The sequence below is a fragment of the Pseudomonas sp. GM78 genome, from assembly GCF_000282475.1.
Taxonomy (GTDB): domain Bacteria; phylum Pseudomonadota; class Gammaproteobacteria; order Pseudomonadales; family Pseudomonadaceae; genus Aquipseudomonas.
Map to the genome: position 1 here is coordinate 1 of NZ_AKJF01000209.1, position 44,566 is coordinate 44,566.

Annotated in this window: 38 protein-coding genes; 20 read left to right on the plus strand and 18 right to left on the minus strand. The window is 61.1% G+C overall.

From position 1 onward, the window contains the following. Positions 1-945: aldehyde dehydrogenase family protein (locus tag PMI35_RS02380; protein WP_008065765.1), on the minus strand; the 945-nt coding region annotated here is incomplete at its 3' end. Between the two features lie 426 nt (positions 946-1,371). On the opposite strand from PMI35_RS02380, the gene PMI35_RS34325 reads away from it, so the two are divergent. Continuing rightward, positions 1,372-1,569 (plus strand): hypothetical protein, encoded by a 198-nt coding sequence (locus tag PMI35_RS34325; RefSeq protein ID WP_081504872.1) that lies wholly within the window; start codon positions 1,372-1,374, stop codon positions 1,567-1,569. A 121-nt stretch (positions 1,570-1,690) separates the two neighbouring features. Here the strand turns inward: PMI35_RS34325 and bamA are convergent, their stop codons facing one another. Further along, positions 1,691-4,057 (minus strand): outer membrane protein assembly factor BamA, encoded by a 2,367-nt coding sequence (gene bamA / locus PMI35_RS02375; RefSeq protein ID WP_032832144.1) that lies wholly within the window; start codon positions 4,055-4,057, stop codon positions 1,691-1,693. Positions 4,058-4,282: 225 nt separating this feature from the next. Between bamA and PMI35_RS02370 the strand changes: the two genes are divergently transcribed. The 3 genes from PMI35_RS02370 (at position 4,283) to PMI35_RS02360 (ending at position 6,793) form a co-directional block, all read left to right on the plus strand. After that, positions 4,283-4,966 carry a response regulator transcription factor gene (locus PMI35_RS02370; RefSeq protein WP_008065767.1) on the plus strand — a complete coding sequence of 228 codons (684 nt, stop codon included), beginning with the start codon at positions 4,283-4,285 and terminating at the stop codon, positions 4,964-4,966. After that, on the plus strand, positions 4,963-6,252 hold the full coding sequence (locus tag PMI35_RS02365; protein ID WP_008065768.1) for a HAMP domain-containing sensor histidine kinase: 1,290 nt from the start codon (positions 4,963-4,965) through the stop codon (positions 6,250-6,252). Before PMI35_RS02370 ends, PMI35_RS02365 begins: the two co-directional genes overlap by 4 nt. 91 nt (positions 6,253-6,343) lie before the next feature. Then, a complete protein-coding gene (locus PMI35_RS02360) occupies positions 6,344-6,793 on the plus strand; it encodes a hypothetical protein (RefSeq protein WP_008065769.1) in 450 nt (149 codons plus the stop codon). On the opposite strand, the gene PMI35_RS02355 is transcribed toward PMI35_RS02360, so the two are convergent. Next, a complete protein-coding gene (locus tag PMI35_RS02355; RefSeq protein WP_008065771.1) occupies positions 6,771-7,466 on the minus strand; it encodes a response regulator in 696 nt (231 codons plus the stop codon). The genes PMI35_RS02360 and PMI35_RS02355 overlap by 23 nt on opposite strands. A 3-nt stretch (positions 7,467-7,469) precedes the next feature. Then, positions 7,470-8,888: an ATP-binding protein gene (locus PMI35_RS02350; RefSeq protein WP_008065773.1), complete on the minus strand. Its 1,419-nt coding sequence runs from the start codon at positions 8,886-8,888 to the stop codon at positions 7,470-7,472. A gap of 113 nt (positions 8,889-9,001) precedes the next feature. On the opposite strand from PMI35_RS02350, the gene PMI35_RS02345 reads away from it, so the two are divergent. From PMI35_RS02345 to PMI35_RS02335, 3 genes are read left to right on the plus strand one after another with little or no spacing between them, the layout of a single operon-like run. After that, entirely contained in the window at positions 9,002-10,198 is a 1,197-nt protein-coding gene (locus PMI35_RS02345) for an efflux RND transporter periplasmic adaptor subunit (protein ID WP_008065774.1), read from the plus strand. Between the two features lie 2 nt (positions 10,199-10,200). After that, on the plus strand, positions 10,201-13,347 hold the full coding sequence (locus PMI35_RS02340; protein ID WP_008065776.1) for an efflux RND transporter permease subunit: 3,147 nt from the start codon (positions 10,201-10,203) through the stop codon (positions 13,345-13,347). Next, complete coding sequence (locus tag PMI35_RS02335) at positions 13,344-14,738, plus strand: efflux transporter outer membrane subunit (protein ID WP_008065779.1); 1,395 nt, start codon at positions 13,344-13,346, stop codon at positions 14,736-14,738. Before PMI35_RS02340 ends, PMI35_RS02335 begins: the two co-directional genes overlap by 4 nt. A gap of 97 nt (positions 14,739-14,835) precedes the next feature. Here the strand turns inward: PMI35_RS02335 and hisN are convergent, their stop codons facing one another. Then, complete coding sequence (gene hisN / locus PMI35_RS02330; RefSeq protein WP_008065780.1) at positions 14,836-15,627, minus strand: histidinol-phosphatase; 792 nt, start codon at positions 15,625-15,627, stop codon at positions 14,836-14,838. Positions 15,628-15,882: 255 nt separating this feature from the next. On the opposite strand from hisN, the gene PMI35_RS02325 reads away from it, so the two are divergent. From PMI35_RS02325 to PMI35_RS0133160, 5 genes are all read left to right on the plus strand, one after another. Beyond that, complete coding sequence (locus tag PMI35_RS02325) at positions 15,883-17,583, plus strand: FAD-dependent monooxygenase (protein ID WP_008065785.1); 1,701 nt, start codon at positions 15,883-15,885, stop codon at positions 17,581-17,583. 10 nt (positions 17,584-17,593) lie between these two features. After that, a complete protein-coding gene (locus PMI35_RS02320; protein ID WP_008065787.1) occupies positions 17,594-17,782 on the plus strand; it encodes a hypothetical protein in 189 nt (62 codons plus the stop codon). Positions 17,783-17,869: 87 nt separating this feature from the next. After that, complete coding sequence (locus PMI35_RS02315) at positions 17,870-19,219, plus strand: MFS transporter (RefSeq protein WP_008065789.1); 1,350 nt, start codon at positions 17,870-17,872, stop codon at positions 19,217-19,219. A gap of 76 nt (positions 19,220-19,295) precedes the next feature. Beyond that, complete coding sequence (locus tag PMI35_RS02310; RefSeq protein WP_008065791.1) at positions 19,296-20,105, plus strand: helix-turn-helix domain-containing protein; 810 nt, start codon at positions 19,296-19,298, stop codon at positions 20,103-20,105. A gap of 120 nt (positions 20,106-20,225) precedes the next feature. Then, positions 20,226-20,465 (plus strand): hypothetical protein, encoded by a 240-nt coding sequence (locus PMI35_RS0133160; protein WP_032832146.1) that lies wholly within the window; start codon positions 20,226-20,228, stop codon positions 20,463-20,465. Positions 20,466-20,836: 371 nt separating this feature from the next. On the opposite strand, the gene PMI35_RS02300 is transcribed toward PMI35_RS0133160, so the two are convergent. The 6 genes from PMI35_RS02300 to pchA form a co-directional block, all read right to left on the minus strand. Then, positions 20,837-21,169 carry a YceK/YidQ family lipoprotein gene (locus PMI35_RS02300; protein WP_008065794.1) on the minus strand — a complete coding sequence of 111 codons (333 nt, stop codon included), beginning with the start codon at positions 21,167-21,169 and terminating at the stop codon, positions 20,837-20,839. Between the two features lie 195 nt (positions 21,170-21,364). Beyond that, positions 21,365-21,736 carry a c-type cytochrome gene (locus tag PMI35_RS02295; protein WP_008065795.1) on the minus strand — a complete coding sequence of 124 codons (372 nt, stop codon included), beginning with the start codon at positions 21,734-21,736 and terminating at the stop codon, positions 21,365-21,367. Positions 21,737-21,795: 59 nt separating this feature from the next. After that, a complete protein-coding gene (locus tag PMI35_RS02290; protein ID WP_008065796.1) occupies positions 21,796-23,364 on the minus strand; it encodes an FAD-binding oxidoreductase in 1,569 nt (522 codons plus the stop codon). A gap of 13 nt (positions 23,365-23,377) precedes the next feature. Continuing rightward, positions 23,378-24,070, minus strand: coding sequence for a hypothetical protein (locus PMI35_RS02285; protein WP_008065797.1), 693 nt, complete (start codon positions 24,068-24,070; stop codon positions 23,378-23,380). 10 nt (positions 24,071-24,080) lie between these two features. Next, entirely contained in the window at positions 24,081-24,416 is a 336-nt protein-coding gene (locus PMI35_RS02280; RefSeq protein ID WP_032832147.1) for a c-type cytochrome, read from the minus strand. 53 nt (positions 24,417-24,469) lie between these two features. Continuing rightward, positions 24,470-25,954 (minus strand): 4-hydroxybenzaldehyde dehydrogenase, encoded by a 1,485-nt coding sequence (pchA, locus tag PMI35_RS02275; RefSeq protein ID WP_008065800.1) that lies wholly within the window; start codon positions 25,952-25,954, stop codon positions 24,470-24,472. Positions 25,955-26,297: 343 nt separating this feature from the next. Between pchA and PMI35_RS02270 the strand changes: the two genes are divergently transcribed. After that, positions 26,298-28,154, plus strand: a complete 1,857-nt coding sequence (locus tag PMI35_RS02270) for a sigma-54-dependent Fis family transcriptional regulator (protein WP_008065808.1) — start codon at positions 26,298-26,300, stop codon at positions 28,152-28,154. Between the two features lie 63 nt (positions 28,155-28,217). On the opposite strand, the gene PMI35_RS02265 is transcribed toward PMI35_RS02270, so the two are convergent. Together PMI35_RS02265 and PMI35_RS02260 are read right to left on the minus strand one after the other, a co-directional pair. Beyond that, entirely contained in the window at positions 28,218-29,153 is a 936-nt protein-coding gene (locus PMI35_RS02265) for a SphA family protein (protein WP_008065809.1), read from the minus strand. 201 nt (positions 29,154-29,354) lie between these two features. Continuing rightward, on the minus strand, positions 29,355-30,239 hold the full coding sequence (locus PMI35_RS02260) for a helix-turn-helix domain-containing protein (protein ID WP_008065810.1): 885 nt from the start codon (positions 30,237-30,239) through the stop codon (positions 29,355-29,357). Between the two features lie 201 nt (positions 30,240-30,440). On the opposite strand from PMI35_RS02260, the gene pobA reads away from it, so the two are divergent. Next, positions 30,441-31,628 (plus strand): 4-hydroxybenzoate 3-monooxygenase, encoded by a 1,188-nt coding sequence (pobA, locus tag PMI35_RS02255; protein WP_008065811.1) that lies wholly within the window; start codon positions 30,441-30,443, stop codon positions 31,626-31,628. Positions 31,629-31,707: 79 nt separating this feature from the next. Here pobA and PMI35_RS02250 read toward each other — a convergent pair whose 3' ends face one another. Genes PMI35_RS02250 through PMI35_RS02240 form a run of 3 tightly spaced genes read right to left on the minus strand, consistent with a single transcriptional unit; the run spans position 31,708 to position 34,679 of the window. After that, on the minus strand, positions 31,708-32,631 hold the full coding sequence (locus PMI35_RS02250; RefSeq protein WP_008065812.1) for a sugar ABC transporter substrate-binding protein: 924 nt from the start codon (positions 32,629-32,631) through the stop codon (positions 31,708-31,710). A 48-nt stretch (positions 32,632-32,679) separates the two neighbouring features. Beyond that, positions 32,680-33,834 carry a phytanoyl-CoA dioxygenase family protein gene (locus PMI35_RS02245; RefSeq protein WP_008065813.1) on the minus strand — a complete coding sequence of 385 codons (1,155 nt, stop codon included), beginning with the start codon at positions 33,832-33,834 and terminating at the stop codon, positions 32,680-32,682. After that, complete coding sequence (locus PMI35_RS02240) at positions 33,831-34,679, minus strand: SDR family oxidoreductase (RefSeq protein WP_008065814.1); 849 nt, start codon at positions 34,677-34,679, stop codon at positions 33,831-33,833. The genes PMI35_RS02245 and PMI35_RS02240 overlap by 4 nt, the downstream gene beginning before the upstream one ends. 118 nt (positions 34,680-34,797) lie before the next feature. Here PMI35_RS02240 and PMI35_RS02235 point away from each other — a divergent pair, with 118 nt between their 5' ends. Beyond that, complete coding sequence (locus PMI35_RS02235) at positions 34,798-35,823, plus strand: LacI family DNA-binding transcriptional regulator (protein WP_008065815.1); 1,026 nt, start codon at positions 34,798-34,800, stop codon at positions 35,821-35,823. Here PMI35_RS02235 and PMI35_RS02230 read toward each other — a convergent pair. Further along, a complete protein-coding gene (locus PMI35_RS02230; protein ID WP_008065816.1) occupies positions 35,807-36,934 on the minus strand; it encodes a Gfo/Idh/MocA family protein in 1,128 nt (375 codons plus the stop codon). The two genes, PMI35_RS02235 and PMI35_RS02230, sit on opposite strands and share 17 nt — an antisense overlap. 90 nt (positions 36,935-37,024) lie before the next feature. Beyond that, positions 37,025-37,945, minus strand: a complete 921-nt coding sequence (locus tag PMI35_RS02225; protein WP_008065817.1) for a MurR/RpiR family transcriptional regulator — start codon at positions 37,943-37,945, stop codon at positions 37,025-37,027. Between the two features lie 311 nt (positions 37,946-38,256). Between PMI35_RS02225 and PMI35_RS02220 the strand changes: the two genes are divergently transcribed. The 5 genes from PMI35_RS02220 to PMI35_RS02200 all read left to right on the plus strand — a co-directional run bounded on the left by PMI35_RS02220 (position 38,257) and on the right by PMI35_RS02200 (position 44,461). After that, on the plus strand, positions 38,257-40,194 hold the full coding sequence (locus PMI35_RS02220; RefSeq protein WP_008065818.1) for a bifunctional 5-dehydro-2-deoxygluconokinase/5-dehydro-2-deoxyphosphogluconate aldolase: 1,938 nt from the start codon (positions 38,257-38,259) through the stop codon (positions 40,192-40,194). A gap of 172 nt (positions 40,195-40,366) precedes the next feature. After that, a complete protein-coding gene (iolE, locus tag PMI35_RS02215) occupies positions 40,367-41,260 on the plus strand; it encodes a myo-inosose-2 dehydratase (RefSeq protein WP_008065819.1) in 894 nt (297 codons plus the stop codon). Next, positions 41,257-42,066, plus strand: coding sequence for a 5-deoxy-glucuronate isomerase (iolB, locus tag PMI35_RS02210; RefSeq protein WP_008065821.1), 810 nt, complete (start codon positions 41,257-41,259; stop codon positions 42,064-42,066). Before iolE ends, iolB begins: the two co-directional genes overlap by 4 nt. Positions 42,067-42,110: 44 nt before the next feature. Beyond that, a complete protein-coding gene (locus PMI35_RS02205; RefSeq protein WP_008065823.1) occupies positions 42,111-43,613 on the plus strand; it encodes a CoA-acylating methylmalonate-semialdehyde dehydrogenase in 1,503 nt (500 codons plus the stop codon). A 26-nt stretch (positions 43,614-43,639) separates the two neighbouring features. Then, on the plus strand, positions 43,640-44,461 hold the full coding sequence (locus tag PMI35_RS02200; protein ID WP_008065824.1) for a TIM barrel protein: 822 nt from the start codon (positions 43,640-43,642) through the stop codon (positions 44,459-44,461). Positions 44,462-44,566: the final 105 nt, after the last annotated feature.

A 44,566-nucleotide genomic window follows, 5' to 3' on the forward strand; every position in this document is an offset into this window, starting at 1 on the left:
GGCGGTGGCAGCCGCTAACGCTTCGACTTCCGCCAGCCTGTCCCTGGGAACAATCATTCTTGTCGGGGCGCTGCACGACTGTCCTACGTTGCGAAACGCAGACATCACGCCCAGTGGCACGGCTTTGGCGAAGTCGGCGTCGGGAAGCAGCAGGTTCGGCGACTTGCCTCCCAGTTCTTGAGTGACGCGTTTTACCGTAGGGGCGGCCGCTTGTGCGACCAGCGCGCCAGCCCGGTTTGAGCCAGTGATCGAAATCATATCGATATCGGCATGCGCAGCCATGGCTCCACCGACCTCGGGACCACTACCATTGACCAGGTTGAAAACCCCTTGTGGGAGACCTGCGTCATGCACTATCTGTGCAAAAAGCAGGGCGCTCAGAGGTGACAATTCACTTGGCTTGAGGACCACTGTGCATCCGGCAGCAATAGCCGGTGCGACTTTTGCGGTGATTTGATAAAGCGGCCAGTTCCACGGTGTGATGAGACCGCACACGCCTATGGGTTCGCGTTCAATCGCGGTGCCGCCTTCAACCGTTTGGAAACGATAGGTGGACAGAAGATCCCTTGCGACCCGAACGTGTTCGGCCGCCAGAGGCACTTGCATAGCCCGTGCGAAGCCGATGGCAGCGCCCATTTCCAGAGAGAGGGCCTGCGCAAGAGCTTCTTTTCGCTCAAGGATGAGCTCGTGGATCTTTCCAAGCACAAGCGCACGTTGCGCAGTGGAGGAAGAAGACCAGCCAGGAAGCGCTGCACGCGCCGCAGCTACTGCCCGATCAACGTCCGCGGCAGTCCCGCTTGCTACCTCTGCAACAACGGTTTCACTCGCCGGATTGATCACCGGCAAACTGGCAGGACTTGCTGGAGCAGACCAACGACCGTTGATATAAAACTGCTGTGACCTTTGCGGATCAACGCGGTAGCTATTCGAAGATTGTGTTGTCATCCAGCTAGCTCCTTGGAGCGGTGATAGGCGCTGCAAGCAGCAGAGCCGGGAGGTTGCGACTCAGAGCAGCGCTGTGACGATCCATATATTCCCAGGGCCCTGTTACCTGAATAAGCTAACAAAACACCCCAGGCAAAATATGCCGTTGTTGAAGTCGGCAAGGGAGAATCTGCTGTATCTCACGACAGGACAGGGGCTGTGTTGGTGCGCGGCAAGGTCGAAGAGGATGCGTTCAGTGACCTTGAACTGCATAGCGAGGGACATCTGCAAGCCGTTGCAACGGTGAATCAGGGACATGAAAGCCCGAAACCGCCAGTCGATTGCGAAACCGAATCGAATTGGTCCTCGATGCAGCAAAGGCTTTAGCAGATCGGCATTTGAAACGGGGTGATATGATTTGCCGCATACCAGACAGGGAGTGCGGTAATGACGTTGCTCGAAAAACTACAACTATTGCGTTCACGTTTCACGCCTCGGCAGCGACGCGTTGTCGGTGCTGTACTACTCGGTGCCTGGGCGGTCGGCTTAGTGGTGTGTCCCGGCCAATATCTGCTTGGGCTATCCATACCCGCAGTTATCATTTTCTTCAGCGGCTGGCCTGCTCAGCCTGACAAAAAAGGCTAAGTCGACAACGATCTCATCGCTCGAGTGCTGAAGCCGAGTCAGTATCGAGTATTGAAATCGCAGGGCGTTTCTCCTGTCGTGCGGACATCTGTATTGCCAGAGGCGCAGGGCAAGAATGGAGTCAAAAGGTTTGCCCCATGGAGAACTGGAACACTTGCGTGTCGGCATTCTCGGGCGTTCGAATCGGAAACGCCAGGTTGGCGCTCAAGGGACCCAGCGGGCTGTACCAGGTAACGCCAATACCAACGGAACTGGCCATCTGGTCGAGATCGACACCGTCGCAACCCTGGGTGGTGCTCAGGTAGCACTTGTTGGAATAGACGCTGCCGACGTCCCAGAACACCGAGGTGCGCAGGGATTTGTTGTCTTTGATGAAGGGCATCGGGAACAGGTATTCCAATCCGCCGGTAATGAGAATGTTGCCGCCCAGGGCGTCGGTGTCCCGGTCTGAGTAATACGCCTGCCCGGCACTGGCATAGGTACCGGTGGCCGGGGTGTTGCGCGGGCCAAGGGTGCCGCTTTTAAAGCCGCGCACCGAACCCTCGCCACCGGCGGTGTAGTTTTCATAGAAAGGCAGGCCGTCGGTTAAGCCGTAGCTGTTGCCGTAGCCGAGCTTGGTATGGAAACGCAGCGAGGTGGCTTCGCTGACGGGCAGGAAAGCCTGCCCGGTGTAATCGATCTTGTAGAAGCTCAGGTCACTGCCGGGCACCGTCACCATGAAATTCAGGTTCTGTGAATGCCCGCGGGTGGCCAGTATTCCGCGGTTCAGGGTCGACTCCGACCAGCCGAGGCTGGCCTTGAAGTTGGTGAATTGCTTGCCTTCACGTTCGATAAAGTCGTAGATCTCATCGGCGCTGTAGGTCCCTGGCTCGAGACTGTCATGTTGCGCACTCAGGCCGAAACTCATCCGTGAAGTTTCATTGATGGGGTAGCCGAACGTGGTACCGGCACCATAGCTGTTGATGGCGTAGTACGAAACGCCGTTGTTGTAGTAGTCACTGTAATCGGTCGCGCTGTAGAACACGTTGTAGCCCAGACTCACCCCGTCGGGCGTGAAGTAGGGGTTGGTAAAACCGAAGTTGTACTTGCTTTGGTATTGCGAACGGGTAAGGCCGACGCTGGCATAGTTGCCGGTCCCCAGGAAGTTGCTCTGGGTGATCGAACCACCGAGGATCAGGCCCGCGCTCTGGGCGAAACCGACGCTGGCGGTGATCGAGCCGGACGCCTGTTCTTCAACACCGTAGTTCACGTCCACCTGGTCATCGACACCCGCCACCGCCGGCGTTTCGACGTTGACTGCCTTGAAGAAACCCAAGCGCTCCAGGCGGGTCTTGGACTGGTCGATCAGGTAAGTCGACGCCCAGCCACCTTCCATCTGGCGCATCTCGCGGCGCAATACCTTGTCGTCGGTCTTGGTGTTGCCACGGAAGTTGATGCGGTTGACGTAGGCACGCTTGCCCGGATCGACGGCGAAGGTGATATCAACCGTTTGGTCGTCATCGTGGGGCTGGGGCACGCCGTTGACGTTGGCGAAGGTGTAACCGTCGTTACCCAGGCGACGGGTGATCAGGTCGGACGTGGTGGTCATCAGCTTGCGCGAGAACACCTGGCCTTTCTGCACCAGTAGCAGGGACCTGACCTGCTCTTCGGGGACTTTCAGGTCGCCGCTGAGCTTGATCTCACCAACCCTGTACTTATGGCCTTCGTTGATGTTGACGGTGATGTAGATGTGTTTCTTGTCCGGTGTGATCGACACCTGGGTCGAGGTGATGTCCATGTTGATGTAGCCGCGGTCCAGGTAATAGGAGCGCAGGCGCTCCAGGTCGCCGGAGAGTTTTTCGCGGGCGTACTTGTCGTCGTTCTTGAAGAACGATAGCCAGTTGCTGGTCTTGAGGGTGAACTGATCGGTCAATTGCTCGTCGCTGAAGACGGTATTGCCCACCACGTTGATGTGCTGGATGGTCGCGACAGAGCCTTCATCTATGTTGATTTTCAGGCCCACACGGTTGCGCGGTTGTGCGATGACCTCAGCGTCGACCGATGCCGAGTAGCGGCCCTGGGCGACGTACTGGCGCTGCAGTTCGTTACGCACGCCTTCGAGGGTGGCGCGCTGGAAGATCTCGCCTTCGGCCAGGCCGGATTGCTTGAGGCCCTTCATCAGGTCTTCGGTGGAGATCGCCTTGTTGCCCTCGATCTCGATACTGGCGACCGATGGACGTTCGACCACGCTGATGATCAGGACATCACCGTCACGGCCCAGCTGGATATCCTGGAAGAAACCGGTTTTGAACAGTGCCCGGGTGGACTCCACCAAACGCTGATTGTCTGCGTCATCCCCGACGTTCAACGGCAATGCACCGAACACGCTGCCAGCAGAGACCCGTTGCAGGCCGTTGATGCGAATATCGGAGATTTTGAAGCCTTGGGCGTGCGCAAGTGTGACATTTAGCAAGAGGGCAACCGAGCAGAGCAGACGCGAAAAATTCATCAAGATCTTTTTCCAGGACACATCGACTAGCAGCGTAGGCGGGCGCGGATATCTCAAGACAAGACGAGGTACCGCTGGGCGGGCAGGCTGGTGGAGCGCAAGCATAAAAGCTCGGTGCGTTTGGTGCGGTTAACCAAGTGTCAAGTTAGGTAAAGGTTTGTGTAAGGCCATGACGCTGCTCGGTGCGCGGGCGATAATGGGCCGATACCCACTCAAGAGCTCTCCATGATTTGCGTATTGCTAGTTGACGACGACCAGGAACTGACTGGAATGCTCAGCCAGTACCTGGAGCGTGAAGGCTTCGAGGCGACGGCGGTGCACTCGGGCGAGGAGGGTGAAATTCATGCGCTTTCCGGGCGCTACAGCATCGTGGTGCTGGACGTGATGCTGCCACGCCTGTCGGGCATCGAGGTACTCAGGCGCATTCGGGCTGTCAGCCAGGTGCCGGTGGTGCTGCTGACGGCCCGTGGCGACAACATCGACAAGATCACCGGCCTGGAACTGGGCGCCGATGACTATGTGCCCAAGCCCAGCTCGCCAGGTGAACTGGTGGCGCGGTTGCGTGCGATCATGCGCAGGGTGCAGCCGGCGGATCAGCCCACCGCGGAAGTGATCAGGACCGGCCCGCTGGTGTTGTGGCCCGGCAAGCGACAGGCCCTTTGGCAGGGGAGCGAGCTGGGCGTGACCTCCACCGAATTCAGCTTGCTTGAAGAACTGGCGCGAAACGCCGGGCAGGTCGTGAGCAAACAGGATCTGTCGCTCAATGCGCTGGGCTGTCCCTTGACCCGCTACGACCGGCGCATAGACGTGCACATCAGCAGCATCCGCCAGAAGCTGGGCCCGCGCCCCGACACCAAGGCCTGGATCCAGAGCGTACGTGGCCTCGGCTACCTGTTGATTGCCGAATGATGAAGCCGGGTCGCCTGTTCTGGAAACTGTTCCTGGCGTTCTGGCTGGCTACCAGCCTGACTTTTTTGGTCGGGCTGGGCATTCTGGTGCTGGGAAATTTCGGCCCCGGGGATCCTCATCTGCAGGCGATCCTGGCCAGCGAAAAACAGCTGCTTGAGCAATATGGCGTCGAGTCCGGCCGACAGTTGCTGACGGTGTGGGAGCACCCGGATGACCAGGCGATTGGCGTGTATGACCCCGCAGGTCAACTGCTGGCGGGATCGCCGGTTCCCCATCCGGCCTATGAACGATCGGTCATCAGCAAGGAGGGTGTCGCGCTGTCGCTCAGATCCTCACAGTCTCCCGGCAATGCCGGTGACAGAGGGCCCGGGCGCTCGATCCCGTTGATCATCGGCACGCTGATGAGTGCCCTGTTCAGCGGGTACCTGGCCTACTACCTGGCGTGGCCGCTGGCCTATCTTCGGCGGGCGATGAGCGACGTGGCACAGGGGCGTTTCGAAACCCGGGTCAAGCCGATGATGGGCGGGCGCCGCGATGAAATCGTCGATCTGGCCGAGGACTGCGACCGAATGGCCAATCAGCTGAAACTGCTGGTGCAGGCCCAGCAACACCTGTTGCACGACATCTCTCACGAACTGCGTTCACCCTTGACGCGCATGCAGGCGGCCATCGGGCTGCTACAGCAAGACCCGGCACGCCAGGAAATGGTGGGGCGCATCGAGCGTGAGTCGGTGCGCATGGACACCTTGATCGAGGCATTGCTGACCCTGGCACGCGTGCAGGGCCGCCCCGACAGTATCGAGCGCGAGCCACTCGATATCATTGAACTGCTGGTGGGGATTGTCGAGGACGCTCAATTCGAGGCCGCCATGAAAGGCTGCCGGGTCAGCCTGCAAGCGTGTCCAGCCTTTGTCAGTCGCGTCAGCGGCGAGCTGCTGTACCGGTGTTTCGAAAACGTCATCCGAAACGCCGTGCGCTATACCCGGCCGGGCACGACGGTTGTCGTGTCGGCCGAGGTCAATCCCGACACCCAATGCCTGAGGGTCCGGATTACCGATCAGGGGCCGGGTGTTGTAAGCGAACGGCTGCAGAGCATTTTTCATCCGTTCGAGCGCGGTGTGAACGAAGCGTGTGCCGGTTTCGGACTGGGCCTGGCGATCGCCGCAAGAGCCGTGGAAATGCATGGTGGCACGATCAGCGCGCGTAACGAGCCAGCCGGGGGCCTGACCGTGGAAATCAACCTGCCGGGCCTGGTCTGGTCTTTACACGAAATTACATTGGCTTGACGGCCCTGAACGCATCACCTCAGTAGACTTCCCGCTCAAACTTACTCAGCGTTTGCTGATGTGCTAGTGAAGTCATTGAGCGGAGGTGGTGATGTTTCTGGTTCATAAAAAGGGATTCGTGTCCGGCAAGAAAATGGTCGACGGGCTAGTGCCCTATGACTTTTTTTGCGAAGACAACCCGGCCATCAACCTGTTCGTGTTTACCGGCTCTGCCACGCCGGGCAACGCGGTGGAGGAACAGACGCTCTGGGGCTTTACCCGCCTGGAGCGTTTCGAGGCGTTGAGCAGCACGCTGGTGTCGAACAAAAAAAATGCCGGCTGGTTTCAAAAGGTCAATGTGCTCACCGGGCCGGCCCAGAACGGCACCCAGGGCGTGAAGTTCCAGCGGGTGCTGAAAATCATCAAGCACCTCGGTGTGTCGGATCGCGTCGCCAACAAGGCGCATTACGAGATCCAGACGGACGAAGGCGACACCTACTTCACCCGCCCGCCTGCTGCGTCGGACAGCGCGCAAACCATCATCTATGCGGCGGATCAGTAACGAGCTGAAACCGGTAGCCCACGCCATACAACGACTCGATGGGATTCTCCCCCGGGCAGGCCTGTTCGAGCTTGCGCCGCAGATTGCGAATATGGCTGTCGACCGTGCGATCGGTCACCACTCGATGATCGGAGTAGATCTTGTCGAGCAACTGATCCCGGGAAAACACGCGCCCTGGCGAGCGGGCGAGGGTGCTGAGCAATCGCAGTTCCAGAGGCGTCAGGTCCAGTGCGATACCGTCGAGGACGGCCTTGTACTGCTCTTCATCAATCTGCAGGCGTGATGGCGCAGACGCCAGAAGGTGCGGGCTGCGTCGCAGGATGGCCTTGACCCGGGCGACCACTTCACGCGGGCTGAAAGGTTTGCAGATGTAGTCGTCGGCACCCAGGTCCAGTCCGAGCAGGCGATCCACTTCCTCGACCCGGGCGGTGATCATGATGATAGGCACCGCACTGAAGCTGCGCAGTTCTTTGCACACTTGCAGGCCATCACGTCCGGGCAGCATCAGGTCGAGCAAAATCAGTCGGGGCTCAGCGGCACGCACCACCGGCACCACGTCCAACCCGTTATCCAGACACTGGGTCGGGTAACCGGCAGCGCTCAGGTAGTCGCGCATCAGCGCGGCCAGTTTGGGTTCATCTTCAACGATGAGAATCGGCGTGTCGTTGACCATGGTTCAGGCATTCCGTGGCAGGCGCAGGGTCAGCCAGAGGCCACCCAGGGGCGAGTGATCGGCCGTCAAGCTGCCGCCGTGGGCCAGGGCGATGCTATGACAGATTGCCAAGCCAAGGCCGGCGCCGCCGCTGGCACGATTGCGCGAGGCTTCGCCGCGGTAGAAGCGCTCAAACAGCCGGGGCAATTGTTGCGCTTCAACCCCGGGGCCGGAATCGAGGAACTCGATGCGCACGTCGTCGCCCTCGATTGCGGCGCTGATGCGCAATACGCCGCCCGGGTCGGTATACCGCACAGCGTTCTCCAGCAGGTTGCCAAACAGTTGTTGCAGGCGCTTGGGATCGGCCTCCAACCGCAGCGGTTGCGCCGGCAGGTCCAGCTCCAGGCGCAGCTGCGCAGCGTTGCAGCGTTCCTGAAACATGGCCGCGCTGTTTGCCAGCAAGTCGTTGAGCACGCATTCGCTCTTGCGATAGTTCAGGGCACCGACGTCCGCCAACGACAGCTCGTACAGGTCGTCCACCAGTTTACTGAGCATACCGACTTCACCCTGCAGCGACTTCATGGAGGCTTGATCGAGGGTGCGTACGCCGTCCTCGATGGCCTCCAGTTCACCGCGCAACACGGACAGCGGGGTGCGCAGTTCGTGGGAGACATCGGCCATGAATTCCCGGCGCATCTGTTCGTTGCGCTCCAGCGTGTAGGCAAGCTGGTTGAAGTCGCGCGCCAGTTGGCCCACTTCGTCGCTGGACGACACGGTCACTCGATTGCTGTATTCCCCGGCGGCCAGTCGATGAGTCGCCGCGGCCACCCTTTTGACCGGATCAAGCAGGGTGCGGGCGATCCACCAGGCGATCAGCATCGCCAACATTAACGAGAGCACACCCATCCCCAGGCTGGCCCGCAGTTGATACTGCTGAAACCGTTCGCCGCCTGCTTCCGTTACGCTCTGGAAGGGGGTTACGGCCAGCCAGCCGACGGTTTTGCCGGCCACTTCGATCGGGCGCAGCAGGGCGTCATCACCGATCGCGGGGTAGCCGGTCACGCGTTTTTTTTGCTGATCCAGCAGGGCAATGCGGAACAATGCGCCCGTCAGATCGGAGGATGAAGGAATCCTCAGTTCGTGGAACACCTCTTCGTCCCTGGGCTCCGGCCGCATGATGTCGAACCAGCGATCGGGCTGGTGCCGCAGGAATTCCCAACTGCCCTCGCGCTCGTAGGCACTGGCCAAGCGAGGCAGGACCGGGGCCATGCGCTCCAGGGCCTGTTCATTGAGGTAGCCGAGAAAACCACGGCCAAAGCTCCAGCTTGTGGCCAGGCCCATGCTCAGGATGACGAACAGCACGCTGGCCAGTACGGCTACAAACAGCTTGGTGGAGATGCTCAGTTTCATGGGCTCGGGCAGGTCGGTGGATGGCCCGGTCATTTAGGCCCTGACGCGACGAAGATTCAAGCTCGGCGGGCAATCTTCAATTTTCCTGCACATTTGCCTCGCAGTATGGCGCATGGCTCAAGCCACCCCGTCTTGCAGAGGCAGATATGTCGACCAAACTTTTCGCCAAATCCCTGGTAACCGCCGCCGTTGTCCTTTCCCTGATCATTTTGTTCGTGCTGAGCGGTTGCTCGGCCGGCGACGCCACGCCGGTCGCAGTCGTGCCCAAGGTGTCGGTGATGGTCGTGCAACCTCAGAGCCAGGCGCTGACGACTGAGCTGGCCGGGCGCACCCAAGCGTTCACGGTCGCCGAGATCCGTCCTCAGGTCGGCGGTATCGTCCAGCAGCGCTTGTTTGTCGAAGGCGCCGACGTCAAGGCCGGGCAGGCGCTGTATCAATTGGATGCGGCGCCATACAAAGCCGCATTGGCTGAAGCCCAGGCGAGCGTGGCAAAAGCGCGCGCCACGCTGAAATCCGCCCAGGCCACCGCCAGGCGTAATGCCCAACTGGCGAAGATCGATGCCATCAGTCAGCAAGACAACGAGGATGCCCAGGCCAGCCTGCTGACCGCCCAGGCGGAACTGCAAGTGGCACAGGCCGGAGCGGATACCGCGCGCATCAACCTGGCGTACACCCGCATCAGTTCGCCCGTCGGCGGGCGCATCGAAACGTCGACCGTCACCCCTGGCGCACTGGTCGTGGCCAATCAGGACAGCGCGCTGACCACCGTGCAGCAGTTGGACCCGATCTACGTGGATGTCACGCAATCGACCAGCGAACTGTTGCGTCTCAAGCGCGATCTGGCCAGCGGTGCGTTGCAAGGCAACGCTGAGGGCGAAGCGCGGATCAGCCTGAAGCTTGACGATGGCAGCACCTACAACCACGAAGGCCGCTTGAAATTCAGCGGGGTCAGCGTCAACCAGGGCACCGGCACCGTGACCCTGCGTGCCGAGTTCGACAATCCGGAGCATCTGTTGCTGCCGGGCATGTATGTGCGGGCGGTACTGGAGCAGGCCTGGAATGACCAGGCGATCCTGATTCCGCAGCAGGCCGTGAGCCGCGACGCCAGCGGTGTGACCTCGGTGTTGCTGGTGGTCAACGGCAAGGTGGAGCAGCGCGTACTGACCATCGATCGTGCCGTCGGTAATCAATGGTGGGTCACCGCCGGCCTCAAGGCAGGTGAGCAGGTGATCGTCGAAGGAGGGCAGAAAGTCCGGGTAGGCGCCGAGGTGTTGGCGCAGAACACCGGCACCCGTGGGCGGGCACTGCAAGCCGCCCCGACGGCCATTGCGCAGGAGGGTTGATCATGGCGCGCTTCTTCATTGATCGACCGATTTTTGCCTGGGTTATCGCCATCGTCATCATGCTCGCCGGGGCGTTGTCCATCAGCCGCTTACCGCTGGAGCAATACCCGGATATCGCGCCACCGACGGTGCGGATTTCCGCGACTTACACCGGTGCGTCGGCCAAGACCGTGGAGGATTCGGTGACCCAGGTGATCGAGCAGCAGATGACGGGGCTGGACAACCTGACCTACATGTCGGCCTCCAGCAGCTCGGCAGGCAGTGCCGAAATCAACCTGACGTTTGACGCCGGCACCGATCCTGACGTCGCGCAGATGCAGGTGCAGAACAAGCTGCAGCAAGTCGAGTCGAGACTGCCGCAGTCTGTGCAAAGTGAAGGCCTGACGGTCACCAAGGGTGGCTCGGATTTCCTGATGATTGCCGCGCTGGCCTCCGATAACGAATCCGTGACTGGCACCCAGATCGGCGATTACATCTCCAGCACCTTGCTCGATTCCATCAGCCGCATCGACGGTGTAGGCGATGTGCAGACGCTGGGTTCGGGATATGCCATGCGCATATGGCTGGACCCGTCCCTGCTGGAAAAATACGCACTGATGCCCTCCGATATCAGCGCCGCCCTCGAGGCGCAAAACACTGAAGTGTCCGCCGGTCAACTCGGCGCCTTGCCAGCGGTGAAGGGGCAGCAGTTGAATGCCACGATCAGTGCTCGCAGCAAACTGCAAACCGCCGAAGAGTTTCGCAACGTCGTGGTCAAGTCCTCAAGTGACGGTGCCGTGGTGTTGCTGGGGGATGTCGCGCAGGTCGAGCTTGGCAGTGAAAGCTATGACGTGAATTCCGCGCTCAATGGCAAGCCCGCTGCCGCCATGGGCGTGCAGTTGGCCGCGGGCGCCAATGCCCTGAGCGTCGGTGAGGCGGTGAAGGCCAAGCTCAAGGAACTGGAGCCGTTCTACCCGACGCAAATGCAGCTGAAAAACGTCATTGCCTATGACACGACGCCCTTTGTCAGCCTGTCCATCGAGGAGGTGGTCAAATCCCTGGGCGAAGCCATTGTCCTGGTGGTGTTGATCATGTTCCTGTTCCTGCAGAACCTGCGCGCCACCCTGATCCCTGCGATCACGGTGCCGGTGGTGCTGTTGGGCACGTTCGGCGTGTTGGCGCTGTTGGGTTATTCGATCAACACGCTGACCATGTTCGCCATGGTCCTGGCCATCGGCCTGTTGGTGGACGACGCGATCGTGGTGGTGGAGAACGTCGAGCGGGTCATGGGCGAGCAGGGGCTTGGTGCCCTGGCCGCCACGCGCCAATCGATGGATGAAATCACCAGCGCCCTGATCGGCATCGCCCTGGTGCTGAGCGCCGTGTTCATTCCCATGGCGTTTTTTGGTGGCTCCACGGGGATTATCTACCGGCAGTTCTCGGTGACCATCGTTTCCGCCATGGTGCTCTCGGTGTTGGTGGCGATGACGCTGACGCCGGCCTTGTGCGCGACCTTGCTCAAGCCCGCCGACGCCCAGGGCCATGGTGCCCAAGGCGGTTTTTTCGCCTGGTTCAATCGCACCTTCGAACGCAGCGCTGAGGCCTATCGAGGTCTGGTGGGTGGTATTTTGCAGCGCGGGCGCCGCAGCCTGCTGGTGTATGGGCTGGTGGTGTTGGCCATGGCGGCGGGGTACGCCAGCCTGCCGACCTCGTTCGTGCCGGACGAAGACCAGGGCATTCTCATGGCTCAGGTGCAACTGCCGGTAGGCGCCACCGACAGTCGCACTCAAGCGGTGATGCAGCAGTTCGAGCGCTACATGCTCGAACAACCTGAAGTTGAGGCGCTGATCAGCATCACCGGCCTGGGCATGGGCGGCAACAGCCAGAACACCGCACGTGCCTTTGTCCGGCTCAAGGACTGGAGCGAGCGGTCGGGGGCCGGGCAGGATTCGGCGTCCATCGCCCGGCGCGCGACCCAGGCGCTGGCGGGCATTGGCGATGCCAACGTATTTGTCATGCAGCCGCCGGCCGTGCGCGGCCTGGGGCAGAGTTCCGGTTTCGACCTGCAACTCAAGGATCTTGGCGGCCTGGGGCACGACGCCCTGGTAGCGGCTCGCGAGCAGTTCATCGACCTGGCGAAAAAAGACCCGCGACTGCAGGGTGTGCGCAGTAACGGTCTGGACGACACACCTCAGCTCAAGGTCCATATCGATGATCGCAAGGCCGGCGCCCTGAGCCTGAGCACCAGTGATATCAACGCCACCTTGTCGACGGCCCTGGGCGGCAGCTACGTCAACGACTTCCTCAACCAGGGGCGGGTCAAGAAGGTTTATGTCCAGGGCCAGGCGTCAGCGCGCATGCAGGCCGCGGACCTGGATCATTGGTTCGTGCGCAACAGCAACGATGAGATGGTGCCGTTTTCCTCCTTCGCCAGCAGCTCGTGGAGTTATGGCTCGCCGTTGCTGGAGCGCTATAACGGCAGCGCTTCCCTGGAGGTTGTTGGCGATCCGGCGCCGGGCGTGAGTTCCGGCGCGGCGATGGACGCGGTGGAGGCGATCATCGGGCAATTGCCCGAAGGCATCGGTTATGAGTGGACCGGGCAGTCGTATCAACTGCGCCTGTCCGGTTCCCAGGCACCGCTGCTGTACGGGATTTCGGTGCTGTTCGTGTTTCTGTGCCTGGCCGCCCTTTACGAGAGTTGGTCGGTGCCGTTCTCGGTGATGCTGGTGGTGCCCTTGGGTGTGGTGGGCGCGGTGTTGGCGACACGGTTCACGGGCTTGAGCAATGACGTGTACTTCCAGGTGGGACTGTTGACCACCGTGGGGCTGGCGGCCAAGAACGCGATTCTGATCGTCGAATTCGCCAAGCATCTGCAAGAGCAGGGCAACAGCCTACGGGAGGCGACGTTGATTGCCGTGCGCCAACGATTACGGCCCATTCTCATGACATCCCTGGCCTTCATGTTCGGCGTGCTGCCACTGGCATTGAGTTCCGGCGCCGGTTCCGCCGGACGCCAAGCCATTGGTACCGGCGTGCTGGGCGGCATGTTCAGCGCCACGGTACTGGGGATCTTCTTCGTACCGCTGTTCTTCGTGTTGATCCGCCGCCGTTTCGGCCGCGTTTCCACGGTTTCGACCTCCGTCCAATCCGCCCAGGCAGGTGACGCATGATCAAGTTTCACTGGCCGCTGCTGGCCGTTCTCGCGCTCGGCGGCTGCGTCAATCTGGCGCCTCGGTATGAGCGCCCTGAAGCGCCTGTCGCCGAGCAATGGCTGCCGGTTGCCAGCACCCCCAAGGGCCAGGTGGCCGCCGACATCGAGTGGCAGCAGTTCTTCACCGACAGCCGTCTGGCGCGCTTGCAGTCCCTGGCGCTGGCCAACAATCGCGACTTGCGCCTGGCCAGTCTGAACATCGAAAAGGCCCAAGCGCAGTACCGCATCCAGCGAGCCGCAGCCTGGCCCTCTATCGATGCGGGCGTCAGCGGCACTCACAGCCGTACACCGGGTTCCTTGTCCAGCAGCGGCACGGCGGCCAGCAGTCATGACTACAGCGCGCAACTGGGGCTGAGCAGTTATGAGGTGGATGTGTTCGGGCGGGTACAGAACCTTCAGGACGAAGCGCTGGAAGCCTATCTGGCGCTGACCGAAACCCGGCGCAGCACACAGATCAGCCTGGTGGCCGAAGTGGCCACGGCGTGGCTGACCCTGGCGGCGGACAACGAACTGTTGCAGCTGGCCGAGGAGACGTTGCGCAGTCAGCAGGCGACCTACGAGTTGACCCAGCGCAGCCACGCGTTGGGCGGCTCTTCCGGCCTGGCCCTGGCGCAGGCGCAAACCACCGTGGAGTCGGCACGGGGCGACGTGGCGGTCTTTGCAAGCCAGATTCTCCAGGACCGCAATGCCTTGCGCCTGCTGGTCGGCAGCGACATTCCCGAGGATCTGCTACCCGGCACGCGCCTGCAATCAGCCGCGCTGTTGGTTGAGGTACCGGCTGAGCTGCCATCCAGCCTGTTGCAGCGCCGTCCGGATGTGCTGGCGGTCGAACACACGCTCAAGTCGGCCAATATCGACATTGGTGCGGCCCGCGCGGCATTCTTTCCCAGCATCAGCCTGACGGCGAATGCCGGTTCCGCGAGTTCGGCCTTGTCCGGTCTGTTCAAGTCCGGCAGCGGCGCGTGGACGTTTGCCCCGAGCGTCAGCCTGCCGATCTTCGATGCCGGCAGTAACCGCGCGACACTGGACGCGGCCAAGGTCGAACACGAGATTCAGGTACAAACCTACCAGCAAACCCTGCAGACGGCGTTCAAGGAGGTGGCGGATGCCTTGGCGGTGCGCAGCACCCTGGATCAACGCCTGGCGGCCCAGCAAGCGCTGACCGACGCCAGCCGCAAAAGCTTCGAACTGGCCGACGCGCTTTACCGCGGCGGCTCGCAAAGTTACCTCGAAGCCCTGGATGCCCAGCGTTCGCTCTACAGCGCGCAGCAGGACCTGATCACCCTGCGTCTGGCCGAGCAAAGCAACCGGGTGAACTTGTACAAGGTGTTGGGTGGCGGCTGGAATTAACGGCATCGACCGCGCCAACAAAACCCGCGGATCAGTTTTACATGCCTTTCAGCCCCTCGCCGTACCCTGAACAGGTGACGCAAGGGGCATCCCTCAGTTACCCGGCGTGGCGCAACAATTCGATCAATTGCGCATGCAGGGCGCGATCGCCGCAGGCCACCACGGCACCGCCATTGTGGGCGGGCCCGCCGTCCCAGGAGGTCATCACGCCACCCGCACCTTCGATGATCGGGATCAGCGCCTGTACGTCGTAAGGTTGCAAGCTGGCTTCGACGATCACATCCACGAACCCCGAGGCCAGCATGCAGTAGGCATAACAATCGCCGCCGTAACGCAGCAGTTGCGCCTGAGACGCCACGACCTCGAAAGCCTTGCGCTGCTCAGGAATATCGAACATGTCGGGCGTGGTGCACATCAACCTGGCCGAGGAGAGTCCGGTGCAAGGTCGGGTCTTGAGCGGTGTGCCATTGCGCCATGCGCCCTCCGGCGTGCCGATGTAGCGCTCCCCCGTGAAGGGCTGGTTCATCACCCCCAGCACCGGGCGTTGGCCATCGTTGAGGGCAATCAGTGTTCCCCACAGCGGCAAGCCGGTGATGAAGGCGCGAGTGCCGTCGATGGGGTCCAGCACCCAGGTCAGTTCGCTGCTGCCAAGGGTGGCCGCTTCTTCTTCGCCGAGAATGCCGTGGGTGGGGTAATGGCTGCGGATCAACTCGCGCATGGCCCGCTCGGCGGCCTTGTCGGCGACAGTCACCGGGTCGAACCGCCGACCGCCCTTGTCCTCGACTTCCAGCGATGCGCGGAAATAGGGGGCAATGGCCAACGCGGCGGCATCGGCCAGTTGTTCGGCAAAGGCTTGATACTCAGCGAGTTGATCTACGGTCAGGGGCATCGAATGTCACCTCCATTGGTGGGAATGGTTGGGATCATATCCGATGCGCGGCGCGCTCAATCACTCGAGTGACGCATGGGCGGCAGATTTCACTGCTCGATTCGACCGCGGGGGCGCGAAGTGTTGGCCACAATGGGCCCTGGCGAAAAGTTGTCTCCTCAAGGGGACATGTCTTTGGCGCCACACCCCTTAAAGTCCTCTGCAATTGCGAACCGGCTCACGCCAATAAACATAAAAACCCGGAGATGCATTGCGATGCACACACCACTCGCCGAGCCTCGCCGCTCAATATATTTCGATTACCAGGTTTTCCCTGCCCACACCGCCAGCGTAAATGCCGACGGGGTCGAACGCCGCCCCGTGGTCATTGTCGGTGCCGGGCCCATCGGCCTGACCACGGCCCTGGACCTGGCGCGATACGGCATCCCGTCGATCGTGCTGGAGTCTGAGCGTCAGGTCAGCGAAGGCAGCCGCGCCATTGTGTTCACTCGCCGTTCCCTGGAAATCCTGCAGCAGGTCGGTGTCGCCGATCGTGTCACGGCAGCGGGATTGGGCTGGCGCTTCGGAAACTCGTTCTACCGCAACCAGCGGGTGTTTCGCATGGAGGCGCCACAGGATCCGGACGACCGCTTCCCACCGATGACCAACCTGCAACAGCCTTGCCTGGAGCAGTTTCTGGTCGACGCCTGTCAAGCCAACCCTCTGATCGAATTGCGCTGGGGCAACAAGGTCAATGCGCTGCTTCAGGCCGAGGGCTACGCGACCCTGGACATCGATACGCCGGCCGGTGAATACGTACTGGAAGCCAACTGGGTGATTGCCGCCGATGGTGCGCGCTCGGCCATTCGCAGTCTGCTCGGCCTGCAACTCGAAGGGGCGTCCTATGAAGGGCGCTTCGTGATTGCCGATATCAAGATCGACCTCGATCTGCCCACCGAACGCCTGGCCTATTTCGACCCGCACTGGAACCCCGGCAATACCGTGCTCATGCACCGCGAGCCGGGCAATATCTGGCGCATCGACTATCAGTTGCCGCGCGACGAAACGCCGGAGCAGGCCTTGTCCGCCGACTCCCTGCGTGAGCGCATCAATGCACAGCTGGGCATCGTCGGGGTGCAAGACCCGCAATGGGAAATGGACTGGTGCTCGGTGTATTCGGCGCGGGCCCTGACCCTGCCCGAGTACATCCATGATCGCGTGATCTTCACCGGCGATGCAGCGCACCTGCTGCCCATCTTTGGTGTTCGCGGTGCCAACACCGGTTTCCAGGACTGCCACGACCTGGGCTGGAAACTGGCACTGACCATCAAGGGCGTGGCTGGCCCAGGCCTGCTCGCTTCCTATAGCGCGGAGCGGGTAGGGGCCGCGCGCGAGATCATCGCCGAAGCAGGGAAAAGCACGCGTTTCATGACCCCGCCAACCCCGGGCCATTGCCTCGTCCGGGACGCGGTGCTGTCACTGTCGCTGACGCAGGAATTCGTCCGCCCGCTGTATCACTGGCGTACCTCGCGGCCCCATGACTACGTTGATTCGGCGCTCAACTGCAAGGTCGACGACAACGACCGCTACACAGGCGGTCCCCACCAGGGCGCACCGCTGTTGAATATTCGGCTCGGTGATGACCAGTTCCTGTTCGACAGGCTGGGCGCGTCGTTCTACCTGTTGTACTTCACCGATGCCACTGAGATACCGAGCGATATCCAGGCCCAGGCGCAATCGCTGCGCGAGCAAGGTGTACCGCTGCAAATACTGGCCGTTGCCGGCAATCGGCAAACCGGGATCCGTGGGGCGGACGGGCTGATCGACGATCACAGCGCGCACCTGCGCAACAAATATGGCGCGATGGCGGGCAGTGCGTATCTGGTGCGTCCGGATCAACACGTTTGCGCCCGCTGGCATCAACTCAACGGCCAGGCCCTGCGCGAGGCAATTGAAACGGCCTTGGGCAATGAGTGAGGACAAGAGCATGGAACACAAGCAACTGAGCATGACCGACATTGAAAACATCTACGACCAGCTCGCCGATGCCCTTGATCAAGCCGCTGAGGGCAAGCGTGAAATGTTCCTGGTGAAACTGGCGCTGCTGAGTGCCCACGCACTCGGGGATGCCGAGCAATTCCTGGCGTTGACTCGCACGGCGTTGCAGGACCTGTAGTCAGCACCCCTGCATCCGTGCAATTGCCGCCGGCTTGTCTGTTCAAGCCGGCGAGCCTTCCTATAACAATAATCGGGAAGTCCCCCAATGACTCGCAGTCATAGTGTCAGCGCGACCCCCTCGGCGGTGGCGAGTGCTCAAGACCGCTACCAGCAGGTCTGTAAAAAGGTCTCGAAAAGACTGATCGGCTTTTTGTTCGTCTGCTTCGTGCTGTCGTTTCTGGATCGCATCAACATCGGTTTCGCCGGCCTGACCATGATGGGCGACCTGGGCCTGAGTGGCACGCAATTCGGCCTGGCCTCCACCTTCTTCTACATCGCTTACATTGCCTGTGGCATCCCCAGCAACATCGCCCTGGCGCGCATCGGTGCGCGCCGCTGGATCGGCAGCCTGATGATTGCCTGGGGGCTGGCGTCCACATGCACCTTGTTCGCCACGGACGCCACCTCGCTCTACCTGCTGCGCATTCTGGTCGGGGTGACCGAAGCGGGTTTCCTGCCTGGCGTGTTGCTGTACCTGACCTTCTGGTTTCCCGCCGCCTATCGGGCCCGCGCCAATGCGCTGTTCATGATCGCGATGCCGTTTACCGCGGGTTTCAGCGCGGCATTGTCGGGGCTGATCCTGGGCTTGGATGGCACGTGGGGGTTGAAGGGCTGGCAATGGCTGTTTCTGCTCGAAGGCCTGCCCTCGGTGCTGATGGGATGCGTGGTGTTCAGTTACCTGGATGACCGTCCGCAACAGGCGAAGTGGCTCGACAGCGAAGAACGGCAACTGCTGCACAACGCACTGGAGGCGGATCGTGCCGCTGCACCGGCCGCCGTCTCGGGAGATGCTCGTAGTGTGTGGGCCGAACTGGTCTCACCGCCAATCCTGCTGTTCTGCCTGGTCTATTTTTGCCTGGTCAACACCCTGGCAATGATTGCGGTATGGACGCCGTTGATCGTAAAAAGCTTCAACACCGCCAACAGCAACGAGCTGATTGGCTTTCTGGCGGCGATCCCGCAAGTCTGCACCATCATCCTGATGATCGTCTGGGGCCTGCATTCGGACCGTACCCGTGAGCGACGCTGGCATCTGGTGCTGCCCATGCTGCTGGCCGGGGCCGGCTGGATACTCACGGCGCTGTCGAGCGCAGCGCCCTTGCAGCTGCTGGGGGTGTGCATGGCCGCCAGTGGCTCCTACAGCGCCATGTCGATATTCTGGACCACGCCCGACCAGGCGCTGAGTTTCCGTGCCCGTGCCGTGGGCATCGCCGTCATCAATGCCGTGGGCAATATTGGCTCGGCGGTCAATCCGCTGGTGGTGGGCTGGTTGAAAGACTTGACCCAGAGCTTCGGCTCAGGCTTTGCCTATGCGGCCATCCTGATGATCCTCGGGGCGCTGCTGGCTTTGCGTCTGCCCATTGCTAAGCCAGAGGCACCAGGGTCTGAACGCTGAAGGGTGATAAAGTACCGGGCACGAGCTTTTGGCAATCACGACAAAACCTGTGCCCGACACTCAGAGAGTATTCGTCATGCAGTACTGGCCCTTACGCCCCGGCAGCAGTGAACACAGCCTCAATATTGGCCACACCGCCAATCTGCTCGCCAGGATTGGCCTCAACCGCAGCCGATTCCTGGCGGCGGATCTGCTGCAGGTCATCGGCCCCGCTGTACCGTTGGCCCAGTGCACCATCTTCGCTTATCCCAAGCGCCGTAACCCCCAGGTGTTCTCGTTCGCGGATCGGGCGCGGGAGGTGTCGCTGCCGGTGATTTCCAACAAGTATGTGCAGCGCTTCTTTGGCCAGGATGGCAACCAGCTGGCCATGAGCCAGAGCACCGGCGGGCACAGCACCATCGTGCAGCGCCAGTCCATCGATGACATCACCCATGGCGAGTACCGGCGCATCTGTTACGAGCAGCCGCAGATTTCCGAGCGGATGGCCTTGCTGACGCACTGCGAAAGCAACCGCTGGCTGTCGGTGAACTTCTACCGTGGCCGTGAGCATGGACGTTTTTCGGAACGGGAAATGGACTACCTGGAAACCATCGCACCGCTACTGATTCAGTCCGTGCGCCTGCATTACCACGCTTACTTGCAGGCCAACGAGATGCCCCTGTTGTTGGCCGAGCGGGTGATCAGGCAGCAGCACGTGGAGCTGACCGTTCGTGAGCAGGAGTTGCTGCGCCTGATGTTGAGCGGTCTGGCTGTGGAAGACATCGCCGAACAACTGGGTGTTCGTCCCGTCAGCGCCGCGACCTATGCCAAGCGCCTGTACCGCAAGCTGGGCATCAATGGCCTGCGTGAATTGTTCGGGCTGGCCACTCGGGCGGAGTGGGCCTGAACCCGCTTACACGGGCCACGTTTTTTGCGGTTCGTGGAGATGCTGGCCGCCTTCCTGTTCAGTGGAGGGACTGTTGGTATCAGCTACAGTTGAGCAATCAGCCAGAAAAGGGGGAAGTTCATGACTTGCCTGATTTGCAACGACCCCGCAGTGGCAATTGATGTAGATGCTGATTATCTGGAAAGGGTGTGCCAAAAGTGCGGACACTATCGGATCACCGCTGCAGCACTTGTTTTAATCAAAGCCCATGGCTGGCGCTTCGACGTAGCACTGACTCGCAAGTGGATCGCGGATCAACAAGCTTCTGGAATGATTCCAACCATCGATTCGCACCAGGTGGCTCGCTTGATCGACGTTTAGAGCTTCATGCTGCTGCGGCGGTTTGGCGAAAGACGGGGTCAAGCCTCGGCGGTGGAGGGGGGGAATCGTCTACAGTTAGGTGTTGAGCCAATGGAGGTAGATATGGAGTGCCTGATTTGCGATGAGCCTGCTTCGAACGTCGATGTGGGTGATGATTACCAGGAAAGAGCCTGCGCCAAGTGCGGACACTATCGAATTACTCATACAGCGCTTGAGTGGATGGAAACCCATGGCTGGCGATTCGACGTGAAGTTGACTCGGGCCTGGCTCTCACATCAACAGGGCTCGGGGCTGATACCGACTATTGATTCGCAGCAGGCGAGAGTTCTGATCCAGGTTTAAGCTGCCGCCAGCGGCTCACAACGAGGGCGTCACTCGAAGCGCGCCTTCGGAATGTCTCCGCGTTTGTTCTGCAGATAGATCGTGTATGGCAGCACGACCGTGTCGGCCACACCAGAAAGGGCTAGATCGAAAAGTATTAATGACGCCGCAGGGTGGCCATCAAAGCCGGAAGAATGACGGGGCTCTGCATCCAGCGTGCAGTAATTCAGTGCGGCGCCGCTATAAATTCGTGGAATTGAGTCGCAATGTGAGTGCCATCGGGCGAGCTTGTTGCTCGCGACCATGTCATCTCTGAAGACAGTGTTGACAGTCCCGCAACCTGTTAACAAAGTCGAAATGATTAAAATGCTCGCGAGCTTCATATTTAGGCGTCCGTGCTTGGGTTGATCGTGATGTTTAGGAAAGACTGACATTCTGTCCGATCCCCGACGGATTGACCACCTCCTCACCGGCTCGATCTCTAAAACACGACGCGCCGGCCATTTGCCGACTTTTTTCGCCACGAGAAAGTCATGACTGCAACCGAAAAAGATCGCGACTTCCTCACTCGCATGTGCTTATTTCAAACTCTTCAGATAAGCAATGAGATGCTGACGACTTTGCGCATCGGCCTGCCCCGCAAACATCATCATGTTGCCCGGCACCAGGCTGGCAGGGTTTGTCAGCCACTGCTCCAGATTGGCGTCGTCCCACTTCAACCTGGCGCCTTGCAGGGCGGCGGAATAGGTAAAGGCCGGAGCCTGGGCACTGGCGCGATCGAACACGCCGTGCAGACTCGGCCCCATCAGGTTCTTGCCCGCGTCTAGGCTGTGACAGAAGCCGCATTGGGTGCTGAAAAGGGCTTGGCCCTGTTTGACGTCGCCTTGGGCCAGCGCCAGGGGAGCGGCCAGCAGCAGAGCGCCGGCAGCCAGAAATTGTGTGTACGTCATTGTGTTCCCTACCAATAAAAAGCCCCGCCAGGACAGTCCTGGCGGAGCCTGAAGCGCAATCAGAATGAGTTGGCGAGGTCGATGCCCGACTTGCCCGGTGCCAGGATGTTGTTCGGGTCCAGCGCACGCTTGATCGCATGTTCAAGCTTGCGCTTGACCGGGCCGTAGCTCTGCGCAACCCGCTCCTGGAAGGCGGTGTTGACGCGGTATACGGCGTAGCCTTCCTTCTCGAACACATCCAGCAGTTCGGCAAAGCAGGCGTTGGCGCGCTGGGTCTCTTCGGGGTTGGTGCGGTCATACAACACATCGATCACGTGGTGCATGTCGCGCCAGCCGACGATGAACTCACCGACATAGTCCAGGCCGTGCTTGTTGAGGATTTTCCTGGCCAAGGCCTGCTGTTTGTCGCACTCGCTGCCCCGGGCCTGGCTCACCGGTGCGAACCACATCGAGCCACCGCCGCCACGCCAGTTGTACAGGCCGAACTCCTGCAAGTTAGGTACGCCGGACATCAACTGGGCGCGGTACTTGAACGGCTGGGTGTCACCGGCCTCTTCCTGGGTGACGATCCGGCCCTTGCCCAGTTGCTTCAGGGCTGCGGTGACGATGTTCCAGTTGACGTCGACCTGCTCCTGGGTGCCGTACAGCGCGGCGTAGACGTTCCAGGCGCCCAGGTTCTTGTCTTTCTGGATCTGCTTGAGGATCGCGTCGGACGTCGCGCCCGGCTCGCTGGTGTAGTCGGAGCGGCGGGTGTTGCAGGTGGAGGCTTCCCAGAGCACACCAGCGATAACCACCGAATTGGGAATGACCTGGGCGATGCGCAGTGGACGGATGAATTCGACGATCTCGGCAATGTCCGATTCGTTCTCGAACTTGATCTCGAAGGGTTTGAATACCGGAGGTTTTGGCATCAGCCAGAAGCCCATCTTCGTGCAGATACCGTAGTTGGCCTGGGTGAACATACCGTCCAGGGTCGGCCCATAGCCCCACTTGAATACCTGCCAGGCGTTGTCGCCTTTCACGCCGCCCATGCCGGTGCGGTACACATCGCCGTTGGCCAGCACCACTTCCATGCCGCACTGCATCAGGAAGTGTTCGCCGTAGGGTGTGTAACCCACGCCGCGATCCATGGTATTGCCCAAGGGGCCGGCGATGGCAGACGGCGCAGAGAACGACAGCATCAACGGCAGGTTGTGTTCCTGGATGTAGTCGTAAAGCTGCTGGTAGGTCACGCCCGGCTCGACCAGGGCGGTACAGAGTTCAGGGTCGACGTGGAGGATCTTGTTCATCTTCTTCAGGTCGAGAATGATCTGCCCGCGTTGGCCAGGGGCTGCGGAGCCGTACCCGAAGTTGCGACCGGTGGAGATGGTCCACACCGGGATCTTGTGTTCGTTGCAGATCTTCACCACGCCTTGCACCTGCTCGACGGTGGTGGCGGTGACGGAGGCAGACGGCATGTGCCCGGCATTGTCCACGGCCATCATGATCTTGGAGTAAGGGATCAGTTGATCGTCTTTGACCAGGACGTTGTCATCGCCCAGCAGTTTGCGAAACCTGGCGATGGCTTGCTCGAAGTTTGCGCTGTCGACGCCGCGCGGGAGCAGGGTCTTGTTGATTTGCTCAGTCATTGGGTTAGCTCCTTCAAGCCTCGATCGAAAACGAAACGAAATTACCGGTCAGCGGCGACGGTCGGTGGGCGATCAGTGGGGCTCGCCCGTCGCTGGTAGTGCCCAGGGCCGCGAGGGTGTAGCCCAGCGTGGCCGCCCATTGGTCTGAGCCGACGCTGTTACGGGCCGCCGCGGACACCTGCAACGGTGCTTGCAGGCCATGCATACGCTGTTCGGTCAGGCTGAAGCCGCTGCCGCAGGCGTTCAGGCTCAGGCCCAGTTGCGGGGCGCAACCGCTTGCGGCTTCGGCGCTGAGCAGGCGGTGCTGTGAAGCGAGGGGCGTGGCGCGGTGCTGGCCGAGCCACTGCACGCGCGCGCCAGCGCTGCGCGCCAGGTCGACAATCAGTGCGGCACTGGCATCGTCGACCAGGCCGATGATGCGTTGCGGTTGCCCGCTGCGCAGGCGTTGTTCAAAACCCAGGATGAAGCCCAGGCTGAGGTCGGTGCGCTGCACCTTGACCTGCTGGCCCGCCGGGCTGGCGTTGACACCCTGGAGGAAGACCGATTCGGCCACCTCATGGCTGACCAGGGCCAGGGTCGGCAAAGCCGGCTGGGGCCGGGCGCCCAGCACGCTATTGGCCATACTCAGGCCGGAGCTGCCCATGGCGATACCGGCCAGGCTGCTCAAGGCCAGACCTTTCAGTACCGTGCGACGTTCGACGTTCATGGCTGGCTCCTCAAGGCTTGGTCGCCGGGGCAGGCGATTTGGAAATGTACTCGGCGACCTGTTGCAGCGCGTTATCGTCGATGAATGAGGCAGGGAACGCCGGCATGGCGCGAAATCCGTTGCGCACAATTGCACTGATGTACTGCGCTGGCAGCTGGCGGCCGGTGATTTGGGGGCCGACCTGTTTTTCGTGGCAGTGACCGCACACCTTGGCATAGACGTTTTCCCCGCCTTTCCAGACGCCGTCGCCATCGGCGGCGGCGTTGCCCGCCAGCACGATGAAGGGCAGGGCAAGGCAGGCAGACAGGGTCCGTTTCACAGCTTGGCTGTTGAGGAGTGAAGACATTTCGTACTCCATTTTCTTATTGGCAGGTGGGTTCATGGGGGCCTTGGTCCAGCTCAGAACGGATACGCCCTTGGCGCATGTTGCAGAGTGATCCAGTGGTCAGTGGTGAACTCGTCGATCGCCCAGTCGCCGTTGAAGCGCCCGAGACCGGAGTTCTTCTCACCGCCGAACGGCGCGTTGGGTTCGTCATTGACCGGGATGTCGTTGACATGGGTCATGCCGGCGTGGATGCGTCGGGCGAACTGCACGCCGCGCTCCAGGCTGGAGGTGAATACAGCGCTGGAGAGCCCGTATTCACTGCTGTTGGCCAGTTCAAGGGCATGCTCGGCGTCACGGGCGGACTGAATGCCCACCAGGGGGCCAAAGATTTCTTCACGGGCGATGTCCATGTCGGCGGTGACGTTGCCGAACACGTGCGGCGGCAGAACGTTGCCCCGGGCTTCACCACCAGACAGCAACGTGGCGCCTTCGGCCCGGGCCGTGGCGATCTTCTCTAGCAGTCCAGCCAGTTGCTTGTTGTTGATCACCGGACCAATCACGGTTTCAGCTTTGTTCGGGTCGCCGTAGGGCAGTGCCTTGACGCGCTCGACGAATCGCCGGGTGAAGGTTTCCAGCAGCGGCTGCTCGACGATGATGCGGTTGATCGCCATGCAGATTTGCCCCTGGTGGAGGAATTTGCCTACCACGGCAGCATTCACGGCCTGCTCGACGTCGGCATCGGCCAGCACCACGAACGGGCTGTTCCCACCCAGCTCCAGGGCAACGTGCTTGAGGTGCTCGCCGCCGCTGGCGATGCGGCCGATGTTGCGGCCGACCTGGGTCGAGCCGGTGAAGGAGATGAACGCCGGGACCGGGTGCTCGACGAAGGCGTCGCCGATTTCCGCGCCGGAACCGACCACCACACTGAGCACGCCTGAAGGCAAGCCGGCTTCCTCGAAGATGCGCGCCAGCAACAGGCCGCCGGTGACGGGGGTGTCGCTGGCTGGCTTGACCACGACGGCATTGCCTAGCGCCAGGGCCGGTGCCAGGGAGCGGGCGGTCAAGTGCAGAGGGAAGTTCCACGGGCTGATCACACCGATCACGCCCAAGGGGGTGCGGTAAACGCGGCTTTCCTTGCCAGGAATATTGGAGGCAAGGATGCGCCCATGCACGCGGCTAGGCAGGCTGGCCGACTCCAGGGTGATGGCGCGGGCGGCGCCCCATTCGATCTGCGCCTTGATGCGCGTACTGCCGGATTCGCGGATGATCCAGTCGATAATTTCTTCACGACGCTCGTCGAAGATTTTCACCGCGTTGAGCAGCACCTGGCCACGCTCGGCCGGCCCCTTGCTGGCCCAATCGACCTGGGTTACGCGCGCCGTGCGGTAGGCTGAATCGAGGTCTTCGCGATTGGCCTGGGTGATCTGCAGCAAACGCGTCTGAGTGAAGGGGTCGAACACTTCCAAAGTGCGACCGGCGCTGCCGGCCCGCCATTGGCCGGCGAGTGGCTGCAATTCAAAGCTCTGGTAGGCAGGGCGAACGGAAGGGGGAGTGGTCATGTCGAGGTCACCTCTGTTTTTATTAAAGTGCTGAGGTGCCTGTTAACATTTATCATGCCATGTCTGTTTCTTTGATTAATTACCTTTAAAAACAATGAGTTGAGTTGTTTTGTAGTCGCGCTGAAGCTTGTCTCCGGCGCGGACTGGAGAGGCGTTGTGCGCAAATTTATGCAGAGAAATCGCCCTCTGTTGAAAGCTCGACGCCAAGTGGGAGGTGGGTAGAAGTTGTGCGGTTATCGGACAAATGGTCGGCACGGGGAGTGGAGTCGATCGCTGGCGGATTGACCCGACGGGAGGGCTGGGCATACTCACAGGTTACCTACCTGCCTCTTGTTGACTGCCCATGACTCGTACTACCTCTTCCAAGACTGGTCGTTCTGCCGCTGAGGATTTCCTCAAGCAGATGCTGGGCCGGCAGAAGCGCCTGATCGTCGACCGCGCCAGCCAGTTCGGCAACAGCGGCCTGCCATCGGCTGAGCAGCTGGCGGAAACGGTGGCTTTCGCTCCGCAGGACGGCAGCGTCTGGTTGTGTGGCCAGCGCATGATGCTGCTGCAAGGCTCTGCGTTCGGGGCCATCCGCCGCGAGCTGATCGAGGCGCTGGGGCTGGACAAGGCACGTGGCCTGCTCACGCGCATCGGCTGGCAAGCCGGTGCGCGTGACGCAGCCCAGGTCAGCGAGCAGTGGCCGGAAGGTGATGACACCAGTCTGTATAGCGCCGGACCACGGCTGCACATGCTCGAAGGCATGGTCAATGTCGAGGTGGTGCGCTTCGAAATCGACTCTGGCATCGGTCACTTCTATTCCGAGTTCCTCTGGCACAACTCACTCGAAGACGACGAGCACATCGCCGCCTATGGTCTGGGCGGCGAACCAGCCTGCTGGATGGAGATCGGTTATGCCAGCGGGTACGCCTCGTCGCTGCTCGGCCGCCTGGTCGTCTTTCGCGAGCAGGAGTGCCGCTCGATGGGCCATCCGGCCTGCCGTATCGTTGGCAAGCCGGCCGATCAGTGGGACGACATCGATGTCGACCTGGCCTATCTGGACCCGGGCGACTTCCTCAGTCGCAGCACCTACGCCTCGGGCACCGAGACCACCGTTGCCGAGCTGGAGGAACCGGCGGACGGCAAACCGCTGGTGGGCATTTCGGCGGCGTTCGTCGTTGCCACTCAATTGCTGCAACGCGTCGCACCGACCCAGGCGACGGTGCTGTTGATCGGGGAATCAGGGGTGGGCAAAGAGTTGTTCGCCCGCTCGCTTTACCAATCCAGTTCCCGCCAGCATAAGCCGCTTGTGGCACTCAACTGCGCGACGTTGCCGGAGAACCTGGTGGAGGCCGAACTGTTCGGGGTCGAGCGGGGTGCCTTTACCGGTGCCGAGCGTTCGCGTCCCGGGCGTTTCGAACGGGCCGATGGCGGGACCTTGTTCCTCGATGAAATAGCGACCTTGAGTTTCAGTGCGCAGAGCAAGATTCTGCGCGCCTTGCAGGAGGGTGAAATCGAGCGCGTCGGTGGCACGGCGCCGATCCGGGTGGATGTGCGGGTCATCGCTGCGACTAACCTGGACCTGCGTCGCGAGGTTGAGGCAGGACGTTTTCGTGAAGACTTGTTCTACCGACTGAATGTGTTCCCGATTCATCTGCCACCGTTGCGCGAGCGTCGTGAAGATATCCCGTTGCTGATGAGTTACTTCCTGCGTCATTTCAGCCAACGCCATGGACGTCGGCTGGCTGGATTCAGCACGAGGCTGGTCAATGCGCTGCTCACTTATCGGTTTCCCGGCAATATTCGTGAACTGCAGAACCTGATCGAGCGTGGCGTGATTTGCGCCGGTGATGGCGAGGTCATCGACATCGTGCATCTGGCCGAGATGGGCGCGCCGTTGATGGCAACGGCGATCGGTCTGACCCCTGAGGGACGCTTGTCGGCTGGCGAGCGACGTGACGAGGGGGCCGGCAAGGTGCGGGCACCCGCAGCGTCAACCGAGGAGGAGGGTGGGGCAGACAAACTCCGCGAGCCGGTACTGGAAGGTCTGCAGGCCTTCGTTTCCGGGAGCCAACGGGTGTTGAATACACCCCTGGCAGAAATCGAGCTGCACCTGGTGCGCCTGGCCATGGAGCGCTCCGGTGGCAACATCACGGCGGCGGCGCAGATGCTCGGCATGAGTCGCGCCCAGGTCAGTTATCGCCTCAAGGGAAGCTAGCGCCGGGCGCGACCCGGTGCCCCGTAGTGAGATGCTAACGGGGCATTTCGTGGGCGGCGCAGCCTAGAGCGGGACCGTGAATTTCAGCCAATAGGCCTGGCCATCGGTACGGTTGCGTACGCCGGATTCATCTTGCCATTTGGCACTGAGGAACCAGCCGTCCGGGCTGGCGTATTGCACGGCCGGGCCGATGGAGTAGGAGCTGCCACGGTTGCCATCGGCGGCATCGACCTGGGCTGCGGCGGCGCAATGGGCAGCGCTGCACTGGTCATCGCTCACCTGCTTGTAAGCGTGGCCACCGACGCCGAGTACCCAACCATTGCCCAGGCCCCAGCCAAGGGTGTAGTCGGCATGCAGCTCGCGGCCGGACTGATAGTGGGTGTCCCGGTTTTCGAAGTTGTAATCGTACATCAGGCGCACATCGGCGTTGAAACCCTCGGGGTCCATGTAGGTCATGGCATACACCGCTTGTGCGGTGTAATAGTTCGTGCCGAGGTTGACCAGGTCGTGCTTGTCGTACTCGCTGGCGGTGGGCAGTACGAAGTCGATACCTACGGCGGTGTGGAACTTGTCACTGTGGTGGAAGCCAACCACCGGGCCGAGGTGAGCGTCGCCGATGCCGCGCTTGTGGTCGTGCGGGCCGTTCTTTATGTTCAGTCGCATGTCATTGAGCGGCAGCAGTGCGTGGAAGCCCAGGCTGCCACCCAATACCTGCTGTTCGGTGACCCAGATGAACCGAGGCACGATAGTGGTGACGCGCAGGTCGATGTCGGCCGCCTTGTCACCCGCGTTATCGCGAAGGGTATCGGCCAGGTAGTCGCCGACGAAAACCTGACCGTAGGTGCCAGGCGGCGGCAGGATACCCATGCCGTAGATTTCAATGCCCAGCGGCCAGGACGACACACCGCCTTCGGTAGCCTGGGCCAGTGAGGCGCTGCCGGCCAGCAACAGGGCAGCGCTGAGCGAAAGGGGCGTGCAGCGGGGGAGTCTGTGGTGCATGAGAGGACAACCTTATTGTTATGAGTGGCGGACCGCAGTGTTTGACTGCGCAAGGTTGTCCTTCTCAACTATTGTGCCAGCCTGAACATTTTTATTAATCCTTGTAAATCAATAAGTTGAGTTAATGCCGTTAATGGCTGCAGGGACTTGTGACGGTTCTTGTTAAGAAAATTCGACTGTATGCGCAAACTTCGTGAAGGGTCACGCGCCGCTTTGCCCGACGCCATGGCGAAAGGCATTCGGTGTCTGGCCGGCGAGGCGGCGAAAGAAACGTGAAAAATAAGTCGGGTCACTGAAGCCCAGGCTGTCGGACAACTGGTTGATGCTCATGTTGGTGTAAGTCAGATTGCGCTTGGCTTCCAGCAGCAGGCGTTGGTGAATGACCTGCAGCGCGGTTTGCCCGGCCAGCTCGCGGCACAGGGCGTTCAGGTGCACGCTGGAAACGCCGATGCGCTGGGCGAACACTTCCACCGACAGGTGCTCGCGGTAATGCTGCTCTACCAACTTGATGAAGTGGCTGAGCAAGTGCTGGTCGCGTTCGCCACGATTGCTCGGCGGCGTGCTGAGTTGACGGTGGCGACTGATCCACACCATCAGCACGCTGACCAGCGAGTGCATCAGCACGTCGCGCGCCGGTGCGCTGCTTTCGTATTCCTGCAGCAGGGCGGCAAACAGGGTGTTGATATAACGACGATCACGCCCCACCGGGTAGCACCCGCAAGACGCCAGGACGGTCAGCGGTGCGCCCAATTGCGACTCCAGCCGGGCCACCAGCGGCGCGCCGAGGGTGAGCACATAACCCTCGATTTTTTCCGAGAACTGAAAACCATGCACGGTCAGCGGGGGAACGACCTGGATGGCCGCTTCCAGCACGTCACTGCGCTTGCCCTCGATCTCGACCACCGCCTGGCCACGTTGCACATAGAGCAGCTGGAGCAGGTCGGCGTGACGGTGAGGCTTGATCTCCCAATGGTGCAGGCTGCTGCGTTTGGGAATGGATTCACAGTGCAGCAAGTCCGGGGTGGACCACGCCTTGTTTTCACCATACAGCTTGAACACCGGGATGTTATTGACGCTGGGTTTCATCGTGCTCGGCGACCTCGAGAATGGAAATGCATCGTGTGTCGAGTCGTTCGATAATCGAACCAAATTAGTAAAAGTGCAATTTTCCTCTGAAAAAGCACCTTTTATTCCAGGTTTCCTCAGTAAAAATGCAGGAGAGAAATATAACAACTAAATCCGGTCGCGGCTTGCCAGCGGTTGGAGCGCACATCAGAGATTAAAATAATGAAAACTCAGGTTGCTATCATCGGCGCCGGCCCCTCCGGACTCCTTCTCGGCCAATTGCTGCATAACGCCGGCATCGACAACGTCATCCTCGAGCGCCAGACACCGGATTACGTCCTCAGCCGCATTCGTGCCGGAGTGCTGGAGCAAGGCACCGTCGACCTGCTGCGCGAAGCGGGTGTAGCCGAACGCATGGATGCCGAAGGCCTGGTCCACGAAGGTGTCGAGTTGCTGGTGGCCGGCAAGCGCATTCATGTCGACCTCAAGGCATTGACCGGTGGCAAGACCGTCATGGTCTACGGGCAGACCGAAGTCACGCGCGATCTGATGGAGGCCCGCAGCGCCCAGGGTGCGCCGATCATCTATTCGGTCGACAACGTACAGCCCCACGACATGAAAGGTGCCAACCCCTACGTCACCTACGAGAAAGATGGCCAGACCCACCGCATCGACTGCGATTACATCGCCGGGTGCGACGGCTTCCACGGGGTCGCCCGCAAGAGCATTCCCGATGAGGTGCTCACCCACTACGAGCGCGTGTATCCCTTCGGCTGGCTGGGCCTGCTGTCCGACACGCCGCCGGTCAACCATGAGTTGATCTATGCCCACCACGACCGGGGTTTCGTGTTGTGCAGCCAGCGCTCGCTGACCCGTAGCCGTTACTACCTGCAAGTGCCGCTGACCGACAAGGTCGAGGCGTGGTCCGATGAGCGTTTCTGGGATGAACTCAAGGCACGTCTGCCACAGGACGTGGCGGACAAGCTGGTGACCGGCCCGTCGCTGGAGAAGAGCATCGCGCCGCTGCGCAGCTTCGTGGTCGAGCCGATGCAGTATGGCAAGTTGTTCCTGCTCGGCGACGCCGCCCACATCGTCCCGCCCACCGGTGCCAAGGGCTTGAATCTGGCTGCCTCGGACGTGTCCTACCTGTATCGCATCCTGGTCAAGGTGTACCAGGAGGGGCGTACCGACCTGTTGGAAAAATACTCCGAACTGGCACTGCGCCGCGTCTGGAAGGGTGAGCGTTTCAGCTGGTTCATGACCAACCTGCTGCACGACTTCGGCGAGCACAAGGACGCGTGGGACCAGAAGATGCAGCAAGCCGACCGCGAATATTTCTTCAACTCCCACGCAGGCCTGGTCAACATCGCCGAAAACTACGTGGGGCTGCCCTACGAAGCGATCGAGTAGTCGAGGGGATGCAATGTCTTTACAGGGTGTGAACTGCGAACTCGATACGCAGTTCACCAAACCCGGTGATCTCGCCTGATCAAGGATTCACAAAATCCTGATAGTTGGCCTTGGTAATCAGCTGATAGGGAATGGTCAACTCTGCTGCAATGGGTTCTTTCCTGATCATCTTCAGTGCCAGGTCAATGGATCCGACGGCCTGGCCCTTGTTGTCCTGATAGACAGTCACCAGCAACTGCTCCTTCTTGATTGCGTCCAGACCGGCGGGGCCGCCGTCGCTGCCGCCGACCAGGATATCCTGGCCTGGGCGCATTCCGGCCTGGGTGATGGCCATGGCTGCGCCAATAGCCATTTCATCGGCGTTGGCGACCACGGCATCGATTTTTTTGCCTGAGAGAATCCAGTTGTTCATCAGGTCCATAGCCTTGCTGCGTTGCCACTCGGCGCTTTGTTCTTCAACCACGTGGATGTCCGGATAGCGCTTGAGCACTTCCTTCACGCCTTGGGTGCGATTGTGGGTGGCGTTGTTGGAGAGCAGGCCAAGCATGATCGCCAGATTGCCCTTGCCACCCATTTTTTCCGCCAGGTAGCGCATTTGCATCTCGCCGGCCTTTATCTCATCCGAACCCACATAGCCGACACCGGGCGGCAGTTCGGCCTGGTCGGGGCGGCGGTTGACATAGACCAGGGGAACGCTGGCCTTCTGCGCCTCATTGGTCATCCTTTGCGTCGCAGCGGTATCGACCGGGTTGACGATGATCGCGTCCATGCCCTGGGCGGTGAAGTTCTGCACCTGGTTGAGCTGGCGCACCACATCGCCCTGGGCATCTTCGAATTGCAACGTCACTCCCGGCAGATCCTTGGCGTGGGCGGCCATGTAGTCGCGCATCTGCGCCAGGAACACATCGTCCACCTGGGCGATGCTGACACCGATGCGGGTGTCGGCCAGTGCCAAGGGGGATAAAAGGGCGGCAAAGAAGTAGGTCAGGAGTTTTTTTTTCATGGTTTCAGTCCGATTTTGTAGTTGTTTTTGAACAGGTTCGAAATAGCGTCATGCCTGGCGTTTGGCGCTCATTTGCGCCACGCGATCGGCAAAGGTCGCATAGGTCCAGCGTTCCGTCAGTGCTTGCAACATCAGTTGCTGGCCGGTCTGCGGGGCCAGGCCGTGCAGGGGCGGGTCGGTGTCCAGGTTGGTGGGAAAGGAGTAGCCGTCGGCAGTGCAGGCAATCACCGCGTCCAGCTCTTGCGCGTCCAGTACCTGATCCGCTAACCGCTGCAACAGGCAGGGGTAGAGGGCCAGCATCATGCGTTCGCGGTCCACGCTTTCCATCGGCTTGCCGAATGCCGAGGAAATTTGCAGCAGGTTGGCCATGCGCTGGCGGTCCGGCGTTTGATTGGTGCCGGCGGCGTGAAACAGTGCCGGGTTGAAAAACAGCAGGTCGCCCTTGTTCAGCGGCAGTTGTACGGCGTGCTGTTGGAAGTAGTCGATGAATTCCGGGCGGCGCCAGGCCAGGTAACCATGAGCGTATTGCTGGGAAAACGGCAGCAGCAGGGTGGGGCCGGTTTCCAACGGCATATCGGAGTGGGCCACGGCTCCTTGCAATGTCAAATACTGCGACAACGCATGCAGGGGCAGCGGGAAGCGCTCGACGACGTCCTCGGTCTGGAAGCCCAGGTGGTAGTCACGATGGGGCTGTTGGGCCTGCCCTCCCGGGTGCACCACGTTGACCTGGGCCGTCACCTGAAAACCGGGGCCCAGCCAGGCTTCGGCAATCAGCCCCAGTAGCGGGTTGGCGTAGTACTCGACAAAAGACGACGGCGATTGCAGCGCCGCCTTTTGCAACGAATTCCAGATGCGCCCGTTGCTGCCGGCCTTGGCGAAGTGATCGGCGCTGAGACCCTGGGCAGCTTCCTTGGCGAAGATGGCTTCGAACACCTGGCTGTGGCGATCCACCACATTCAGGTCGGCATAACCCTGGCGTACGACCATGACCCCGGGACCGTCGCGAAACAGCCGATGCAATTCATCCAGCACCTGCCCGCGATCGCCGTCGCGTAAAGCCTGCGCCTGATAGATCGGCACGTTGCCTTGCACTTCGCTGCAATGGGGATAGTCCTGGGGATTGGCGTGTTGCCCGCAGAGTCTGGCGAAGTCCTGCAACTGCACTGAATCGGCACGCACAAACACGGTTAGCGGCTGGTTCATAACGCTACACCCGTCAGGCTCAGCGGGCTGGCGGGGCGCGGGGCGGTGTCGTCGCCGCAGCCGATCACGCCTTGTTCCAGGTCGATGACGGTACCGGTCATCATGCCCGACTCACGCGATAGCAGGAACGCAACGCTCTGCGCCACTTCCTCGGGCTTGAGCAGGCGGCCAAACGGCTGCGCGCGCTCGACAGTCGCCAGCCAGCCATCCTCGGCACCATGGTAGCGGCGCTGGATTTCGTCTTCATGGGGCGTGTCCATCCAGCCGATGTTCAGGCCGTTGACCCGGATGCGGTTGTGCAGGGCGCTGAAGGCCACGTTTTTGGTCAGGATCGACAAGGCGCCCTTTGACGCCGAGTAAGCGCTCAGATAGGCCGGCCCACCATGGCTGACGATGCTTTGGATGTTGACGATGGCACCTTCCACGCCTTGGCTGATCATCAGTTTCAACGCTTCCTGCATGAGGAAGAACGGTGCTCGAACATTGACCGCGAACAGGCGATCGAACAGTTCAGGGTCGGTGTCGAGGATGCTGCCGCGATCAGACATGCCGGCGCAGTTGACCAAGCCATGGAGGGTACCGAAGCGAGCGCGGGCGGCGTCGATCACCGCTCGGCAATCCTCGACGCGCTCCAGGTCGGCCTCGACGAAAAATGCCTGGCAATCGAGTTCCGCCAACTGGCGCACCTGGGCCTGGCCCTGATCGGCGCGGCGCCCGCAAATGATCAGGCCGGCGGCGCCCCGGCGCGCCAGGGTGTGGGCCACCGCAGCACCCAGGCCTTGGGTGCTGCCGGTGACCACAAAGTACTGGCCGCTGAACGAGGTAGTGAGGTCGGTTTGAGGCATGGGGGTTCTCCTGGATTCTTGTTGTTGTCCGGCTCGACGCCTGGCGAAACAGAGACTAGCATCGGAAAAACCTCAGTAATGCCCGAAAAGACCTCAAGAAAACCTCAGGCTTAATACGATGCTCGAACGTGCCAAACACTTTTCCATGAAGCAGATCGCCACCCAGGCTGGGGTCAGCAAGGCGACGGTCGATCGCGTGCTGCACCAGCGCGGCAGCGTGCACTATCAGACCCAGCGCCGCATTGAGCAGGCCCTGAGCGAACTCGAGGCTCAGGAGAAAAATGGCTTGGCGGCCGGGCGAACATTTCACGTCGATGTGATCATGCACACGCCACAACGCTTCAGTGCGGCGGTGCAGGCGGCCATGACCGCGCAATTAAGCAGCCTGGCGCCGTTTCGCATCGCGCCGAGGTTTCACTTGTTTGAAGAAATCGAGCCACAGGCGATGCACGACCAGTTGCTGCGCTGCGCAAGCACCGGCAGCCAGGGCGTGGTGCTCAAGGCCGCCGACGAGCCGGCGGTGAACCTGGCAATCAAGCAGTTGGCCGCGGCCGGAATTCCGGTGGTCACGCTGGTCACTGACTTGCCGCACAGCGAGCGCATCGGCTATGTCGGCATGGACAACCGCACGGCCGGGCAGACCGCTGCCTATCTGCTGTCGCGGTGGCTGGCACCACAGCCACAGGACGTTGCCGTGGTCATCGGTAGCGAGCTGTTTCGCGGTGAAGAAGAGCGGGAAATGGGCTTTCGCATGTGGCTGCGCAACCGCGCCGCACATTTACGGGTGCTGGACATCAGCGGTGGCTACGGCGTTTACGAACGCACCTTTGAACGCGTGATCGAGGCGCTGAAACAGCACCCCGGGCTAAAGGCGGTCTACAGCGTGGGCGGGGGCAACCTGGCAATTGTCGATGCGTTCGCCGCGATGGATCGGCCACTTGAGGTGTTCATCGGCCACGACCTGGACGAGGAAAATCGCCAATTGCTGGCTGAGGAAAAAATCGCCGCGATCATCGACCACAACCTGCAGATCGATGCTCGCCACGTGTTCCTGCATATCCTGCAATTTCATCGGCTGTGGAAGGCCGGGCCGATTGCGTCGTCACAGGTGCAGATCGTCACACCGTTCAATCTGCCGTACTGACCTCACTGACGTTGACCCAGCGCTGCTCCCGCGCCGCCAACCGAATCGCCGTCGCCAGCCGCTCCACTTCCAGGGCTTGCGCGAAATCGGTGCCGGCTTGTCCTTGGCCGGCCAGGGCCATGATCAACTCATGCACTTCCAGCGTCTTCAACTCGTTGTAGCCCAGCTGATGCCCCGGCGCTGGACTGAACGCTGCATACCCGGGCAGGTTCGGCCCGGCCAGTAAACGCTGGAAACCCTCCTGGCCGGCGCGGCACAGGCGCAACTCATTCAGACGCTCCTGATCGAATGACAGGGTGCCCTGGGTGCCACTGATCTCGAAACTCAGGTGGTTCTTGTAGCCGTGCTTGAGCCAACTGCTGCTGAAGGTGCCGCGCGCGCCGCTGGCGAAGCGCAGCAATGCATGGGCCTGATCGTCGACGGCAATGCTGCGTTGTTCCTGGCTACCGGCGGTGGCCGGGCGCTGGCGGTGTACGGTCTGGGTATCGGCGCATACCGCTTCGACATTGCCGAGCAGATAGCGCGCCATGCCCAGCAAGTGACTGCCCAGGTCCGCCAGCGCGCCACCGGCATGCTCGGCCTCACAGCGCCATGACCAAGGGGACGCTGGGTCGGCCATGAAGTCTTCGCTGAATTCGCCTTGGAAGCTGATGATCTCACCGAGCTTGCCGCTGTGAATCAACTCCCGCGCCAGGCCGATGATCGGGTTGTGCTGGTAGTTGTAGCCGACACGGGTGACCACACCGGCATCCTTGGCCGCCAGGTGCATGGCGTTGGCCTGTTCAAGGCTCACCGCCAGGGGTTTTTCGCAGTACACCGACTTGCCAGCGGCAATGGCAGCCATGGCCATCGGGTAGTGCAGGTGGTTGGGGGTGGTGATGGCGATCAGGCTGACCTTGGGGTCGTCGATCAATTGCTGCCAGTCGCCATAGGCCTGCTCAAAGCCCCAGGCGGTGGCGCAGGCTTGGGCACGAACGGGATCGGCGTCGGCCAGGGCGGCGAGGCGAAGCGTGAAGGGCAGCTCGAATGCCGCGCTGACGTTGCGAAAGGCCAGGGCATGGGCACGGCCCATGAAGCCCGTGCCGATGAGTCCGATTCCGAGTTCGCGCATGACAGGATCCTTTGGTTTTTGTTTTCAGGAAGCCTGTTTATAGAATAAAAATTCCTTTTCATCAATTATGGAATAAATATTTACACGCGATCAGTCTTCGAAACCGACCTGTTCGTGAATCTCATCGACCTTCAACTCCAGTCGATAGGCCACGGCGATAAACAGCGCCTGGCACAGGCACAGGGTCGCGCTCAACGAACGGAACGCAAACGAACTGCCTTCGTTGACCAGCAATACGGTGTTGGCGCGCTTGGCCAGGGGCGAGAGATTGCTGTCGGTGATGATCAGGGTTTTCGCCTGGTGATGCTGGGCGATGCGCAGGCAGTGCTGGGTTTCCTTGCCGTACGGCGTGAAGCTGATGGCGATCACCAGGTCATTGGCGCGCACACTGCGCATCTGCTCGCGGTAGCTGCCGCCGAGCCCCGAGACCAAATGGATGCGCTTGTTGGTGTGTTGCAGGTTGTAGACCAGGTAATCGGCCACCGCGAACGAACGGCGCACGCCGACCACGTAGATGTTGTCGGCATTCACCACCAGGTCCACGGCCTTGTCGAATGCCTGGTCATCGAGTTCCAGCCCCAGCCTTTCGATGCCCGACAGGGTGGCGTTGATGCATTCGCGCGCCAGGTCGCCGCCGCTGGCCTTCTGCGACTTGTTGCTGATCATGCTGCGAATGCGCTGCTGGTAGTTCTGTACCGGCGTGGTCTTGTGGGTGTAGGCCTCGCGGAACAGGGCCTGCATTTCGCTGAAGCCGCTGAAGCCGAAACGCTGGGAAAACCGCACGATGGCCGACGGATGCACTTCGCACTCGCTGGCGATGTCGCTGATGCGGTCGACCATGATCCGGTCGCTTTGCTGGCTCATGTAGCTGGCGATGCGTTTGAGCTGGCGCGGCAGGCTTTCGTATTCATTGGTGATGAGCTGCAGCAGGCGCTCGGCATTGATCGGGGGGGTGACAAGGTCGCTCTCGGGCGTGCTCTCGGTCGTATCCGGCTGATCGGTGCGGGACATTGGGAAATCCTTCTGGCTTGTTCTTATAGGGACGATCTTTCACCTCGTCCCCCGACAATAGGTGGGCTGAGCGCAGTCTACAGGGTCGGCCTGAATAAAATCTTGAGCTTGCAGCAGTGTGAAGCCTGCTGAAACGATGCACTGCATCTGGAACGCTTGTACTAAAGCTTATTGGAAAAAATATTCCACGTAAAAAATATTTGGAATAATTATTGATTGTTCGGGCCCGGTCGTTTTAGTCTGCCTCCACCAAGAGTGTTCGGCGCGGTCATCGCTTCGAGCGCAGGCTGATAAAAATAACAGGAGCCAGCATGGGCCAGACTCGTTTTGCCAGTGGGCGTCAATTGGATCTGATTTGCCTGGGGCGCCTAGGCGTCGACCTCTATGCGCAGCAAGTCGGGGCGCGGCTGGAGGATGTAAGCAGCTTTGCCAAGTACCTCGGCGGCTCGTCCGCCAACATCGCCTTCGGCACCGCGCGGTTGGGGCTCAAGTCGGCGATGCTGAGCCGGGTGGGGGACGACCATATGGGGCGCTTCCTCGTCGAATCCCTGACCCGTGAAGGCTGCGATGTCAGTGGCATCAAGGTCGACCCGGAACGCCTGACGGCAATGGTGCTGCTGGGTCTCAAGGACCGCGAAACCTTTCCCTTGGTGTTCTACCGCGAAAACTGCGCCGACATGGCGCTGCGGGCCGAAGACATCAGCGAAGCCTTCATCGCTTCCAGCAAAGCCTTGCTGATCACCGGCACCCATTTCTCCACTGATGGCGTGTACAAGGCGAGCATCCAGGCCCTGGATTATGCACACAAGCACAACGTCAAACGGGTGCTGGACATCGACTACCGCCCGGTACTCTGGGGTCTTGCCGGCAAGGCGGACGGTGAAACCCGTTTTGTCGCCGACCAGAACGTCAGCCAGCATGTGCAGGAAATCCTCCCGCGTTTCGATCTCATCGTCGGCACCGAAGAAGAGTTTCTGATTGCCGGTGGTTCCGAGGATTTGCTCACGGCGTTGCGCAATGTCCGGCGGGTGAGCACCGCCACCCTGGTGGTCAAGCTCGGCCCGCAAGGCTGCACCGTGATTCATGGCGAAATCCCGGCCCGTCTCGAAGACGGTGCGATCCATCCCGGTGTGCGTGTGGAAGTGCTCAACGTGCTGGGGGCAGGCGACGCCTTCATGTCGGGCTTCCTCAGTGGTTGGCTGGAGGACGCCAGCGATGAGCGCTGCTGCCAGCTGGCCAATGCCTGTGGCGGCCTGGTGGTCTCGCGCCATGCCTGCGCCCCGGCGATGCCGACCCGGGCCGAACTCGATTATCTGTTCAACAGCCCGGTGCCGATTACCCGGCCGGATCAGGACGCGGTGTTGCAGCGCCTGCATCAGGTCAGCGTGCCGCGCAAGCAGTGGAAGCAGCTGTTCATCTTTGCCTTCGACCATCGCTGGCAACTGGTGGAACTGGCCCAGGCGGGTGGTCGTGACCTCAACGCCATCAGCCAACTCAAGCAACTGTTCATCCGGGCCGTGGAGCGGGTCGAGGCCGATTTGCAAAAGCAAGGTATCGAGGCCGATGTCGGGCTGCTGGCCGATCAACGTTTCGGCCAGGACTCACTGAACGCCGCCACGGGTCGCGGCTGGTGGGTGGCGCGGCCGGTAGAAGTGCAGGGCTCGCGGCCATTGGCCTTCGAACATGGTCGCTCCATCGGCAGCAACCTGATCGCCTGGCCACAGGAACAAATCATCAAGTGCCTGGTGCAATTCCACCCGGACGACGAGCCCATGCTGCGCCTGGAGCAGGAAGCGCAGATCAAGGGTTTGTACCAGGCATCGCAAGTCAGCGGTCATGAACTGCTGCTGGAAATCATCCCGCCCAAGGATCACCCCTCGACCCACCCGGACGTGCTGTATCGCGCCCTCAAACGCCTCTACAACCTGGGCATCTACCCGGCGTGGTGGAAGATCGAAGCGCAAAGTGCCGAGGAGTGGAAGCAACTCGACGAATTGATCCAGGAACGCGATCCGTACTGCCGTGGCGTGGTGCTGCTGGGCTTGAATGCCCCGGCATCAGCGTTGGCCGAAGGCTTTCAACAGGCCAGCCAGAGCCAGACCTGCCGCGGGTTCGCCGTGGGGCGGACGATTTTCCAGGAGCCGAGTCGCGCGTGGTTGGCCGGGGAAATTGACGATGAGGCGCTGATTCAGCAGGTGCAGGGCACCTTTGTCGAATTGATCGATGCCTGGCGTACTGCCCGCGCTTGAGGAAACACCGCGCAATCCTGTGGGAGCGGCGGTGCGACGTTTCGACTTGCCCGCGATGACGGTGGCACATACAGCATCAATGTGACAGCGAGATCACAATCGCTGGCAAGCCAGCTCCCACAGGGTTCCGTGTCGTTCTTACTGGTTATGTAAAACAATAAAAGGTGCAGCCATGCCCGCTATTCGAATTGGCATCAACCCGATTTCCTGGAGCAACGACGACCTGCCGTCCCTCGGTGGCGAGACGCCATTGAGCACCGCCCTGAGCGAAGGCAAGGAAATCGGTTACGAAGGTTTTGAACTCAACGGCAAATTCCCCAAGGACGCCAAAGGCGTCGGCGACGTGTTGCGGCCCTATGATCTGACGTTGGTATCGGGCTGGTACTCCAGTCGCCTGGCCCGCCGCTCGGTGGCCGAGGAAATCGACGCCATCGGCAGCCATGTCGAGCTGCTCGCCAGCAACGGCGCCAAGGTGCTGGTTTACGGAGAAGTCGCCGACTCGATCCAGGGTCAACGCATTCCACTGGTGGAACGCCCGCGTTTCCACACCGAGCAGGCCTGGCAGGAATACGCCGACAAGCTCACCGAGCTTGCGCGTTTCACCCTGTCCCAGGGCGTGCGCCTGGCCTATCACCATCACATGGGGGCTTACGTCGAATCCCCGGCCGACATCGACAAACTGATGGCGTTGACCGGCAGCGAGGTCGGCCTGCTGTTCGATTCGGGTCATTGCTACATGGGCGGGGGCGAACCCTTGCAGGTACTGCGCAAGCACATCGATCGCATCTGCCACGTGCATTTCAAGGACGTGCGCAAACCGGTGGTGCAGCTGGCGCGCAACAACCTGTGGAGCTTCCCGGACTGCATCATCAACGGCACCTTCACCGTGCCGGGGGATGGCGACATCGACTTCGCCGAACTGCTGGACGTGCTGCTGGCGGCCGATTACCACGGCTGGCTGGTGGTCGAGGCCGAACAGGATCCGGCGGTGGCGCCGAGTTATGTCTACGCGAAAAAAGGCTACGACACCTTGCGCGCGCTGCTCGACGAGAGGACTGCACGATGAGCCTGCTGGTCAAAAGCAATGCCCGTGGCCGGACCATGGTCGAGCTGGGCAAAGGTGAGCTGGAATACGTCGGCTTCGCCGCGTACCGCTTGAGCCTGGGCGAAAGCCTGCCGGTCTCGGCCGGTGACAAGGAACTGTGCCTGGTGCTGCTCAGCGGCCGGGCCAGTATCAAGGGTGAAGCGCCGGTGCACGGTGCGTTCGACTGGGACAACCTTGGGGATCGTCAGTCGGTTTTCGAAGACAAATCCCCCTTCGCCGCGTACTTGCCGCCTGGCAGCCAGGCCCAGGTGGTGGCGTTGAGTGATGTGCAAATTGCCGTTTGCGCCGCGCCCGGTTCGACCACCGGTGATATCGGCCCACGCCTGATCAAACCTGAAACCATGAAACGCAGTGTGCGCGGCAAGGGTGCCAACACCCGTTACGTCTGCGACATCCTTCCGGACACCGAGCCCGCCCATTCACTGCTGGTGGTCGAAGTGCGCACGCCGTCCGGACACTCCTCGAGCTATCCACCGCACAAGCACGACACCGACGACCTGCCGCACCAGAGCTTTCTCGAAGAAACCTATTACCACCAGATCAACCCGCCCCAGGGCTTCGTGTTCCAGCGGGTGTACACCGACGATCGCAGCATCGACCAGGCCATGGCCGTGGAAAACAGCGACCTGGTGGTCGTGCCCAAGGGTTATCACCCGGTCAGTGTGCCGTACGGCTACGAGTCGTATTACCTGAACGTGATGGCCGGCCCGAAACGCGTCTGGCAGTTCCACAACGATCCGCAGCACAGCTGGCTGCTGGATCTCTGAATTCCACCGTCTGAATTCCACTATCTGCAGGGAGAACAATAACGATGAGCGACGTCCAGGTTGTAGGCCACTACATCGACGGTCAGGTGCAAGACACCGGCAGTGAGCGGTTCAGCAATGTTTTCAACCCCGCCACCGGCAGCGTGCAGGCACGGGTCGGGCTGGCCAGCGAGAAGACCGTGGATGAGGCAGTGGCATCGGCCCTCAAGGCTTTCCCGGCCTGGTCCGAGCAATCGTCCCTGCGCCGTTCGCGGGTGATGTTCAAGTTCAAGGAATTGCTCGACCGCCATCACGACGAACTGGCAGAAATCATCAGCCGCGAACACGGCAAGGTGTTTTCCGATGCCAAGGGCGAAGTCACCCGTGGCATCGAAATCGTCGAATACGCCTGCGGTGCGCCGAACCTGTTGAAAACCGAATTCAGCGACAACATCGGCGGCGGCATCGACAACTGGAACCTGCGCCAGCCCCTGGGCGTCTGCGCTGGGGTTACCCCGTTCAACTTCCCGGTGATGGTGCCGCTGTGGATGATCCCGCTGGCGCTGGTGACCGGTAACTGCTTCATCCTCAAGCCGTCCGAGCGCGATCCGTCCGCCAGTTTGCTGATGGCGCGGTTGCTGACTGAAGCCGGTCTGCCGGACGGCGTGTTCAACGTGGTGCAGGGCGACAAAGCGGCGGTCGATGCGCTGCTGCAGCACCCGGACATCGAAGCGATTTCCTTTGTCGGTTCGACGCCGATTGCCGAGTACATCCACCAGCAAGCCACCTCCCGTGGCAAGCGTGTGCAGGCCCTGGGCGGGGCGAAGAACCACATGATCGTCATGCCCGATGCGGACCTGGATCAAGCGGCGGATGCCTTGATCGGCGCGGCGTACGGCTCGGCCGGTGAGCGCTGCATGGCGATCTCGATTGCCGTGGCAGTGGGCGATGTCGGCGACCGGTTGATTGCCAAACTGCTGCCGCGCATCGATCAGCTCAAGGTTGGCAACGGCCTGCAGGGCGACACCGACATGGGGCCTTTGGTGACGGCCGAGCACAAGGCCAAGGTGGAAGGTTTCATTGACCAGGGTGTGGCCCAAGGCGCGCAGCTGATTGTCGATGGTCGCCACTTCAAGGTGCCGGGGGCCGAGAACGGCTTCTTCGTCGGTGCGACGCTGTTCGACAAGGTCACGACCGAGATGAGCATCTACCAGCAAGAGATTTTCGGCCCGGTGCTGGGCATCGTGCGGGTGCCGGATTTCGCCAGCGCCGTGGCCCTGATCAACGCCCATGAATTCGGCAACGGCGTGTCCTGCTTCACCAGCGACGGCGGCATTGCCCGCGCCTTCGCCCGCAGCATCAAGGTCGGCATGGTCGGCATCAACGTGCCGATTCCGGTGCCTATGGCCTGGCACTCGTTCGGCGGCTGGAAGCGCTCGCTGTTCGGCGACCACCATGCCTACGGCGAAGAAGGCATTCGCTTCTACAGCCGCTACAAAAGCGTGATGCAGCGCTGGCCCGACAGCATCGCCAAGGGCCCTGAATTCAGCATGCCGACTGCCAAATAATTCGCTTGTACGGAGAACAACAAAAAATGAGCAAACCCCTGCGTTTCGCCCTGAACCGTATGGTCGCACCCCGTTTGTCCCTGCCGGCGTTCATCGAGTTGGCGGTGACCCTCAAGGCCGACGCCATCGAGATCCGCAACGATCTCAAGGGCGTTGAAATTGAAGACGGCACCGCGCCCGAGCATGTGCGCGAGTTGTGCGCGGCCAAGGGCATCACCGTGTTGTCGATCAACGCGCTGTATCCGTTCGACGTCTGGAATGACGAGCGCCGTGCACAGGCCCTGAAGCTTGCCGTATATGCCCGCGATTGCGGTGCGCAGGGTTTGGTCATGTGCCCGCTGAACGAGCGCACTGATCCACGTACCGAGGCGCAGCGTGCGTCCGGCCTGCGCACGGCGTTGAGTGAACTGGCGCCGATCCTGCGCAATCACGGCATCCTCGGCTTCATCGAACCGCTGGGTTTCGAAGAGTGCTCGCTGCGGCGCAAACGCACGGCGGTGGATGCGATCAAGGCCATCGGCGGGCTGGATGTGTTCCGCCTGGTGCATGACACCTTCCACCACCATCTGGCCAGCGAACATGAGTTTTTCCCTGAGCTGACCGGGCTGGTGCACATCTCCGGTGTAGAAGATGCCGAGGCGCCGCTGGCGACCATTCGCGACGGTCATCGGGTGCTGGTGGGCGAGGGCGACATCCTCGGCAATGCGGCGCAGATCGATACCTTGCTCGGTAGCGGCTACAGCGGCTACCTGTCGTTCGAACCGTTTGCCGACAGCGTGCATGGCCTGGCGGATATCCAGGCGGCGATCGGCGCGAGTATGGATCACCTGCAAAAAAACCTGGGCTGATATCTCTCCCGTAGGAGCTGCCGAAGGCTGCGATCTTTTGATTCTGTTTTTAAAGATCAAGATCAAAAGATCGCAGCCTTCGGCAGTTCCTACAAGGGGGCATGG

Coding starts and splice junctions, on each gene's coding strand:
- PMI35_RS34325 (WP_081504872.1), top strand. CDS start 1,372: ATGACGTTGCTCGAAAAACTACAACTATTGCGTTCACGTTTCACGCCT.
- bamA (WP_032832144.1), bottom strand. CDS start 4,057: ATGAATTTTTCGCGTCTGCTCTGCTCGGTTGCCCTCTTGCTAAATGTC.
- PMI35_RS02370 (WP_008065767.1), top strand. CDS start 4,283: ATGATTTGCGTATTGCTAGTTGACGACGACCAGGAACTGACTGGAATG.
- PMI35_RS02365 (WP_008065768.1), top strand. CDS start 4,963: ATGATGAAGCCGGGTCGCCTGTTCTGGAAACTGTTCCTGGCGTTCTGG.
- PMI35_RS02360 (WP_008065769.1), top strand. CDS start 6,344: ATGTTTCTGGTTCATAAAAAGGGATTCGTGTCCGGCAAGAAAATGGTC.
- PMI35_RS02355 (WP_008065771.1), bottom strand. CDS start 7,466: ATGGTCAACGACACGCCGATTCTCATCGTTGAAGATGAACCCAAACTG.
- PMI35_RS02350 (WP_008065773.1), bottom strand. CDS start 8,888: ATGACCGGGCCATCCACCGACCTGCCCGAGCCCATGAAACTGAGCATC.
- PMI35_RS02345 (WP_008065774.1), top strand. CDS start 9,002: ATGTCGACCAAACTTTTCGCCAAATCCCTGGTAACCGCCGCCGTTGTC.
- PMI35_RS02340 (WP_008065776.1), top strand. CDS start 10,201: ATGGCGCGCTTCTTCATTGATCGACCGATTTTTGCCTGGGTTATCGCC.
- PMI35_RS02335 (WP_008065779.1), top strand. CDS start 13,344: ATGATCAAGTTTCACTGGCCGCTGCTGGCCGTTCTCGCGCTCGGCGGC.
- hisN (WP_008065780.1), bottom strand. CDS start 15,627: ATGCCCCTGACCGTAGATCAACTCGCTGAGTATCAAGCCTTTGCCGAA.
- PMI35_RS02325 (WP_008065785.1), top strand. CDS start 15,883: ATGCACACACCACTCGCCGAGCCTCGCCGCTCAATATATTTCGATTAC.
- PMI35_RS02320 (WP_008065787.1), top strand. CDS start 17,594: ATGGAACACAAGCAACTGAGCATGACCGACATTGAAAACATCTACGAC.
- PMI35_RS02315 (WP_008065789.1), top strand. CDS start 17,870: ATGACTCGCAGTCATAGTGTCAGCGCGACCCCCTCGGCGGTGGCGAGT.
- PMI35_RS02310 (WP_008065791.1), top strand. CDS start 19,296: ATGCAGTACTGGCCCTTACGCCCCGGCAGCAGTGAACACAGCCTCAAT.
- PMI35_RS0133160 (WP_032832146.1), top strand. CDS start 20,226: ATGACTTGCCTGATTTGCAACGACCCCGCAGTGGCAATTGATGTAGAT.
- PMI35_RS02300 (WP_008065794.1), bottom strand. CDS start 21,169: ATGAAGCTCGCGAGCATTTTAATCATTTCGACTTTGTTAACAGGTTGC.
- PMI35_RS02295 (WP_008065795.1), bottom strand. CDS start 21,736: ATGACGTACACACAATTTCTGGCTGCCGGCGCTCTGCTGCTGGCCGCT.
- PMI35_RS02290 (WP_008065796.1), bottom strand. CDS start 23,364: ATGACTGAGCAAATCAACAAGACCCTGCTCCCGCGCGGCGTCGACAGC.
- PMI35_RS02285 (WP_008065797.1), bottom strand. CDS start 24,070: ATGAACGTCGAACGTCGCACGGTACTGAAAGGTCTGGCCTTGAGCAGC.
- PMI35_RS02280 (WP_032832147.1), bottom strand. CDS start 24,416: ATGTCTTCACTCCTCAACAGCCAAGCTGTGAAACGGACCCTGTCTGCC.
- pchA (WP_008065800.1), bottom strand. CDS start 25,954: ATGACCACTCCCCCTTCCGTTCGCCCTGCCTACCAGAGCTTTGAATTG.
- PMI35_RS02270 (WP_008065808.1), top strand. CDS start 26,298: ATGACTCGTACTACCTCTTCCAAGACTGGTCGTTCTGCCGCTGAGGAT.
- PMI35_RS02265 (WP_008065809.1), bottom strand. CDS start 29,153: ATGCACCACAGACTCCCCCGCTGCACGCCCCTTTCGCTCAGCGCTGCC.
- PMI35_RS02260 (WP_008065810.1), bottom strand. CDS start 30,239: ATGAAACCCAGCGTCAATAACATCCCGGTGTTCAAGCTGTATGGTGAA.
- pobA (WP_008065811.1), top strand. CDS start 30,441: ATGAAAACTCAGGTTGCTATCATCGGCGCCGGCCCCTCCGGACTCCTT.
- PMI35_RS02250 (WP_008065812.1), bottom strand. CDS start 32,631: ATGAAAAAAAAACTCCTGACCTACTTCTTTGCCGCCCTTTTATCCCCC.
- PMI35_RS02245 (WP_008065813.1), bottom strand. CDS start 33,834: ATGAACCAGCCGCTAACCGTGTTTGTGCGTGCCGATTCAGTGCAGTTG.
- PMI35_RS02240 (WP_008065814.1), bottom strand. CDS start 34,679: ATGCCTCAAACCGACCTCACTACCTCGTTCAGCGGCCAGTACTTTGTG.
- PMI35_RS02235 (WP_008065815.1), top strand. CDS start 34,798: ATGCTCGAACGTGCCAAACACTTTTCCATGAAGCAGATCGCCACCCAG.
- PMI35_RS02230 (WP_008065816.1), bottom strand. CDS start 36,934: ATGCGCGAACTCGGAATCGGACTCATCGGCACGGGCTTCATGGGCCGT.
- PMI35_RS02225 (WP_008065817.1), bottom strand. CDS start 37,945: ATGTCCCGCACCGATCAGCCGGATACGACCGAGAGCACGCCCGAGAGC.
- PMI35_RS02220 (WP_008065818.1), top strand. CDS start 38,257: ATGGGCCAGACTCGTTTTGCCAGTGGGCGTCAATTGGATCTGATTTGC.
- iolE (WP_008065819.1), top strand. CDS start 40,367: ATGCCCGCTATTCGAATTGGCATCAACCCGATTTCCTGGAGCAACGAC.
- iolB (WP_008065821.1), top strand. CDS start 41,257: ATGAGCCTGCTGGTCAAAAGCAATGCCCGTGGCCGGACCATGGTCGAG.
- PMI35_RS02205 (WP_008065823.1), top strand. CDS start 42,111: ATGAGCGACGTCCAGGTTGTAGGCCACTACATCGACGGTCAGGTGCAA.
- PMI35_RS02200 (WP_008065824.1), top strand. CDS start 43,640: ATGAGCAAACCCCTGCGTTTCGCCCTGAACCGTATGGTCGCACCCCGT.